The organism is Nocardioides sp. CFH 31398 (assembly GCF_022436705.1).
GTDB lineage: Bacteria > Actinomycetota > Actinomycetes > Propionibacteriales > Nocardioidaceae > Nocardioides.
Genome location: NZ_JAKUHT010000017.1, coordinates 1 through 41,476 on the forward strand (window position 1 = coordinate 1; position 41,476 = coordinate 41,476).

General features: G+C 73.5%; 29 protein-coding genes and 2 tRNA genes. 11 read left to right on the top strand and 20 right to left on the bottom strand.

Annotated features, from left to right (window positions below):
* Both MJ876_RS14420 and MJ876_RS14425 read right to left on the bottom strand, forming a co-directional pair.
* Positions 1–637, bottom strand: a 637-nt coding sequence (locus tag MJ876_RS14420) for a DUF222 domain-containing protein (RefSeq protein WP_240237245.1), incomplete at its 3' end; no start/stop codon positions are given.
* A 62-nt stretch (positions 638–699) separates the two neighbouring features.
* Positions 700–2,034, bottom strand: a complete 1,335-nt coding sequence (locus MJ876_RS14425; protein ID WP_240237247.1) for a cytochrome P450 — start codon at positions 2,032–2,034, stop codon at positions 700–702.
* 58 nt (positions 2,035–2,092) lie between these two features.
* Between MJ876_RS14425 and MJ876_RS14430 the strand changes: the two genes are divergently transcribed.
* Positions 2,093–2,695 carry a TetR/AcrR family transcriptional regulator gene (locus MJ876_RS14430; RefSeq protein ID WP_240237249.1) on the top strand — a complete coding sequence of 201 codons (603 nt, stop codon included), beginning with the start codon at positions 2,093–2,095 and terminating at the stop codon, positions 2,693–2,695.
* 71 nt (positions 2,696–2,766) lie between these two features.
* Here MJ876_RS14430 and MJ876_RS14435 read toward each other — a convergent pair.
* Both MJ876_RS14435 and MJ876_RS14440 read right to left on the bottom strand, forming a co-directional pair.
* A tRNA-Leu gene (locus MJ876_RS14435) sits at positions 2,767–2,849 on the bottom strand.
* Between the two features lie 746 nt (positions 2,850–3,595).
* On the bottom strand, positions 3,596–4,102 hold the full coding sequence (locus tag MJ876_RS14440) for a hypothetical protein (RefSeq protein ID WP_240237251.1): 507 nt from the start codon (positions 4,100–4,102) through the stop codon (positions 3,596–3,598).
* A 422-nt stretch (positions 4,103–4,524) separates the two neighbouring features.
* Between MJ876_RS14440 and MJ876_RS14445 the strand changes: the two genes are divergently transcribed.
* The 7 genes from MJ876_RS14445 to MJ876_RS14475 all read left to right on the top strand — a co-directional run bounded on the left by MJ876_RS14445 (position 4,525) and on the right by MJ876_RS14475 (position 18,555).
* Positions 4,525–4,983, top strand: a complete 459-nt coding sequence (locus tag MJ876_RS14445; protein WP_240237253.1) for a hypothetical protein — start codon at positions 4,525–4,527, stop codon at positions 4,981–4,983.
* Positions 4,980–15,248 (top strand): non-ribosomal peptide synthetase, encoded by a 10,269-nt coding sequence (locus MJ876_RS14450; RefSeq protein WP_240237255.1) that lies wholly within the window; start codon positions 4,980–4,982, stop codon positions 15,246–15,248. The genes MJ876_RS14445 and MJ876_RS14450 overlap by 4 nt, the downstream gene beginning before the upstream one ends.
* Positions 15,249–15,339: 91 nt before the next feature.
* Positions 15,340–15,543: an MbtH family protein gene (locus tag MJ876_RS14455; protein WP_240237257.1), complete on the top strand. Its 204-nt coding sequence runs from the start codon at positions 15,340–15,342 to the stop codon at positions 15,541–15,543.
* Positions 15,536–16,537 (top strand): ATP-binding cassette domain-containing protein, encoded by a 1,002-nt coding sequence (locus MJ876_RS14460; protein ID WP_240237259.1) that lies wholly within the window; start codon positions 15,536–15,538, stop codon positions 16,535–16,537. The genes MJ876_RS14455 and MJ876_RS14460 overlap by 8 nt, the downstream gene beginning before the upstream one ends.
* Positions 16,534–17,385 carry an ABC transporter permease gene (locus tag MJ876_RS14465; protein ID WP_240237261.1) on the top strand — a complete coding sequence of 284 codons (852 nt, stop codon included), beginning with the start codon at positions 16,534–16,536 and terminating at the stop codon, positions 17,383–17,385. Before MJ876_RS14460 ends, MJ876_RS14465 begins: the two co-directional genes overlap by 4 nt.
* Positions 17,382–17,852 (top strand): 4'-phosphopantetheinyl transferase superfamily protein, encoded by a 471-nt coding sequence (locus MJ876_RS22300; RefSeq protein ID WP_240237263.1) that lies wholly within the window; start codon positions 17,382–17,384, stop codon positions 17,850–17,852. Before MJ876_RS14465 ends, MJ876_RS22300 begins: the two co-directional genes overlap by 4 nt.
* A gap of 235 nt (positions 17,853–18,087) precedes the next feature.
* On the top strand, positions 18,088–18,555 hold the full coding sequence (locus tag MJ876_RS14475) for a hypothetical protein (protein ID WP_240237265.1): 468 nt from the start codon (positions 18,088–18,090) through the stop codon (positions 18,553–18,555).
* A gap of 83 nt (positions 18,556–18,638) precedes the next feature.
* On the opposite strand, the gene MJ876_RS14480 is transcribed toward MJ876_RS14475, so the two are convergent.
* From MJ876_RS14480 to MJ876_RS14490, 3 genes are all read right to left on the bottom strand, one after another.
* Complete coding sequence (locus tag MJ876_RS14480; protein WP_240237268.1) at positions 18,639–19,115, bottom strand: MarR family winged helix-turn-helix transcriptional regulator; 477 nt, start codon at positions 19,113–19,115, stop codon at positions 18,639–18,641.
* Between the two features lie 751 nt (positions 19,116–19,866).
* Positions 19,867–19,942: transfer RNA gene (locus MJ876_RS14485), tRNA-Thr, on the bottom strand.
* A gap of 73 nt (positions 19,943–20,015) precedes the next feature.
* A complete protein-coding gene (locus tag MJ876_RS14490; protein WP_240237270.1) occupies positions 20,016–20,210 on the bottom strand; it encodes a hypothetical protein in 195 nt (64 codons plus the stop codon).
* 139 nt (positions 20,211–20,349) lie between these two features.
* Between MJ876_RS14490 and MJ876_RS14495 the strand changes: the two genes are divergently transcribed.
* Positions 20,350–21,267: a LysR family transcriptional regulator gene (locus tag MJ876_RS14495; RefSeq protein ID WP_240237272.1), complete on the top strand. Its 918-nt coding sequence runs from the start codon at positions 20,350–20,352 to the stop codon at positions 21,265–21,267.
* A gap of 140 nt (positions 21,268–21,407) precedes the next feature.
* Here MJ876_RS14495 and MJ876_RS14500 read toward each other — a convergent pair whose 3' ends face one another.
* From MJ876_RS14500 to MJ876_RS14540, 9 genes are all read right to left on the bottom strand, one after another.
* On the bottom strand, positions 21,408–22,661 hold the full coding sequence (locus MJ876_RS14500) for an alpha-hydroxy acid oxidase (RefSeq protein WP_240237274.1): 1,254 nt from the start codon (positions 22,659–22,661) through the stop codon (positions 21,408–21,410).
* A gap of 52 nt (positions 22,662–22,713) precedes the next feature.
* Positions 22,714–24,150 carry a rhamnulokinase family protein gene (locus tag MJ876_RS14505; protein ID WP_240237276.1) on the bottom strand — a complete coding sequence of 479 codons (1,437 nt, stop codon included), beginning with the start codon at positions 24,148–24,150 and terminating at the stop codon, positions 22,714–22,716.
* Positions 24,150–26,195, bottom strand: coding sequence for a bifunctional aldolase/short-chain dehydrogenase (locus MJ876_RS14510; RefSeq protein WP_240237278.1), 2,046 nt, complete (start codon positions 26,193–26,195; stop codon positions 24,150–24,152). Before MJ876_RS14510 ends, MJ876_RS14505 begins: the two co-directional genes overlap by 1 nt.
* A gap of 53 nt (positions 26,196–26,248) precedes the next feature.
* Complete coding sequence (rhaI, locus tag MJ876_RS14515) at positions 26,249–27,436, bottom strand: L-rhamnose isomerase (RefSeq protein ID WP_240237280.1); 1,188 nt, start codon at positions 27,434–27,436, stop codon at positions 26,249–26,251.
* 11 nt (positions 27,437–27,447) lie between these two features.
* Positions 27,448–27,804 carry an L-rhamnose mutarotase gene (locus tag MJ876_RS14520; protein ID WP_240237282.1) on the bottom strand — a complete coding sequence of 119 codons (357 nt, stop codon included), beginning with the start codon at positions 27,802–27,804 and terminating at the stop codon, positions 27,448–27,450.
* Between the two features lie 230 nt (positions 27,805–28,034).
* Positions 28,035–29,072, bottom strand: coding sequence for a rhamnose ABC transporter substrate-binding protein (rhaS, locus tag MJ876_RS14525; protein ID WP_240237284.1), 1,038 nt, complete (start codon positions 29,070–29,072; stop codon positions 28,035–28,037).
* Between the two features lie 70 nt (positions 29,073–29,142).
* Positions 29,143–30,240 carry an ABC transporter permease gene (locus MJ876_RS14530; RefSeq protein WP_240237286.1) on the bottom strand — a complete coding sequence of 366 codons (1,098 nt, stop codon included), beginning with the start codon at positions 30,238–30,240 and terminating at the stop codon, positions 29,143–29,145.
* Positions 30,237–31,280 carry an ABC transporter permease gene (locus MJ876_RS14535; protein ID WP_240237288.1) on the bottom strand — a complete coding sequence of 348 codons (1,044 nt, stop codon included), beginning with the start codon at positions 31,278–31,280 and terminating at the stop codon, positions 30,237–30,239. The genes MJ876_RS14530 and MJ876_RS14535 overlap by 4 nt, the downstream gene beginning before the upstream one ends.
* Complete coding sequence (locus MJ876_RS14540; protein WP_240237290.1) at positions 31,277–32,809, bottom strand: sugar ABC transporter ATP-binding protein; 1,533 nt, start codon at positions 32,807–32,809, stop codon at positions 31,277–31,279. Before MJ876_RS14540 ends, MJ876_RS14535 begins: the two co-directional genes overlap by 4 nt.
* Before the next feature lie 135 nt (positions 32,810–32,944).
* Between MJ876_RS14540 and MJ876_RS14545 the strand changes: the two genes are divergently transcribed.
* Complete coding sequence (locus MJ876_RS14545) at positions 32,945–33,958, top strand: LacI family DNA-binding transcriptional regulator (protein WP_240237292.1); 1,014 nt, start codon at positions 32,945–32,947, stop codon at positions 33,956–33,958.
* Between the two features lie 1,185 nt (positions 33,959–35,143).
* Here the strand turns inward: MJ876_RS14545 and MJ876_RS14550 are convergent.
* The 4 genes from MJ876_RS14550 to tmk form a co-directional block, all read right to left on the bottom strand.
* On the bottom strand, positions 35,144–35,965 hold the full coding sequence (locus tag MJ876_RS14550) for an FGGY-family carbohydrate kinase (protein WP_240237294.1): 822 nt from the start codon (positions 35,963–35,965) through the stop codon (positions 35,144–35,146).
* A gap of 709 nt (positions 35,966–36,674) precedes the next feature.
* Positions 36,675–38,282: an alpha/beta hydrolase gene (locus MJ876_RS14555; RefSeq protein ID WP_240237296.1), complete on the bottom strand. Its 1,608-nt coding sequence runs from the start codon at positions 38,280–38,282 to the stop codon at positions 36,675–36,677.
* 67 nt (positions 38,283–38,349) lie between these two features.
* Positions 38,350–39,507 carry a DNA polymerase III subunit delta' gene (locus MJ876_RS14560; protein ID WP_240237297.1) on the bottom strand — a complete coding sequence of 386 codons (1,158 nt, stop codon included), beginning with the start codon at positions 39,505–39,507 and terminating at the stop codon, positions 38,350–38,352.
* Positions 39,504–40,178: a dTMP kinase gene (tmk, locus tag MJ876_RS14565; RefSeq protein ID WP_240237299.1), complete on the bottom strand. Its 675-nt coding sequence runs from the start codon at positions 40,176–40,178 to the stop codon at positions 39,504–39,506. Before tmk ends, MJ876_RS14560 begins: the two co-directional genes overlap by 4 nt.
* A gap of 63 nt (positions 40,179–40,241) precedes the next feature.
* On the opposite strand from tmk, the gene MJ876_RS14570 reads away from it, so the two are divergent.
* A complete protein-coding gene (locus MJ876_RS14570) occupies positions 40,242–41,285 on the top strand; it encodes an aldo/keto reductase (protein WP_240237301.1) in 1,044 nt (347 codons plus the stop codon).
* The last annotated feature ends 191 nt before the right edge of the window (positions 41,286–41,476 follow it).

Genomic DNA, 41,476 nt, shown 5'->3' on the forward strand with positions numbered 1-41,476 from the left:
GGGTGGCCTTGGTGCGTCGGTGGGCCTCGCGTTCGGCGCGGGCGAGGCGTTCGGCCTCGATGGCGTCGGCGACCTCGGGGGCGACGGTCTCGAGGATCCGGCGTCCGAGGTGGGTGACCTCGGCGGGCGTGAACTCGGCGCAGTAGCCGACCAGGGCCTGCTCGGCCTCGGTCATGGTCTGCTCGTCGACGAGGTCGGGTGGGAGGGCGTCGAGGCGGTCGACGACGGCGCGGGCGTGGTCGAGGGAGATGCCGCCGTCGAGCATCGCGGCGGCCAGGACCCGGCGGCGGGCGATCCGGGCGCCGAGGCGGGCCTCGCCGCCGGTGCGGCGGGGATTGAGGTGCAGGCGGTCGGCCAGCCAGTCCGCCGGGGTGCGGGCACCGGTGGTCGAGGCGACGCCGTCGGCGCCTGCGGTGGCCGTCAGGGTCGCCAGCCTCAGGGCGGCCACGCGCTGCTCGGCCTGCGCGAGACCGACCAGCAGCGCCCCCTGCTCCCCCGGGTCCAGCCAAGCTGGGTCGGTGCCGGCGGCGATGGCCGCGGTCGCTGCATTCAGCGCGGCGGTGATGGCCGTGACCGCACTCAGCAGCGGGTGGGAGCCCTGCTCCCAGCCCGCCTCGCGAACCATCTCGCTGACCATGATTCGAACATACGCTCGACGACCGACAATGGACGGTGGCTGCCCACAGGGTCGACCGTCGCTCAGCCCGCCAGCCGCGCCGGAAGCGTGGCGTAGCCGCGCAGGATCCTCGTCGTCCGCCGGCGTGCGGCGTCGTCGTCGATGACGAGGTCCGGGTGGCGGGCGAGCAGGGTGCGCAGCCCCACCTCGCCCTCCATCCGCGCCAGCGCGGCGCCGAGGCAGTAGTGACGACCGGAGGAGAACGACACGTGCTGGTCGGCGTTCTCGCGGGTGACGTCGAAGCGTCGGGGGTCGGTGAAGACCTCGGGATCGCGGTTGGCGCCCGCGAGGAGGGTGTTCACGATGGAGCCACGGGGGATCGTCTGCCCTCCCAGCTCGGTGTCCCGCACGACGGTGCGGCCGGTCAGCAACACCGGCGGGTCGTACCGCAGCACCTCGTCCACCGCCTGCGGCCAGAGGGCGGGGTCGTCGAGGAGGATCCGCAGCTGCTCGGGGTGACGGCGCAGCAGCGCGATCCCGTTGCCGAGCAGGTTGACCGTGGTCTCGAACCCGGCGGCGAGCACCAGGCCGGCGGTCGCCTTCAGCTCCACGTCGGTCAGCTCGACGCCCTCGTCGTCCTGGGCGAGCACGAGCTGGCTGAGGAGGTCCTCGCCGGGGTTGCGCCGCACGGCGGCGAGGTGGTCGTCGAGCCACAGCTCGAACGCACGGAGCGACCGTTCCACGGCACGGAACCGCCCCAGGGGAAGCCCGAGGTCGAGGCTGGGCGCGGCGCCCTCACCGAACTCGAGCACCTTGTTCCGGTCCTCGCGCGGGACCCCGAGGATGTCGGCGATCACGGTGACGGGCAGCATCGCGCAGTAGTGCTCGACCAGGTCGACGCTCCCGGCGTCGTGGCCCTCGAGGTCGTCGACGAGCTGGTCCGCCACCTCCTGGGTCCTCTCGCGCAGGCCCTGCACGGCCTTGACGGAGAAGACGCGCGTCACGAGCTTGCGGTAGCGGGTGTGCTCGGGCGGCTCGACGGAGAGCAGCGACGGCGGGGTCAGAGGCCCGATGGGGGTCGATCGTTCGGCCCAGCGTCTGACGGGAGCGAGCGGCCCGCCGACACCGAAGTCGACGCCGGCACTCACGTCCGGGCTGCCCAGCACCTCCTTGACGACGGCGTGCGTCGCCGTGACGTAGGCGAACGCGCTCTTGTGGATCGGGCCGCGGGAGCGGACCTCCTCGAACAGGTCGAGGGGCAGGGTCTCCCCGGCGTCGGCCGCGTCGCCCGACCCGGTGGCCATGACCAGCTGGGCCTGCAGGTCGCCCCGACGAGCGCCCGCGCGGATCCCGGCCCGGGGAAGAGCGTGGTTCAGACCCCAGCGGGTCAGCGACGCAGCCTGGTCGGCGAGCTGCACGGTGGACCTCCTGTTGAATACCGTTCGGTATCGAATACCGTGCGGTATCGTCCGGTGGATGTCAACCACCGGGGGCGGCCGGCGCCCCGCCCGGGCGGAGGTGCGCCGCGCCGTCCTGGACGCCGCGGCCCGCGTCTTCGCCCGCCGCGGCATCGACACGGCCTCGCTCGAGGAGGTCGCCGCCGAGGCGGGGATGACGAAGGGCGCCATCTACTCGAACTTCACCGGCAAGGCCGCCCTGGTCGAGACGGTGGTGGAGGAGAAGGTGCGCGCCAACCTCGACGCGGGTCTCGCCGCCGTGGAGGTCGGGGGGTCGATGCCGGAGCGGGCCCAGGCGCTCGGCGACGGACTCAGCCGCGCGTTCGACGGGCAACGCGAGTGGCACCTGCTCTACGTCGAGCTGTGGCAGCGCGCCGTCCGCACGCAGAACGGCGACACGACGTTGCTCGACAGCCGCCGCACGCTGCACGAGACCATCACCGCTGCCATCGCGGCCCACGCGGAGGACACGGGCACCGAGCTGGCGATCCCGCCGGACCAGCTCGCCACCGTGCTCATCGCCCTGTCCGACGGGTTCTCGATGGAGCAGCAGCTGCAGCCAGGGCGGGTTCCCGCCGACCTCTTCGGACGAGTGCTCGCGCTGCTCGCCCGGCCGTCGTAGCCCGCCTCGCCACGTCGTCCCGAGTGCGCAAGACCCCCGGACCCGCATCGCTGCAGGTCGGGGGCCTCCGGTGGAGCCGCCTGTCGGAATCGAACCGACGACCTGGTCATTCTGGGTGTCGGCACACGGCATCGGGCCAGACCACAGCACTGGCGCCCGATACCCGGTTGAGTTGCGGAGACGCTGGCCCGCCCAGTCATCGCTGGACCCGCAGCCTCCCGCCTCATCACGGTGACGTCCCGTCCTGAGCAGGCGTAGCGTCGTCGGGTCTGGAGCGGGGGTGTGCAGAGCCGCCTTGCGCGGCTCTTACTCGGCGGTAGCGTCGAAAACCATGGCCGACAAGCACCCATGCCGACAGTGCGGCAACAGCCGCGTCGTGGTACGAGCGAAGCGCCGCAGCTACCGTTTGGACGCGGCCGACGACGACCGAGTCATGCAGCGCACCTGCCCCGACCCCGACTGTGGGTCGAATCATCCTGGTCGGGACTCGGTACCGGTGGAGGAAAGTCTCCCGGCCATGTCCAGCGACTGGCTGACACGCCGCGACGCCGCCCGACGCCTCGGCCTAGGCGATCGACGCCGCATCGGGTCATCACGAGTCCTGTGGCCACCAGCACGCGGCGCAGGTACACGCACGTGGCCTCGTCGCAGGGCCCCGTCAGGGTGATCTGGGCGGTGCCGGCATGCATCGGGCCTGCTCGTGGTCGACGGCGCGGCCGACCGCTCACCGGGTCGGTCCTGGTCTGCAGCTGTCGAGCTGGGCGGTGGGTCGCCGCGCCGGGATCCGACTCACGCAGCGGCGATCCACCTCGACGGCGGCCCGGTTGGCTCCAGGACGACGGCGTGGCGCCCAGTAACCGTGTATCGCACGCTCATCCGCGCACGCAGGCAGGCGGCTCGTCAGGCCGGCACACGTCGCAGGACCTCGCGGAGCCGCGTGAGGAACTCTGAGCATGCGTCCTCCTCGTACGGCGTCGGCAGCTCGCCGCTCAACGGGACCGGGATGGGCGCCATCCCGTCCACCTCGATGGTCTGCAGGACCGCGACGTTCGTGACCGACGCGTCGGTGTCCGAGCGGATGTCGGCGACCTGGACGCTGCGAAGCTGACGGACCGGGATCAGACGAGCCGTGATCGAGGACCGTCCCGCGTGGTCCGGCTCGGAGTCGAACGACCACTGCCCCTCGGCTGGGTGCATGGCCTCGCAGTAGCTCAGGCCGGCTTCCGTCAGCCACAGCACCCGCCACGTCGTGGTGCCGTCGGACCGGGCCGACCACGTCAGCCGGGCGATCACTTCGTCAGGCGGCGAGAGGGTCGCCAACGCAGCGAGGACCTCGCGGGGGGCACGACGATTGCCGTCGCTGAGGAAGGGCAGCGCGGCCCTCACGAGCATGGGGGTCAACTTCATCAGCGCGCTCCGAGAGAGTCCCGGTCCTCCTGTGACGGAGCCGGGGTTGGGGGGAGCCACAAGTTTAAGCGCCAACTAGCTGATCGTCGGGCGAACGGTCTTCCGCGTTCCACTGCGACATGCACAGATCGCTCATAGCGTCGGCACCACGTCGCTGCGCTCGGTATCTCGGGACGTTCGCGGCGGGCGTCCGGACCACCGCGCCCTCCCCCCTCGGCGAGGTGGTCCGGACCGCGCACCTCGTGCGTCACCAGTGAGCGAGAGGGTCGCTGATCGAGGAATCTCGGGGGCGGCCGTCGCCGTGTCCATCACCCCCGGCTCCATACGTGGCGGGCCGCCGACCGGATTGGTGGTGGTGCGGGTGAGATGGTCGACAGCCGGATCACGTGATCTGGTGGCACCCCGCTGGTTGCCTGGATGACATGTCATTGAAGCGCCTTGCACTGCTCACCCCCGTGGCGAGCGTGGCCCTCGTCGTGTCCGGCGCCGGGGTCGCTCAGGCCGACCAGCAGTCGCAGCTGGTCGGTGTGCAGCAGCAGGACGGGTCGGGCAGCCAGCAGGTCGGCGTGCTGTCCTCGTCGCAGTCGGGTGATCGACGGCAGTCGCAGCTGCTCGGCGCCCAGCAGAGCTCGGCCTCCGGTCAGCAGCAGGCCGGGGTGGGCTCGCAGCAGTCCGACGGTCGTGGTCGGCAGCAGTCCCAGCTCATCGGTGCGCAGCAGCAGGACGCCGGCGGCCAGCAGCAGGTCGGAGTCGGTCAGCAGCAGACCGGCGGGGGCGAGCAGCAGCAGACGGGCGTGCTGCAGCAGCAGTCGCGCGCCTCCGGGGCCCCGCAGAACACTCGCCTGGACGTCGCTGGGATCGTCCTGAAGGTCGGCCGATGAGCGCCACCGCAGCCGGGGGGACCACGCGGCTCGAGCTCACCGCCGCCCAGCGGGGACTGTGGTACGCCCAGCAGCTCGACCCCGACAACGTGGTGCTGAACATCGCGCACTACCTGGACGTGCCGGGCGAGATCGATGCCGCGGCGTACCGCACCGCGTGGGCGACGGCGATCAGCGAGGTGGACGCGCTGCACGCGACCTTCGGCGAGGACGCCGACGGTCCCTTCCAGCTGGTCGCGGACGGCGTCGACTGGGAGCTGCAGCAGATTGACCTGCGCGACGACGCCGACCCCGAGGACGCCGCCCGGGCGTGGATGGAGCGCGACCTGCGCTCGCCGGTCGACCTCTCTGCCCCGCCTCTGTTCGCCATCGCCCTGCTGCGGGTGGCCGACGACCGCACGTTCTGCTACCAGCGCATCCACCACCTCGCCCTCGACGGGTACGGCGCCACGCTCGCGATGCTGCGGGTGAACGTCGTGTACAACGCCCTGGTGAACGGCGTCGAGCCGGACGAGCCGTTCACCGGGCCGCTCGTCGACCTGGTGGACGACGACCGCTCCTACCGCGCGTCGGACCGCACCGAGGACCGCGAGTTCTGGACCGAGCAGCTCGGCGACCACCCGTCCCCCACCCTGCTGGCGGACCCGCCCCAGGGGCTGCCGAACCGGTTGTCCCGTTGCACCCGCGACGTTCCGGCGGACGCCGCCGAGGCCCTCGCCGCAGCGGCGAAGGCGATGAAGGTGTCGCGCTCGTCGTTGCTCATCGCCGCCTTCGCGGCCTACCTGCACCGCTTCACGGGCGAGCGCGACGTGGTGCTCGGGCTGCCCGTCACCGCGCGCCGCGGCAAGGTGGCCAAGTCCGTGCCGGGGATGGTGTCCAACATCGTCCCGCTGCGCCTCGACGTCCGTCCCGAGACCCCGGTCACCGACCTCGCGGCCCAGGTGTCGACCCGGGTCCGCGCTCTGCTGCGGCACCAGCGGTACCGCCCCGAGGACGTCCGGGCCGACCTCGGTCTGGGCCGTGACGCCCGCCTCGCCGGGCCCACCATCAACATCCTGCCGATCGAGGGCACCCTCGACTTCGGCGGTCACGCCGGCACCCTTCACAACCTGTCCGTGGGACCCGTCGACGACATGTCGGTGGTGGTCTCCCGCGCCCCGGACGGCCAGGGGCTGCGGATCGACGTCGACGTCAACCCGGACCTGTATGACGCCGCTGCGCTCGAGGGGCACCTCACACGGTTCCTGATCACCCTGGACGCCGTCGCCCGTGACCACGACTCGACCGTCGGAGCGATCCGGGTCTCCTCCGAGGCCGACCGAGACGTGCTCGGCGACGCCACCCACGGCGTCGCGGTCGACGTGGTCCAGCGGACCGTGCTCGACTTCTTCGAGTCGCAGGTCGTCCGCACCCCCGACGCCACGGCGCTGGTCGCCACCGACTCGCAGTCGACCTTCAACGAGCTCGACCGTCGCGCCAACCGCCTGGCGCGCCTGCTGATGGCGCACGGCGCCGGGCCCGGCGCCGCGGTCGCGGTCGCGCTCCCCCGCCGCTCGCAGTTCGCCATCAGTCTCGCGGCGACGCACAAGTCAGGCGCCGTGGTGATGCCGGTCGACCCGGACTACCCGCCCGAGCGCGTCCGCCAGATGCTCGACGACGTCGCCCCGCAGGTGGTGATCACCGACAGCTCGGTCGCGGAGCGCCTGCCGGAGCTGCCCGAGGGCGCCACCGAGCTCGTCCTCGACGACCCCGACGTCGTCGCCGACGTGCTGGGTCGGTCCAACGACCCCGTGACCGACGCCGAGCGCGGCGGCCGCGTCGAGGCCGACGACCCGGCGTACGTCGTCTACACCTCGGGCTCGACCGGGCGCCCCAAGGGCATCGTGGTGCAGCACCGGTCGCTGGTGAACCTCTTCGCCTCGCACAGCTCCGAGCTGTTCCCGCCGGCTCGCGCCGCGGTCGGCGGCCGTCCCCTGCGGGTCGCCCACGTCACCCCCGTCTCCTTCGACGCCGGTTGGGACCCGGTCCTGTGGTTGATCGGCGGTCACGAGCTGCACCTGGTCGACGAGCGGACCATGGCCGACCCGGAGGCGCTGGTGCAGTTCCTCGTGACCCACGAGATCGACTTCGTCGAGACCACGCCGACCTACATGGAACAGCTCGTCTCGGCGGGCCTGCTCGGCGACGCGGGGGACTCCGTGCGCGTGGTGGCACTGGGCGGGGAGGCCGTCGGCCGCGAGCTCTGGGACCTCCTGGCCTCCCGGGAGGACCTGCTGGCGTTCAACCTGTTCGGGCCCGCCGAGTCCACGGTCGACGTGGTCACGGCGCGCATCGAGAATCACGAGACACCCGTGATCGGCCGGCCCGTCGCCAACGCCCGCGCCTACGTGCTCGACACGGGGCTGCAGATGAAACCCGTGGGCGCGGCGGGCGAGCTGTACCTCGCCGGAGCCGGCCTCGCCCGCTCTTACCTCGGCCAGCCCGGCCGCACCGCGGAACGTTTCGTCGCCGACCCCTACGGCGGGCCCGGCGACCGCATGTACCGCACCGGGGACGTCGCCCGCTGGCGCGCCGACGGCGTGCTGGAGTTCGTCGAGCGCGTGGACGACCAGGTCAAGGTCCGCGGCTTCCGCGTGGAGCTCGGCGAGATCGAGGCCCGGCTCGGGGAGCGGGACGACGTGCGCGCCGCCGCCGTCGTCGTGCGCGAGAACGACGGCGTGCAGCACCTGGTCGCCTACGTCGCCGGCGACGCGGCGACCCTGACCCCCGCCTCGCTGCGGGAGACCGTCGCCGCCGCGGTGCCGGCCTACATGGTTCCTGCCCTGTACGTCGTGCTGCCCGAGATGCCCCTCACCCCCAACGGCAAGCTGGACCGGGAGGCGCTGCCCTCCCCGACCGGCGAGGAGACCGCCGCCGGCGCGGGCCGTGAGCCGCAGACGCCGCAGGAGCAGCTGCTGGCCGGCCTCTTCGCGGAGACCCTGGGCCTGCCCCGGGTCGGCGTCGACGACGACTTCTTCGACCTCGGCGGCCACTCCCTGCTCGCCACCCGGCTGGTGAGCCGCATCCGCAGCGCCGCCGGCGCCGAGCTCCCGATCCGGACGCTCTTCGACCACCCGACCGTCGCGGGCCTGGCCAGGGAGCTCGCGGGTGCGGCCACCGGCCGGGCCGGTCTGCGACCGATGACCCGCCCCGACGAGCTGCCGCTGTCGTTCGCGCAGCGACGCCTGTGGTTCCTCAACCAGCTCGACCCCGGTGACGCGGCCTACAACATCCCGGCCGTGCTGCGACTGCGCGGGGGCCTGGACGTCGAGGCGCTCGAGAGCGCCGTGCACGACGTCGTCGCACGCCACGAGACCCTGCGCACCACCTTCCCGGCCGTCGACGGCGAGCCCCACCAGGTCGTCGCCGGCACGGACGACGTCGTCCTCGACGTGCCGACCGACGACCTCGAGGACGCACCCGCCGACGGCCCCGGATGTGTCGACGACGTGCTGCGCCGCGAGACCACCCGCGGGTTCGACCTCACCGAGGACCTGCCCATCCGGGTGCGGCTGCTGCGACTCGGCGAGTCGGAGCACGTCCTGTCGATGGTGGTCCACCACATCGCCGGCGACGGGTGGTCCCTCGGGCCCCTGGCAGCCGACCTCGCCGTGGCCTACGGCGCCAGGGTCGCCGACGGGGTACCGCCGGACTGGTCACCCCTCCCGGTGCAGTACGCCGACTACACCCTCTGGCAGCGCGAGCTGCTCGGTGAGGAGGACGACCCGGCCAGCGAGATCACACGGCAGCTCGACCACTGGTCCCGACAGCTGGCCGGGCTGCCCACCGAGATCAACCTCCCCCGTGACCGGAGGCGTCCCCGCGAGCCCGTCGCGGCACCGCAGGGCGTCGACGCCCGCGTCCCCGTCGACCTCGACCCGGACCTGCGTGACGCCCTCGTCACCCTCGCCCGGGCGCACGACGTGAGCCTGTTCATGGTCGTCGAGGCCGCTCTAGCCGCCCTGCTCGGGCGACTCGGTGCCGGCACCGACGTCGCGATCGGCGTGCCGGTAGCCGGCCGTACCGACGAGGCTCTCGACAGCCTGGTCGGCTTCTTCGTCAACACCCTGGTGCTCCGCAACGACCTCGCGGGCGACCCGACCTTCGACGAGCTCGTCGACCGTGTGAAGACCACCGCCCTCGACGCCTACGCCCACCAGGACGTGCCGTTCGAGCGCGTCGTCGAGGAGGTCTCGCCTGAGCGCTCGCTCACCCGCCACCCGCTGTTCCAGGTGATGCTGGCGTTCCAGAACAACGCGCCCGTCGACCTCGCCCTGCCCGGCCTGGACGTCTCCGTCGACGCCGCGGCCGGCCCCGCCGGCGCGAAGTTCGACCTCTCCGTCGACCTCGGCGAGGTGGAGCGGGCCGACGGTCGGACCACGATCGGCGGGGCCGTCGAGTACGACCCCGTGCTGTTCGACGACGCCACGGTGCGCGACCTCGTCGTCCGCCTCGAGCGCCTGCTGGCTGCCGTCGCCGCCGACCCCGGCGCACGGATCGGTGCCGCGGACCTGCTCGACGACGCCGAGCGAGCGGCCGCGCTGGCGGCCACCGACCGTCGCGACCACGCCCACCGCGGCACCGTGGTGGAGGCCTTCGCCGCCACCGCCGCGGCCCGGCCCGGCGACCTCGCCGTGCGCGCCGGGGACGGCGAGCTGTCCTTCGCCGACCTGGACGCCCGGTCGGCGGGACTCGCGGCCGTGCTCCTCGATGCGGGGTACGCCGGGCAGCGGGTGGGCGTGGCGCTCCCCCGCGGCACCGACCTCGTGGTCACGCTCCTCGCCGTCCTGCGGGCCGGCGCGGTCTACCTGCCGATCGACCTGGAGTACCCGAGGGCCCGGATCGAGCACATCCTGACCGACGCCGACCCCCTCACGGTGCTCACCGTCGGCGCCTCGGCCGACCGTCTCCCCGAGGGCACCCCGACGCTGCTTCTCGACGACGACAAGACCCGCCGGCTGCTGGCCGACGTGCCCGCCGACGCCACGCTCCCGAACGTGGCGCCGGAGGACCCGGCGTACCTCACCTACACGTCGGGCTCCACCGGGCGACCCAAGGGCGTGCTCGTCGACCACGGCGCGCTCGGCAACCTCCACGCCCACCAGCGCCGTACCCTTCACGAGCCGACGGGCGAGCGTCTCGGTCGCCGGGCACGGATGGCGCACACCACCGCGGTCTCCTTCGACGCGGCCTGGGACCCGGTGCTCTGGCTCGTCTCCGGCCACGAGCTGCACCTGGTCGACGACGACACCCGGCGCGACCCGGAGGCGCTGGTCGCGCTGGTGCGGGACCGGGGGATCGACGCCGTCGAGACCACGCCGTCGTACGTGCAGGCGCTGCTCACCGAGGGTCTCGGCGACACCGGGCTGAGCCTGGTCCTGCTCGGCGGCGAGGCCGTCGGCGCCACCCTGTGGCGCGAGCTCCGCGCGCACCCCACCCTCCGCGGTGTGAACCTCTACGGGCCGACCGAGGCGTGCGTCGACACCGTCGTCGCCGACCTCGCCGACCACGACTCCCCCGTGCTCGGCCAGCCGGTGGACGGCGTCGCCGCGCACGTGCTGGACGCGACGCTCCGGCCCGTGCCGGCAGGCGTCCCCGGGGAGCTCTACCTGTCCGGCACCGCCCTGGCCCGTGGCTACGCCGGTCGCGCCGCGCAGACCGCGGAGCGCTTCGTCGCCGACCCGTACGGCGCCCCGGGCTCCCGGATGTACCGCACCGGCGACCTGGCCCGTCGCACGCGGCACGGGGTGCTCGAGTTCGTCGGCCGCGTGGACGACCAGGTCAAGGTCCGTGGGTTCCGCGTCGAGCTGGGCGAGATCGAGTCCGTGCTGGCCGAGGTACCCGGGGTCGCCGCCGCCGCGGTCGCCGTGCACACCGACCCGTCCGGCGCCGGCCGCCTCGCCGCCTGGGTCGTGCCCGACCCCGGGCACGACGCCGACACGGACACCGTCCGGGCGGCCGCCGCGCGCACGCTGCCCGACTACATGGTCCCGGTGGCGTGGTCGACCCTCGACGCGCTCCCGCTGACCCCGAACGGCAAGCTCGACCGTGACGCGCTCCCGACCGCCGACGTCACCCTCGGCGGCGGGCGCCCGGCGGGCACCGAGGAGGAGCAGGACCTCGCCCGGTTGTTCGCCGAGGTGCTCGGGCTCCAGGAGCCCCCGCCGGTCGACGTGGGCTTCTTCGACCTGGGCGGCCACTCCCTGCTGGCCACCCGCCTCGTCAGCCGCGTCCGCTCGGAGCTGGGCGTCGAGCTCGGCGTCCGTGCCCTGTTCGAGACGCCCAGCGTGGAGCAGCTGGCGGCACGCCTGCCCGAGGCGGGCCACGCCCGCCGCGCCGTCACCGCGACCGACCGCCCCGCGGTGGTGCCGCTGTCGTGGGCCCAGCACCGGGTGTGGTTCCTCAACCGGCTCGAGGACTCCAGCGCGGCGTACCACATCCCCCTGGCCGTGCGACTGCGCGGCGAGCTGGACGCCGACGCCCTCGAGGCCGCCCTCGTCGACGTCGTCGACCGGCACGAGGTGCTCCGCACGACCCTGCCGGAGGCCGACGGCGAGCCGCGCCAGCAGGTGCACGACGACGCCGTCGTCCCCCTCGAGCGTGTCCAGGTGGTCGAGGCCGACCTCGACGACGCCCTGCGCGTGCGGGCCGAGGCCCCCTTCGACCTCGCGGTCGACCGGCCCCTGCGGGCCTCGCTGCTGCGGGTGGGACCCGACGACCACGTGCTCCTGCTCGTCGTCCACCACGTGGCCGCCGACGGCTGGTCCCTCGGCCCGCTGGGCCGCGACCTCGCCGAGGCGTACGACGCCCGCCGGGCCGGCCGGGCCCCCGAACGCGAGCCGCTCGCCGTGCAGTACGCAGACTACGCGCTGTGGCAGCGCGAGGAGCTGGGCGAGGCCGACGACACCGGCAGCGAGCTCTCCGAGCAGCTCGCGTGGTGGACCGAGCAGCTCGACGGTCTCCCGGCCGAGCTCGACCTGCCCACCGACCGGCCCCGGCCGGTCCGGGGCAGCGCCGCGGGCGGCGAGGTCCGGTTCACGATGGACGCCGACCTGCACGGGCGGCTGGTCGACTTCGCGCGTCGCCACGACGCCAGCCCGTTCATGCTGCTCCACGCGAGCCTCGCGGCCCTGCTCACCCGGCAGGGCGGCGGCGAGGACGTCCCACTCGGCACCCCGGTGGCCGGGCGCGGAGACGAGGCGCTCGACGAGCTCGTCGGCTTCTTCGTGAACACCCTCGTCCTGCGCACCGACACCGCCGGCGACCCGACGCTCCCCGAGCTGGTGGACCGGGTGCGTCGCGCCGACGTCGACGCCTTCGCCCACGCCGACCTGCCGTTCGAGCGGCTGGTCGAGGCTCTCGCCCCGGAGCGGTCGCTGTCGCGCCACCCGCTCTTCCAGGTGATGCTCACCGCCGACGCGACGACCCCCGGCGACCTGGGCCTGACCGGGCTGGCCTCCGAGGTGCTGCCCGTCGCGGCCGGATCGGCGAAGTTCGACCTGTCCTTCTCCGTCGCCGAGCATCACGACGACGACGGCGCGCCCGCCGGCATCACGGGCGTGCTCGAGCACGCCGCCGACCTGTACGACGAGCGCTCCGCACTCGCGATCGCCGACCGGTGGGTCCGGCTGCTCGACCGCTGGCTCGACGCCCCGTCGACGCCGCTGACCGCGGTGCCGCTGCTGACCGACGACGAGCGGGCCGCGGTGCTGCCCGCCCCCTCGACCAAGACGGCCTCCGACGACACGGTGCTGGACGCCTGGGCGCGGACGGTCGAGTCGATGCCCGACGAGACCGCCCTGGTCGCCCCGGCCACCGGCGGCACCGACAGCACGGGCGGGACCCAGACCCTCACCTACGCCGAGGTCGCCGACCTGGCCGACCGGCTCGCCGGGCTGCTGGCCCGGCGCGGCATCGGGCGGGGCGACGTCGTCGGCCTGGCGGTGCCCCGCTCCGTCGGCAGCGTCGTGGGGCTCCTCGGCATCCTGCGGTCGGGGGCGACCTACCTCCCCATCGACCCAGCCCAGCCCGAGGGACGCGTCCAGGCCGTCGTCCGGGCCGCATCACCCGCCCTGGTGCTGGACGCCGACGACCTCGAGACCCTGCTGAGGGGCACCGACGCCGTGCCGGAGCTGCCGCAGTCGCCGACCCTGCCGGTCGGACCGCGGCCCGGGGACGCGGCGTACGTGCTGTTCACGTCGGGCTCGACCGGCGAGCCCAAGGGCGTCGTGGTCGAGCACCGCTCGCTCGCCACTCTGCTGGCGCACCACCGCGAGACGCTCATCGGCCCGGCGGGGGCCGCCGCGGGGCGCCGACTGCGGGTCGCGCACACGACGGCGGTCACCTTCGACGCCTCCTGGGACCCGGTGCTGTGGCTGGTGGCCGGCCACGAGCTGCACCTGGTCGACGACGAGACCCGCGTCGATCCCGAGGCGCTGGTCGCCCTCGTCGCCGACCGGGGCCTCGACGTCCTCGAGACGACCCCGTCGTACGTCGCGGAGCTCCTGCGCCTGGGCCTGCCCGACCTCGCGGTCACGGCGCTCGGCGGTGAGGCCGTCGGTGGCGACCTCTGGCGGGACCTGGCGGCCCGTCCCGGCCGCGCGGTCAACCTCTACGGCCCCACCGAGTCGACCGTGGATGCCGTGGTGGCCGACGTGGGGTCCGCTGACCACCCCGTCATCGGCAGGCCCGTGACCGGCACCCGGGCCCTCGTGCTCGACGACCGCCTGGCGCCGGTGGCCCCCGGTGTGCACGGCGAGCTCTACCTCGCCGGTGCCGGGCTCGCCCGGGCCTACCTCGGGCGCGCCGACCTGACGGCCGAGCGGTTCGTCGCCGACCCCTACGGTCCCCCCGGCTCCCGGATGTACCGGACCGGTGACCGCGCCCGCTGGACCGCCGAGGGCGCCCTGGCCTTCTCGGGCCGCACGGACGAGCAGGTCAAGGTGCGGGGGTTCCGCGTGGAGCCCGGCGAGGTCGACGCGGTGCTCGCCGCCCTGGACGGCGTCGCCCGGGCCGCGACCGTGTCCGTCACCGACGCCTCCGGGGCCACGGCCCTCGCCTCGTACCTCGTGCCGGAGGCAGGCGCCGGGCTCGACCTCGACGCCGTGCGGACGGCCGCCGCGGAGCGGCTGCCCGACTACATGCTGCCCACCGCGATGGCCGTGCTCGACGAGCTCCCGCTCACCGCTCACGGCAAGCTCGACCGGCGCGCGCTGCCCGAGCCCGAGACCGTCGGCGCGGGCGGCGGGACCCCGCCGCGGACGCCGCGCGAGCGCGTGCTCGCCGCGCTGTTCGCCGAGGTCCTGGGGGTCGGCTCGGTCGGCGTGGACGACAGCTTCTTCGCGCTCGGTGGCCACTCGCTGCTCGCGACGCGGCTGGTGTCCCGGATCCGCACGGTGACCGGGGAGGACCTGGCGGTGCGCGCCCTCTTCGAGTCGCCCACGGTCGCCGGCCTCGCCGCCCGTCTCGACGGCGGGGACGGCGTGGCCGCGGACGCCGGGCTCGACCGCCTGGTGACCCTCGGCGCCGAGGGTGGGCTCACACCCCTGGTCGCCGTCCACCCGATCTCCGGCCTCGCCTGGCCGTACGCCGGGCTCGTGCCCTACCTGGCCGACCGGCCTCTGTTGGGGCTCCAGGCGCCCGGGCTCACCGCGGACGACCCGCTGCCCGCTGACGTCGACGCCCTCGTGGACGGCTACGTGGCCGCCCTGCGCGACACCCGCCCGCAGGGCCCGTACGCATTGCTCGGTTGGTCGCTCGGTGGCGTCCTCGCCCACCGGGTTGCGGCGCGACTGCTCGCCGACGGCGAGGAGGTGGAGCACCTGCTGCTGCTCGACTCCTACCCCCACGCCGTCCCGCTCACGGTGGACACCGACGACCCGACCTCGGCGGTCGAGGCCTATCGGGACGCACAGGGCGGCTCCGCCGACGCGCTGCTCGCACTGCTGGGCGCGGACGCCACCGACCGGCTCGCCCGCGGCGTCGGGGCGGTCGGGGACGCACTCCGGTCGGCGGGCGACCCGCCGCAGATCGAGGTCCCGACCACCCTCGTTGCCGCGCGACCCGGTCCGGAGGGCCCCCCGCTGGCCGACCAGTGGGCGCCGTACGTCGGTGGCCGCCCCACCGAGCACCGAGTGGACCACGCGCACTTCGACCTGATGGATCCCGAGGCCCTCGTCGATCTGGGCCCTGTGGTCGACACCACGCTCCGGGGGCCACGCCGATGACCCTCCGGCCCCGAACCACCGGCGAGGCGCGGCGACCCCGTCGCCCCACCCGGTCGCACCACCGCACACCCCACCCCCGAGGAGGAGCGAGATGACCAACCCGTTCGAGGACACCGACGCCCGCTACCACGTGCTCGTCAACGACGAGGGGCAGTACTCCCTGTGGCCCGTCTTCGTGGACGTGCCCGAGGGCTGGCGCGCCGTGCTGGAGGACGCGACCCGCAGCGACGCCGTCGCGTGGATCGAGGAGAACTGGGACGACCCCACGACGCTGGGGGTCGCGGTCGGTGGGTGAGCCGTCGGCCCAACCCCTGACCACCCCACGACGTCCGGCCCTGCGCGCCACCGGCCTGAGGAAGCGCTTCGGCGACCACCAGGTCCTCGACGGAGTCGACCTCGAGGTCGCCCCCGGCTCGGTGCACGCCCTGCTGGGCCCGAACGGGGCCGGCAAGACCACGACCGTGAGGATCGTCTGCGGCCTGCTGCGCGCCGACGAGGGCCGGGCGGAGATCGCCGGCCACGACGTCGTCGCCCACAGCCGGGCCGCCCGGGGAGCCCTCGGGCTCTCGGGCCAGTACGCCGCGGTCGACGAGCACCTCACCGGGTTCGAGAACCTGCATCTCCTCGGACGCCTCTACGGCCTGTCCCGTCGGCGTGCGGCCGACCGCGCCCACGAGCTGCTCGAGCGCTTCCGGCTCGACGACGTCTCCGGGCGCCGCTCCGGTCTGTACTCCGGGGGCATGCGACGCCGTCTGGACCTCGCCGGAGCCCTCGTGGCCCGTCCCCAGGTCGTCGTCCTGGACGAGCCGACCACCGGCCTCGACCCCCGCAGCCGCCTGGACATGTGGGCCGTCATCGAGGACCTCCTCGACGACGGCGTAGCAGTGCTCCTCACCACGCAGTACCTGGAGGAGGCCGACCGCCTCGCCGACGTGATCACCGTGATCGACCGCGGTGCCGTGATCGCTCGGGGGTCCGCCGAGGAGCTCAAGGAGCGGGTGCAGGGGGCGACCCTCGCGCTCCAGGTCCGCGACGGTGCGGGCCTGGACCCCGCCGCCCGCGCGCTCGAGGCCGTCGGCGTCGGCACGCCGTCCGTCGACCCCCGCACCGGGCGCGCCAGCATCGCCACCGACCGCGGGCCCGAGGTGATGGCCGACCTGCTCGCGCACCTGTCGCGCGAGGAGGTCGAGCTGGTCGACCTCGGCCTGCACCGCAGCTCCCTCGACGACGTGTTCCTGGCACTGACCGGGCACGGCGCCGAGGCACCGAAGGAGGGAGGAGCCGCATGAGCGCCCCCGCAGGATCCCGCGACGGCGTCCGGTCCGAGGCGACGTTCCTCGCCGCCGGCACCGAGACGCTCCGCAACGGCTACGTGCTCACGGGTCGCAACATGCGCCACGTCGCACGCATCCCCGGCCGGATCACCACCGGCCTCGTGCAGCCGATCATGTTCGTGGTCCTCTTCGCGTTCGTGTTCGGCGGCAGCCTCGGCGGCGAGGAGTACCGCCGGTTCCTGATGGCGGGCATCTTCGCCCAGAGCATGGTCTTCAACGCCTCCTTCACGACCGTGGGCCTCGCCAACGACCTGCAGAAGGGCATCGTCGAGCGGTTCCGCTCACTGCCGATGTCGCCGCTCTCGGTCATCCTGGGCCGCACGACCTCGGACATGGTCGTCGGCGTCGCCACCCTCGTGGTGACGGCGCTCTGCGGCCTGCTCGTCGGGTGGCGGGTCGAGGGGTCCGCCGCCGACGCACTGCTGGCCTTCGGGGTGCTGGTGCTGTTCGGGTTCGCGATGTCCTGGGTCGGCGCGACGGTCGGCGTCTTCGCCCGCACCGTCGAGGTCGCCCAGAGCGCCGGCCTGATCTGGCTGTTCCCGCTGTCGCTGATCTCGACGGCGTTCGTGTCGGCCGAGAACATGCCCACGCCGCTGCGCGAGTTCGCCGCCTGGAACCCGGTCTCCGCGGTCGCGACGTCGGTGCGCGACCTGCTGGGAAACCCCACCCCCGCGAGCCTGCCCCAGCCGGACACGTGGTCACTGCAGCACCCGACCCTCTACGCCGTGCTGTCGTCGCTGGTCGTGCTCGCGGTGTTCATGCCGCTGGTGCTGGCTCGCTACCGGAGGCTGACGCGGGGGTGAGCACGACCCACCCCGCCCGCGGCGTCAGTGTCCGGCTGGCGCCGGCGGGCACGTCGCCGTACGCGCTGCTCCGCGGGCTGGGCGCCGGACAGGTGACACGACGTCCCGGCCGCCGTCCGCGCGCGGAGCACGGGCACGTGAGCGTCGCCCGCACGGACGGCCTCGTCGCGGCCGCGCTGGCCGACCGCCCGGTGGGGGTCGACGTGGAGCGGGTGCGGCCGCTGCCCGACCTGGAGCAGCTGGTCGCGGACCACCTCGGAGCGGACGACGCCGCGGAGGTGCGCGCCGCCGTGGACCCGACGTCCGCGTTCTACGCGGTGTGGACCCGCCTGGAGGCCGTGCTCAAGGGCGAGGGCGTCGGGATCGTGGACGGCCTCGATCCCTCGGCGGAGGTCCGCGCCCGGTGGCACACCGCTGCCCTCCACGCCGGCCCTGAGCATCGCGCCGCGGTCGCCTGGCCCCGCTGATCGAAATCGGGTCCACCCCGGTCGAGCGCACCCATTGCCATGCCGCTGATTCACGTTGGCTGAGATGGGCGCTCCGAACAGGACCCCAGTGACGCGCCAAGCCGGCTGAGGTGCTGGTCCCGTTCGAGGCGTGACCGGCTCTGGCTCGACCTTGCAGGCAAACAGAGATTGGCGCCCTACGGTGGCCAGGCCGGTCCTGTCTGGGGCGGGACTCAGACCAACCGGGAGGAGTTCCGTGGTCACGTACGTCGTGCAGCTGGACTGGCCAGCCGAACGCACCCCGCACCTTGACGCTCAGTTGCTGTTGAAGCATCTGGCTGACTTCGAGCCGGTGGTGGCCGCCGGGAACATCAGGGCCGATAGGGACGGCACACCATGGACGGTCGAGGTTTGCGTCGAGGGCCGGACGCCCCGGCAGGCCGCCCAGAACGCGCTCGCGACGGTGGAGCCAGTCGTTGGCATGCGGGTGACCGGGTTCCGGGTCCGAGACTCGTCTCGGTGCGAACAGTTGGCCGATCTACGGGACGCGGTGCCGGACCTGATCGGTGAAGCTGAGCTGTGCCACCTGCTGTCGATCAGTGGCGACCATGGCGCCCGCCTGGTGCGCGAACCTGGTTTCCCTCCGATGGTGGTGCACACCGCCCACGGCGAGTTGTGGGACCTCGGCGAGGTCCAGGACTGGCTCGACGCGACGCCGAACTAGGCCCCGCCCTCGATGGGGGTTGGGTCTACCGAATTGAACGGTTCCTCCGTGCCGCACTGCGCTTGTCGCGGTTTGCCTCGTGGTCACTCCGGTGCGTCTGGTCGGTCGCTCCGGCGCGCGCTGAGGGTGGCCGCCCTGAGCGCGTCGATCTCGCCGTTGAACAACGAGATGAGTCGAACAAGATCTTCCTGGTCTTGGTCGGGCCATCCATCAAGGATGTGCAGCAGTCCCTGGCGCTGGCGCTGGATCAGCGTCTCGTAGAGGTCTCGGCCGGCGCTCGTCAGGCTGAGCATGACCACGCGGCGGTCGTGGTGGCCCCCTTCCCGGGCCAGCAAGCCGGCCCGAATCGCGTGCTGGACCTGACGTGTGGTCGTCGAGGGGTCGACGTTGAGGGCCGCAGCGATGTCGCCCATGCGTGCCGGCTCGTGCTCGCCGAGGAAGTAGAGCAGTGAGGCTGTCGTGCGTCGAACCACGGTGCCGTCTGCGAGAGTCACGGGCTCTCGAAGATTGCGCGCCATCGCTGACAACTCTCGTTCCAGATCTTTGACGAGCTGGGACACGAAGCAAACCTCGCAGCCGCTGCAGAGTTGGCAGTCCCGCCAACAGCGATAGTGGCCAGACCAGTGCTAGACGCTTGACCTTAGTCTTCGAGCCCGCGCGTGCGCGATGTCGGCACCAGGTCCCCAGTCGATCATTGGGGCTGGCACGTGCCGACCATCTCAATATTTGCTCCCAGCACTCGCTGAGTGAAGCTCCTTCTGCTGCGAGGTGGGGCATGCCCGGCACGGACAGTTTGAGTCTGTCGGTGAACTCCCCCGAACGCAGGCAGACGTCCGACGCGCGCTCGACGTCGAGCTGCGCCGACCGCTCGGCGTACCCCGGGCCCGGCTGGCCCAGGACGCGGTCGCTGACCAGGGCCGGCTCGACGTCATCGATCAGGCACAGGCACTTGGCCCCGCCCAGTGCACGGTCGGGCCGCCGGCATCGCCGAGGTGGCACGCACGGGTGCGGTCGAGCGTCTTCATGCGCGCCGGGCCCTCAGGCACTGGGCCGTTCGTGGCTGCTCGCCGTCTCGATGAAGGCGTGAGCGCGAGCGACACGCGCGCTGATGAGCGGCAACTACGCCTCTTCGCGTACGAGGGCGACGCAGTTCCCGTTCTCCACGACCGCGGCCTCGTCTTGGGGACCCCGACGCAGCGAACGCGGGAGGCCGCGGCCGAACAGTTCTCGGTCAGTACCTGGCCAGTGCTCACCGAGTCGCTGCAACTGGATCGGCCCCTGACCTGCATGAGTGCAAGTCAGGGGCCCCGGTGGAGCCGCCTGTCGGAATCGAACCGACGACCTATTCATTACGAGTGAATCGCTCTGCCGACTGAGCTAAGGCGGCGCGTCGCGGACGACGGGCGTCACGACAACGCGGGGAACTATACGGACACCCCCGGGCCGGGGTGAAACCGAGGTCAGGCCGCGGCGAGAGCGCGCTGCGGCGCGCGGGTGGAGCCGGCGGTGAGGTCGTCGAGGACGCCGGTCTGCTCGGCGCCGCACCAGCAGGTGAAGGACACCTCGAGGCCGTCGGCGACGGGGGCCACGTCGCTGATCTGGCGGACGAACATGAGCTGACGGCGCTCGCACGCGGTGCAGTGGTGGGTGAACACGGTGACCTCCCCTGGGTCGGAGCTGAATCGGATCTCGGTGCGGGACCTGGTCCCGCACCACCTAATCTGCCCGAGTCGCAGGCATAGGGGTAGCCTGACTTTCCTTCGGCTGCCCAAGGTCTGACCTAGGAGTGTGACCGTGCTCTCGCTGCACCAGCTGCGCTGCTTCCTCGCCACCTTCGAGCATGGGTCGCTGACCGGCGCCGCCGACGCCCTCGGGTACGCCCAGCCGTCGGTGTCGGAGCAGATCCGGGCCCTCGAGAAGGCGGTCGGCGCCCAGCTCTTCCGACGCGTCGGACGGGGTGTCGTCCCCACGACCGTCGCCGACGAGCTGCGTCCGCACGCCGAGCGGACGCTCGGCGCCGCCGACGAGGCGCTGCGCGCCGTCCGCGCCGCGGCGCGGCTCGAGACCGGGACGATCCGGTTCGGCATGTTCGGCACCGCACGGCTGTACGCCGGCGCCGACCTCGTGGCCGACGTCCTCGAGCGGCACCCCGGCGTCCGTGTCGAGCTGGTGGGACAGAACTCGACCGAGGTGTTCGACGAGCTCCGCCGCGGCCGGCTCGAGGCCGCGATGATCGCGGTGCCGTCGGTGAGCAGCGACGCGATGACGGTGACCCCGGTGGCTCGTGACGAGCTGGTCTACGTCAGCGCCGACCCCGAGCACGTCTCGTCACCGGTGACGGCCCACCGGCTCGCGCAGGCGTCGCTGGTGATGGCCGAGGCGACCTGGGCCGCGGAGGACTCCACGCGGATCGTGCTGCGCCGGATGCTCCAGGAGACCGGGCGCAACCCGCGCTCGCGCATCGAGGTCGAGGACGTCGAGACCGCCGTCGAGCTCGTGGGTCGCGGCCTCGCCGACTCCGTGATACCGCGCGGCGTCGTCGACCAGCTGCTCCCCCGCCTCGCGCCCGGCGCCGGGTGGACGTCGCTGCGCCCGCGGCAGTACGACACCCTCGCCATCGTCCACCGCGCCAACGCCACCCTCTCCCCCGCCGCTCGGCTCATGATCGAGCTCGCGACGCAGCGCATCGTGGCGCTGACGGAGCGGTACTGACGCTCAGCGGGGTCGGGCCCGTCACCGCCCGGCGAGGTGCGAGCGCAGCGAGCCTCGAAACCCGGTGCGGGCCGATCGTGGGCTCCCCGGGTCTCGAGGCTCCTCGCTGGCGCTCGTCACACCTCGACCACCGATGACGGTCATCTGCGCACCCTCGGCTGCAGGCGCTCGAGCTGGGTGACGTGGGAGGGCTGCAGCTCGTCGAGGGTCGCCACGCCGAGCAAACGCATGGTGCGCTCGATCTGGCCCTTGAGGATCTCCACCGTGCGGCGGACGCCGTCCTCGCCGCCGGCCATGAGGCCGTAGAGGTAGGCGCGGCCGACCTCGGTGAAGTGGGCGCCGTGGGCGATCGCGGCGACGATGTCCTGGCCGGACATGATCCCGCCGTCCACCCACACCTCGACGTCGTTGCCGACCTCCTTCACCACCTCGGGGAGCAGGTGGAAGGGCACGGGAGCGCGGTCGAGCTGGCGGCCGCCGTGGTTGGACAGCAGGACGGCGTCCACGCCCACGTCGGCGATACGCCTGGCGTCCTCGACGCTCTGCACGCCCTTCACGACGACCTTGCCGGGCCACTGGTCCTTGATCCAGGCGAGGTCCTCGTACTGCACCGTCGGGTCGAACATCGTGTCCAGCAGCTCGGCCACGGTGCCCGACCACGAGTCGAGGGACGCGAAGGCGAGCGGCTCGGTGGTGAGGAAGTTGATCCACCAGGCGGGGCGCGGGATCGCGTTGGCGACCGTCCGCGGCGTCAGGGTGGGAGGGATCGTCATGCCGTTGCGGACGTCGCGCAGGCGCGCCCCGGCGACGGGGACGTCGACGGTGACGAGCAGCGTGTCGTACCCCGCCTTCGCGGCGCGGTCGACGAGCGCCATCGAGCGGTCACGGTCCTTCCACATGTAGAGCTGGAAGAAGTGGCGACCGCCGGGGGCGGCCTCGGCGACGTCCTCGATCGAGGTGGTGCCCATCGTCGAGAGCGCGAACGGGATCCCGGCCTCGCGTGCGACGCGCGCCCCGGCGCGCTCCCCCTCGGTCTGCATCATCCGCGTGAACCCGGTCGGCGCGATGCCGAAGGGCAGCGCCACCGTCTTGCCCAGCACCTCGCGAGTGGTGTCGACGTCGGAGACGTCCCGCAGGACGGCGGGGTGGAACTCGACGTCGGCGTACGCCTGGCGGGCGCGGGCGAGCGAGACCTCGCCCTCCGCGGCGCCGTCCGTGTAGTCGAAGGCGGCCTGCGGGGTCCGACGCTTCGCGATGCGGCGCAGGTCCTCGATCGTCAGCGCCTTCGCGAGACGACGCTCCTTCGCGGACCACACCGGCTGCTTGAACTTCAGCAGCGGCGCCAGGTCGTGGCGCTTCGGCAGCTGCCGCTTGATGGTCGGGCTCTGGCTCATCGTGACTCCTGGCTTCTGGGGGTGTCGGGGACGGTACCCCGCGGTCGCGGGCTCACCCTGAGGGGTGATGGGTGCGCGGGGGGTGCGTGGTGGCCACGGCGGAGCGCAGGTCGGCCAGGCTCGCACCGTCACCGAAGGCACCGTGCGCCCGGGCCTGCACGAGGACGTTGCCGAGCGCGGTCGCCTCCACCGGCCCGGCGTGCACCGGGACCCCGGCGCGGGCGGCGAGGAGGTCGCAGACGAGGCCGTTGCGCGAGCCGCCCCCGGTGACGTGGACGGCGGGCACGGCACGCCCGGTGACCTCCGCGAGGTCGCGCAGCACCCGGGCGTACGCCGCCGCGAGACCCTCGCAGACCATGCGCACGGTCTCGGCGGGCTCGACGGGCACGGCCTCACCACGCCCCACGAGCCAGGCGGCCACCGCGGCGGCCATGTCGTCGGGGGCGGTGAACGACGGGTCGTCGACGTCCAGCGCCGGCAGGCCGGCGACCACCCGGTCGGGCAGCGCGGCGGCCTGCCCGAGCAGCCGGGGCAGGTCGGCGTCGCGACCCTGCGACCGCCACGCGTCGAGGAGCCGGGAGAGGATCCAGGTGCCCATCACGTTGCGCAGCACCCGGAAGGTGCCGTCGACGCCGCGCTCGTGGGTGAGGTTGGCGGCCCGGGCGGGGCCGGGCGGGACCGCCGCGGTCGTCTCGACGCCGACCAGGCCCCACGTGCCGAGCGACAGGTACGCCGCCCCGTCGGCTGACAGCGGCGTGCCCGCGACGGCGGAGGCGGTGTCGTGGGAGCCCACGGCGACGAGGTCGACGCCGTCGAGGAGACCGGTCGCGGCCCGCACGTGCGGCAGCAGCGGGCCGAGGCGCTCCCCCGGGTCGACGAGCGGCGGGAGCAGACCGGTCGGGACGCCGACCCGCTCGCACAGCTCCGCGTCCCACCCGCCGTCGTCCAGCCCGAGCAGGCCGGTGGTCGAGGCGTTGGTGCGCTCGGCGACGCGGACGCCGGTCAGCCAGTGACCGAGCAGGTCGGGCACCAGCAGGGCGGTGTCGGCCTCCTGGAGCAGCGGGCCCTCGGTGACGAGCTGGAAGACGGTGTTGAAGTCGAGGTGCTGCAGCCCGTTGCGGGCGTACAGCTCCTCGGGCGCGACGACGTCGTGCACCGCGCGGACGCCACGCGCCGTCCGGGCGTCGCGGTAGGTGTACGGCATCCCGAGCAGGCGGCCGTCGCGCAGCAGCCCGTAGTCGACGGCCCACGAGTCGATCCCCACCGAGACGGGGTCGTGGGCCGCCGCGCGCCGCAGCCCGACGAGCACCTCGCGGTACAGCCCGAGCAGGTCCCAGTGCAGCCCGTCGGGCAGGCGGACCGGGTCGTTGGCGAAGCGGTGCACGACCTCCAGGTCGACCCCGCCGGGCCCCGCGCGGCCGACGACGACCCGGCCGCTGGACGCACCGAGGTCGACGGCCGCGACGGTGACGCCGGCGGGGCCGGCCATCAGCGCAGGAACGCGGCGGCGACGCCGGCGTCGACGGGCACGTGCAGGCCGGTGGTGTGGGTCATCTCGGGCCCGCAGAGCACGAACACCGCGTTGGCGATGTGGCTGGGCAGCACCTCGCGCTTGAGGATCGTGCGCTGGGCGTAGAACGCGCCCAGGTCCTTCTCCTCCACGCCGTAGACCTCGGCGCGGTTGGCACCCCAGCCGCCGGCGAAGATGCCGGAGCCCTGGACGACGCCGTCCGGGTTGACGCCGTTGACCTTGATGCCGTGGGCGCCGAGCTCGGCGGCCAGCAGGCGCACCTGGTGGGCCTGGTCGGCCTTGGCGGCGCCGTACGCCACGTTGTTGGGACCGGCGAACACGGAGTTCTTCGAGGAGATGTAGACGATGTCGCCGCCCATGTCCTGCGCGATCATCGCCCTCGCCGCGGCCTGCGCGACGAGGAACGAGCCCTTGGCCATGACGTCGTGCTGGAGGTCCCAGTCGGCCTCGGAGGTGTCGAGCAGCGAGCGCGACAGCGAGAGGCCGGCGTTGTTGACGACCAGGTCGACGCCGCCGAACGCGAGGACGGTCTCGTCGACCATGGCCTGGACGGCCGCCGCGTCGGACACGTCCACCCGGACGCCGACGGCGACGTCGCTGCTGCCGATGTCGGCCGCCGCGGCCTGCGCCTTCTCGAGGTCGAGGTCGGCGACGACGACGCACGCGCCCTCGGCGGCGAGCTTCTGCGCGGTGGCCAGGCCGATGCCGGACGCCGCGCCGGTGACGAGGGCGACCCGCGTGGCGAGCGCCTTGGGCTTCGGCATCCGCTGGAGCTTGGCCTCCTCGAGCGCCCAGTACTCGATGCGGAACTTCTCCGCCTCGTCGATGGGGGCGTACGTCGAGAGCCCCTCGGCACCGCGCATCACGTTGATGGCGTTGACGTAGAACTCGCCGGCGACGCGGGCGGTCTGCTTGTCCTTGCCGAAGCTGAACATGCCGACGCCCGGCACGAGCACGATCAGCGGGTCCTTGCCGCGGATGGCGGGCGAGTCGGGCGTCGCGTGGCGGTCGTAGTAGCCCTGGTAGTCCTCGCGGTAGGCGACCGCGAGCTCGCCGAGGCGCTCGAGCGACTCCTCCACGCTCGCGGACGGCGGCAGGTCGAGGACCAGCGGCTTGACCTTGGTGCGCAGGAAGTGGTCGGGGCACGAGGTGCCGAGCGCGGCGAGCCGCGGGTGCTCGGCGGAGGCGAGGAAGTCGAGGACGACGTCGGTGTCGGTGAAGTGACCCACCATGGGGCGGTCGGCGGAGGCGATGCCGCGGACGGTCGGCGCGAGCGCGGCGGCGCGGGCGCGACGCTCGGCCTCGGGCAGCGCGTCGTACCCCTCGAGGCGGGGGCCGAAGGGCTCCTGCTTGCTGTTCGCCTCGATGTACGCCGCCGCGGTGTCGATGATCCACAGCGAGCTCTTCTCGGCCTCCTCCGAGGTGTCGCCCCAGGCGGTGATGCCGTGCCCGCCGAGGATGCAGCCCACGGCCTGCGGGTTGCGCTCCTTGCTCTCCGCGATGTCGAGCCCGAGCTGGAAGCCGGGTCGGCGCCACGGCACCCACACGACCTTGTCGCCGAAGATCTTCGCGGTGAGCTCCTCGCCGTCGGCGGCCGTCGCGATCGCGATGCCGGAGTCGGGGTGGAGGTGGTCGACATGGGCGGCGTCCACGAGCCCGTGCATGGCGGTGTCGATGGACGGCGCGGCGCCGCCCTTGCCGTGCAGGCAGTAGTCGAACGCGGCGACCATCTCGTCCTCGCGCTCGACGCCCGGGTAGACGCCGACCAGGGCGCGCATGCGGTCGAGCCGCAGGACGGCCAGGCCCTTCTCGGTGAGGGTGCCGAGGTCGCCGCCGGAGCCCTTGACCCAGACGAGCTCGACGTCCTCGCCGGTGACGGGGTCGCGCTCGGTGCCCTTCGCGGACGTGTTGCCGCCGGCGTAGTTGGTGTTCTTCGCGTCGGCGCCGAGGCGGTTGGAGCGCGCGATCAGCTCAGCGGGGACGCTGCTCTGCGGGTTCGTCATGATGCCTTTCGGAGGGTGCGGTCGAGATGGTGCGGGTCGGGGCGGGCGGACGCTCAGGTCCAGGACATCTGGGTGCCGCCGACACGGCCGGCCTCGAGCTCGGCCTGGTGGCCGGAGGCGGCGTACGCCTTCATCGGGTGCGCGGGCAGGCCGCGCTCCTCGCGCCAGGCGGCGAGGTCGGGTCGGACGTCGGTGGCGTAGGCGTCCATGAAGACCTCGTGGGCGCCGAGGACGTCGCCCGCCTCCTGCGCGGCGGCCAGGGCCTCACGGTCGACGAGCAGCGCGCGCGCCGTCATCTCCTGCACGTTGAGGACCGACCGGATCTGGCCGGGGATCTTCTCCTCGATGTTGTGGCACTGGTCGAGCATGAAGGCGACGTCGGAGCGGCCGTCGGGGTTCGCGGGGCCGTAGCCGCCGCCGCGGACGACCTCGAAGAGGATCCGGAACAGCTGGAACGGGTCGGCGGCGCCGACGATCAGGTCGTCGTCGGCGTAGAAGCGGGAGTTGAAGTCGAACGAACCGAGCTTCCCGAGCCGCAGCAGCTGCATGACGACGAACTCGATGTTCGTGCCGGGCGCGTGGTGACCGGTGTCGAGGCAGACCACGGCGCGGTCGCCGAGGGCGCTGACCTGGGCGTACGACGTGCCCCAGTCCGGGACGTCGGTGTGGTAGAACGCCGGCTCGAAGAACTTGTACTCCAGCACCAGGCGCTGGTCGTCGCCGACGCGCTCGTAGATGGTGGCGAGCGACTCGTGCAGACGGTCCTGACGCCCCCGCAGGTCGGCCTGGCCCGGGTAGTTGCTGCCCTCGGCCAGCCAGATCTTCAGGTCGCGCGACCCGGTGGCGGCCATGACGTCGAGGCACTCGAAGTGGTGGTCGATCGCCTTCTGGCGGATCTTGCGGTCCGTGTGGGTCAGGGCGCCGAGCCTGTAGTCGTCGTCCTGGAACGTGTTCGAGTTGATCGTGCCGAGCGCGACGCCGAGGTCCTCGGCGTGGCGGCGCAGGGCGGCGTAGTCGTCGTGCAGGTCCCACGGGATGTGGAGGGCCACGGTCGGCGCGAGGCCGGTGAAGCGGTGCACGGTCGCCGCGTCGGCGATCTTCTCCTCCACCGTGCGGGCGGTGCCCGGGCTGCCGAACACCTTGAAGCGGGTGCCGGAGTTGCCGAAGGCCCACGAGGGGAGCTCGATCGCCTGGCCCTCCAGCAGGGGGGCGACGGCGGCGAAGCGGTCGGTGGTGCTCATGGGTCGGTGCCTCACTGATCGGTGGTGGGAGGGGCGGCGGCGAGCTGGGTCTCGAGGTGGAAGACCTCCTCGAGCCGGACGAGGCCCCGGTCGGGGGCGGCGCCGTCCAGGCCGACGAAGAACTCGGCCATCTCGGCCTGCCAGCGGGCGTTGACGTCGGTGGCGTCCATCGCGGCCTGCGCCGCGTCGAGGTCGTCGGTCTCGACGTAGCCCACGAGCAGGCCGTCGTCGCGCACGTGCAGGGAGTAGTTGCGCCAGCCGGTGGCGGCCAGCGCGGCGAGCATGTCGGGCCACACGGCGGCGTGGCGGGCGGCGTACTCCTCGAGGCGGTCCGGTCGGACCTGGAGGGTGAAGCAGGCGCGCGTCATGGACCTCTCCTCGCCGGTGGCTGGGCTCGTGGTTCGGGGTGGGACGCCGGGCGCCCGTCCGTACGGGGGACGGGCGGGCGCCCGGCGGTCAGGGGTGCAGCGCCGGTCGGTTGCCTGTCGGGTCACGGGGTCTCGACACGCCAATCGCGGACTCGCGGTTCCTGAGCCTCTCGAAGGGCGTCCGCGCGGCTCGCTCGACCACCGTCAGCGCATCCGCTGGCGCGTCTGTACTAGAAGTCGAAGTCGTCGATGTTGGACTCGTCGAACACGGTCGGGTCGCCGAGGACAACGACGCCGTCGGCGCCGACCTCGTACTCACCGAGGTCGCCGGCGGTGAAGGTGTCGCCCTCCTCGCCGGTGATGTCGCCGTTGGCGAGCGCCTGCGCGGTGTAGGCCGACAGGTAGCCGAGCTCCTCGGGGTTCCACAGGGCGAACGACTCGACGGTGCCGTCCTCGATGTACTCGCGCATCTGGTTCGGGGTGCCGAGGCCCGTCAGCGCGACCTCGCCCTTCGCGTCCGACGTCGAGAGGTAGCGCGCGGCCGCGGCGATGCCGACGGTGGTCGGCGAGATGATCCCGGCGAGGTCGGGGTTCGACTGCAGCAGCGCGGCGGTCTCGTCGAACGACTTCTGGTCGTCGTCGTCGCCGTAGACGACGTCGACGAGCTCGATGTCGGGGTGGTTCTCCTCGAGGTCGGCCTCCATGAGGTCGATCCACTCGTTCTGGTTGGTCGCGTTCGCGGCCGCGGAGAGGATGGCCACCTGTCCCTCGTCGCCGATCTGCTCGGCGATGAGGTCGACCTGGGCCTGGGCGATGCCCTCGGCGTCGGCCTGCGCGACGAAGACGTCGCGGTACTCCGGGTTGGTGTCGGAGTCCATGGTCACGACGGGGATGTCGATGTCGCGGGCCTGCTGCAGCGCGGAGCCGATGGCCTCGGGGTCGTTGGCGGACACGACGAGCGCGCCGGTCTGCTGCTGGGTGGCGGTGTTGATGAAGCTGACCTGGCTGTCCGGGGTGGCCTCGGTCGGGCCGACCTGCTCGAACTCGCCGCCGAACTCGCCCGCGGCGGCCTCGCCACCGACCTGGGAGGCGTCGAAGTACGGGTTGCCGAGGTTCTTCGGGATGAAGGTGATGGAGAGGTCCTCACCACCGCCGCCCGAGCCGGAGCCGCCGTCGGAGCCGCCGTCGGAGCCGCACGCGCTGAGGGTCAGCGAGAACGCGGTGAGGGTCGCGAGGACCGTGAGGCCGCGCTTGGTCGTGTGGGACATGGGGTTGTCTCTCTTTCGATTCTCCGTCCCGGCGGGACGAGGTCGGGATGTGGTGCAGAGGTGGGTGGGGCTACATGCCGCCGGCGGTGGGCACGGCCGGAGGTGCCGCCTCGGCGGCGGTGGGCGGGCGTCGTCGTACGCGCCGGGAGACCCAGCCGAGCAGTGCGGCGGAGACGACCGAGGCGATGAGCAGGACGCCGGTGACGATCTGGATGACGTTCGCGCTCTGCCCGTCGAGGCGCAGGGCGGAGCCGATCACCCCGATCAGGAGGACACCTCCGAGGACGCCGGGGATCGCCCCGCGCCCGCCGAAGATCGAGACGCCGCCGAGCAGGACGGCGGCGATGACCTGCAGCTCCAGGCCGGTGGCGTTGTCACCGCGGGAGCTGCCGTAGCGCAGCGTGAAGTAGACGCCGGCGATGCCCGAGACCAGGCCGGTGAGGACGAAGGCGACGAGCTTGGTGCGCTCGACGTCGACGCCCGAGAAGCGGGCGGACTCGCTCGACAGACCGATGGCGAACAGACCCCGGCCGAAGGAGGTGAGGTGGAGCAGGAGCCCGAAGAGCGCCGCGGCGACCGCCAGGGGGACGACGATCACGGGGATCTGCGACTCGCCGAAGGTGGCGGTGACCGCGTCGGTCCAGGTGTCGGGCCAGTCCGTGATCGCCGTCGTGCCGAGCAGGCCGACGGCGACGCCACGGTAGAGCGCGAGCGTGCCGATCGTGACCGCCAGCGAGGGCAGGCCCAGCTTCGTGACGAGCAGCCCGTTGACGGCCCCGGCGAGGGCACCGGCGAGGACGGCGAGCACCGCCGCCAGGGCGATCGGCGCACCCTCGCGGGTCAGGACGCCGAACAGCACGCTGGTGACCGCCACGATGCTGGCCACCGACAGGTCGATCTCGCCGGTGACGATGACCAGCGTCATCGGCAGCGCGATGAGCAGGATCGGCGCGATGTCGAGCACCAGGAAGTAGATCGTCAGCTGGCTGTCGAAGTTCGGGATCGCGACCACGGAGTAGGAGACGACGGCGACGAGCAGACCGAGGACGGCGGCGTCCCGGGTCAGCAGCAGGCGCAGGGGCAGCGGACGCGCGGAGTCGGCGTACGTGCGGGTGGTGGTCGCCGACCCCTTCTCCGGGGTGCGCGGCGGGGTGCTGGTGGCGCTCACGAGCGGTGCCTCTCTGCGAGGAGCTTCTTGTGCTGGCGCTCGGCGAGGACCTTGTCGAGGACGATCGCGCCGAGGATGAGCAGGCCGACGACGGCGCGCTGCCAGAAGTCGGGGATGCCGAGGATGGGCAGGCCGCGGTCGATGCTCGTGAGGAGGTAGGCGCCGATGGCGGCACCGACGACCGTGCCCGAGCCGCCGAAGATGGCGACGCCACCGATGACCGCGGCTCCGACGGCCTCGAGCTCGATGCCGAACCCGACGCCGGAGCTGATGGTGCCGTAGCGGGCGACGTAGAGGATCCCGGCGAGGCCGGCCAGCGCGCCCGAGGCGGCGAAGGCGGTGAGGATGCGCTGCTTGTCCTTGAGTCCGTAGAGGGTGGCGGCGGCGGGGTCCGAGCCGATCGCGTACAGCTCGCGGCCGCCGCGCGACGTCCGCATCCAGTACGCCGCGACGGCCAGGACGACGAAGGAGACGATCGCGAGCTGCGGGATGCCGAGCAGCGACGACGTCCCGAAGGACAGCAGGCCGTCGGGGATGTCGGAGGCGTTGATGCGGTCGCTGCCGGCCCACTGCAGGTAGATGCCGCGGTACACGTACAGCGTGCCCAGGGTGATGACGAGGGCGGGGACGCGGGCGAACGCGACGAGCATGCCGTTGACGAGGCCGAGGACCGCGCCGGCGAGGACCGCGAGCAGCACCACCACGAGGATCGGCAGCCCGGTGTCGAGGAACAGACGGCCGGCGAGGTACGCCGTGAGGCCGAGGATCGAGCCGACCGACAGGTCGACGTTGCGGGTGATGATCACCATCGCCTGGCCGACGGCGAGCACCACCAGGATGCTCGGGGTCAGGAACAGGTCGCGGAAGCCGTCGGTGGAGAACACGAACCGCGGGTTGATCGCGGTGGTGACGGCGAGGAACGCGACGAGCGCCAGCAGGATGCCGGTCTCGCGCGCCTTCAGCAGCGAGGCCAGCCGGCTCTGCGGGCGGGCGGCCGGCGGCTTCGTCGCCGGGGCCGGCTCGGGGGCGAGGGTGGTCACGAGACCTTCTCCTGTCCGTGCGTGGTCGGTCCGGCGGCCGCGGTCGCTGCGGTCATGACGGACTCGGGGGTGGCCTCGGCGCGGGACAGCTCGGCGGTCTTGCGGCCCTCGCAGAGGACGACGACCCGGTCGGCCACGCCGAGCACCTCGGGCAGCTCGGAGGAGATCATGAGGATCCCCATCCCCTCCCCCGCGAGGCTCGACAGCAGGCGGTGCACCTCGGCCTTCGTGCCGACGTCGATGCCGCGGGTGGGCTCGTCGATGATCAGGACCTTCGGGGCGGTCGACAGCCACTTGGCGAGGACGACCTTCTGCTGGTTGCCGCCCGAGAGGGTGCCGGCGAGGGTGTCCATCGCCGCGGCCTTGACCTCGAGGCGCGCGGCCCAGTCCTTGGCGGTGGCGTTCTCGCGGCGGCTGGTCAGCAGCCCGCCGCGCGAGAGACGACCGCGGGTGGCGAGGGTGATGTTGCGGGCGATGGGGGCGTCGAGGACGAGCCCGTGACGACGGCGGTCCTCGGGGACCAGCGCCAGGCCGAGGTCCATCGCCCGCACGGGGTCGCGCCGCGGGACCCGCTGCCCGGCCATGCGGACCTCGCCGGCGGCGTACTCGTCGACGCCGAAGATCGCCTGGGCGACCTCGCTGCGCCCGGCCCCGACGAGGCCGGCCAGGCCGACGATCTCGCCGGCGCGGACGGTCAGGTCGACGTCGGTGAACAGGCCGGGCTGGGTGAGGCCCTCCACCTCCAGCAGGACCTCGCCGATCTCGGCGTCCTGCTTGGGGTAGAGCTCGGTGACCTCGCGGCCGACGAGGCGCCGGACGATCTCCTCGACGGTGACGTCGGTGATCGCGTCGGTGGAGACGTAGGAGCCGTCCCGCATCACGGTGATGGTGTCGCAGAGGGCGAAGACCTCGTCGAAGCGGTGGGAGATGAACAGGACGGCGCACCCGTTGTCGCGCAGGGTGCGGGCGACGGTCATGAGCCGCTCGACCTCGTTGCCGGACAGGGCGGCGGTGGGCTCGTCCATGACGAGCACGCGGGCGTCGAGCGACAGCGCCTTCGCGATCTCGATGATCTGCTGGTCGGCGATCGAGAGACCGTCGGCGGGGCGGTCGGGGTCGACGTCCACGCCGAGGCGGGCGAACAGGGCGGCGGCCTCGGCGCGCATGGCGCGGCGGTCGATGCGGCCCCAGCGGCTGGTGGGCTGGCGACCCATGAAGATGTTCTCGGTGACCGAGAGGTCGGGGAAGAGCGTCGGCTCCTGGTAGATCACGGCGATCCCGGCGGCCTTCGCCTCGGCGGTCGAGCGGAAGTCGACCGTCTGGCCCTGGAACTCGACGGTGCCGCCGTCGCGGCGGTAGAGACCGGCGATGATCTTGACCAGCGTCGACTTGCCGGCGCCGTTCTCCCCCACCAGCGCGTGGATCGAGCCGGCGTCGAGCGACAGGCTGCCCGAGCGCAGGGCGACGACGGAGCCGAACGACTTCGAGACGTCGCTCAGACGTAGGGCGGGTGCGGCGGGTGACGGCACGGCCACCTCCTGACGGGCTCGGGTGAATCGAATTATTGAATCGATTTAACGAAGTGTCCGGAATCTATGACGCCGATCACAGAGCCGTCAAGAGGCCCGGCCGGATCAGCGTTGAATCGTGTTAACGTCCGCGGCATGCCAGAGGCCCAGGTGCGGGACGTGGCGCGTCTCGCGGGGGTCTCGCCGGCGACCGTCTCGAACGCGATGAACCATCCCGACAAGGTCTCCCCGGCCACGCGCGACCGCGTGCACGCGGCGATCGCCGAGCTGGGGTTCGTCCGCAACTCCGCCGCCCACCAGCTGCGGCGAGGGACGAACCGGGCGGTCGGCATGGTCGTGCTGGACGTCGCCAACCCGTTCTTCACCGACGTCGCCCGTGGCGTCGAGGAGGGCCTCGCCGCCGAGGGCCGCCCGCTCATCCTGGGCAACTCCGGTCAGGACGCCGCCCGCGAGACGGCGTACCTCGACCTCTTCGAGGAGCAGCGCGTCTCCGGGCTGCTGGTCACCCCGGTCGGCGACACGCTGCCGCGGCTGCGCCGCCTGCGCGACCGCGGCACCTCGGTCGTCCTCGTCGACCGGAGGGTCGGGGTGCGGGAGTTCTCCTCGGTGACCGTCGACGACCGCCGCGGCGGCAGGCTCGCGACCGAGCACCTGCTGGCCCTGGGCCGGACCTCGGTCGCGTTCGTCGGCGGCCCGCCCCGGCTGAACCAGGTCCGCCACCGGCTGGAGGCCGCTCGCGCCGCCGTCGACGCCCACGGCTCCGGCTCCGTGCGCTACGTCGAGACCGCCTCCATGGACGCCGCCGCCGGCCGCGCCGGCGCCGAGCGGCTGCTCGCCCTCGACGCCCCCGAGCGCCCCGACGCGATCTTCGCCGGCAACGACCTCGTCGCCCTCGGCGTCCTCCAGGCCCTCACCCGCGCCCGCGTCGCCGTCCCCGACGACATCGCGATCATCGGCTTCGACGACATCGACTTCGCCGCCTCCGCCGCCATCCCCCTGACCTCCGTGCGCCAGCCCGCGGCCGAGATGGGCCGCACCGCCGCCACCCGCCTGCTGGAGATCATCGAGGACCCCTCGACGTCCTCGGTCGTCCACACCGTGCTCGAGCCCGAGCTCGTCGTCCGGGAGTCGACCGCGGGCCCCGGCTGACGTCCTGCTGCTCGGTCCTGACGTTCTGACCCTTCCCGGGGGCACCTGCGGGTCGGAGCGTCAGGAACGGTGCCGTCGAAGCCACCACGCGGGCTGCGTGATCGTCCAGGCGCGCAGCGCATCGGGCTCTCGGCGTGCGCGCCGATGCGCCGATGCGCCGCGAGGATCCGTCCAGCGGTTGCGGCGCGGCGGTACTCGTCCCCGGCGACCATGGTCACGCACTCGAGGCCGAGCGCCCGCAGGTCGTCCTCGCGACGCAGGTCGCGCCGGCGCCGGTCCTGACGGCGGTGGTCTCTGCCGTCGTACTCGCCGACGAGCCCGACGGCGGGATCGAGCAGGTCCACCGTCGCGACGTGCCTGCCGGTCCGGTCGAAGATCGGCGTGTTCCGGAGCGGGCGGGGCAGCCCGGCGTCCAGCTCCCACACCAGCCGCATCCGGGTCTCACCCGGCGAGGCGCTGCCCTCGGCGACCATCGGGAGCCGGGTCCGGGCGAGCGGGACGCCGAGCCACCCGCCCAGTCCGTCGAGGTGGGAGGCGACCTCGGCGGTGGAGCACAGGCCCGCAGCGATCGCCATGTCGGCCAGGACGACGGCCTCGCGGGTGTCCGTGGCGTGCCGCAGGACGAAGCACACGCTGCGGGCGGCCGAGGTCAGCGCCATGCCGTCGACGTGCACGAGCTCTCCCTCCGCGAGCCGCTCCTCCGACAGGGACACCCCGGGCCGTGGGCGGATCTCGCGCCCGGTCGTGACCAGGTCGACGTCGATCCGCAGGCCCTCGCGCCCGACGCCGTCCACCCACGCCGCCCCCTGCCAGCGGAGCGCGGCCCAGCCCGTCGCGGCGGAGGGCCGTGCGGACGGCAGCAGGACCGAGGCCTCCAGGATCCGCTGCTCGGGACGGTTGCGATCGACGTCGGCCGGGACGAACCACCCGCGCCACACGCGGACCCATCGCCCGGCCCGGACGTCCGCCCGGGTGGGTCCGCCCCGGCCCGTCGGGTCCATCGGGACCGGGCGACACAGGCCACGACGAACACCAGCGGTTGGGGCGAGGGAGGTGCTCACCGCTCGAGCCTGCAGCCGGCGGACGGCCTCTGCCGCCGCTCGTGCACAGGCCCGTTCCGTTCCTGACGTTGTGAACCGTTCCTGGCTCCAGATCGGGTCCGAACGTCAGGAACGGCGAGCGCCGTCAGCGACCGACCGCAGCTGACAGGCGAGGAGCCGTACGGCGCGCCGGGCGGTGGGTGCGCAGGGGTCGGGCGGAGGCGACGAGCGCGCGGAGGTCGGACAGGTCGGCGTCCCCGCCGAGGGCGCCGTGGGCCCGCGCCTGGACGAGGACGTTGCCGAGGGCGGCGGCGTCGGTGGGCCCGGCGAGCACGGGTACGCCGGCCCGGGCGGCGAGCGCGTCGCAGAGCAGGCCGTTCGTGGAGCCGGGGCCCGTGACGTGCACGACCAGGACGTCGCGGCCCGTCACCCGCGCGAGGTCGGCGAGCACCCGGGCGTACGCCGACGCCAGGGCGTCGCACACCATCCGCACCGTCGTCACCGGGTCGGTCGGCACCGGCTCGTCCCGCGCGCGGAGCGCCGCCGCGAGGGCCGCGGTCACGTCGCCGGGCGCGGCGAGCGCGGTGTCGAGGACGTCGAGCGCGGGCAGCCTCGCGACCACCCTGCCGGGCAGCGCCGCGGCCGCCTCGAGAAGGGCGTCGAGGTCGACCGCGCGGTTCTCCCGCCGCCACGCCCGGGCGAGCCGGGTCAGCAGCGACCGGCCCGGGAGGGCGCGCTGCAGCAGGACCGTGCCGTCGACGCCACGCTGCTGAGAGAACCCCGCCGTCCGCGCCGGTCCCGGTGGCAGGGGCGACGTCGTCTCGACACCGACGACGGCCGTGGCGCCGAGAAACAGGTGGGCGGCGCCGTCCACCGACAGGGGCGTCCCCACCAGCGCGGAAGCGGTGTCGAGGCCGGCCACGGCGACGAGCTCGACGTCCTCGGCGAGGCGGGTGGCCGCCCGCACGTGGGGCAGCAGTGGGCCCAGCCGGTCCCCGGGCTCGACCAGCGGGGGCAGGAGGCGCCGCGGGACGCCGAGCCGCGCGCACAGCGCAGGTGCCGCTCCACAGCCCGAGCAACCCGGTCGTGGCGGCGTTCGTCCGCTCGGCGACGCGGACCCCGGCGAGCCGGTGGCCGACCAGGTCGGGCAGCAGGAGCAGCGTGTCCGCCTCGTCGAGCAGGACCCCGTGCGCGACGAGACGCCGGACCGCGGTGGCGTCGGGGTGGTGCAGCCCTCCCCGTCCGTCGGTCACCGCGGTGGGCAGGGCCACGGACGACGGCGGGGTCGCGGCCTCGGGGAGAGGGTCGGCCAGCAGCCTGTCGCCGGCCAGCAGCCCGACGACGCCACCCGGGCCGTCGAGCCCCACGGACGCCGGCCGGTACGCCGCCGCCCGCCGCAGCCCGTCGTGCACCCCGCGCAGGAGGTGGCCGCCGTCCGGACCCGCCGGCGGGGCCGCGAACCGGTGGACGACCTCGGTCGACAGGCCCGCGGGACCCACCCGCCCCACGACGACCCGGCCGCCACCGAGGTCGAGGTCAACCGCGGCGACAGCCAGCTCGCGCACCGTCACCATGGCCGGGAGCGTAGGTCGGCGCGAGCCCGGTCCGCAGGAGAACCGCTTGGTAGGACCACACGATGTGGCGGGGGCCGAGGGGCCCCAGGAGACTCCGGGGACTCAGCACTCCAGGCCGTCGTCGGGCACGGTCCCCTCGATCAGGTAGGACTCCACCGCCTCGTCGACGCAGGTGTTGCCCTGGTTGTAGCCGGTGTGGCCGTCGCCGTCGCGGCTCACGAGGACGCCGCTGTCCAGCTGGTCGGCGAGCGCGACCGACCACTCGTACGGCGTCGCCGGGTCGCGGGTGGTGCCGACGACCACGATGGGCTCGGCCCCCTCGGCGATGGTCTCGCCGGGCTCGGGGCCGCTGCCGGTGGCGTCCGGACCGGAGCCGGGGAAGCCCTCGCAGGCGGCCAGCGAGTAGGCGAAGACCTCGCCGAAGGTCGGCGAGACGCGCTCGAAGTCACCGACCTCGCCGGCGGCCTCGTCCACCGTCACGGCGTACGGGTCGTCGAGGCAGTTGACGGCGTAGATGGCCTCGCCGGAGTTGTCGGCGTAGCTGCCGTCCGGCTGGCGCGAGGCGTAGGTGTCCGCGAACGCGAGCAGGCCCGTGCCGTCGCCGTCCAGGGCGGCGCCGAGGGCGTCGTCGAGCTGCGGCCAGGACTGCTCGGCGTACAGCGGGGTGGCCAGGCCGTAGAAGGCGGTGCCGGCCGTGAGCTCGCGGTCGCCCACGGCGAGCGGCTGCTCGTCGACGTCGGCGAGGAAGCCGGCCACGGTCCGCAGGCCGGCGTCCACGTCGTCGCCGAGGTAGCAGTCGCCGCCGTCGACGCAGTCGGTCACGTACGCCGTCAGGGCGGTCTCGAAACCACCGGCCTGGCCGAGCGTGACCTCGCGGCTCGGCAGCGAGACGTCGATGCCACCGTCGAGCACGAGACGCCCGACGCGGTCGGGGAACGCGTCGGCGTACGTCGCGCCCAGCTTGGTGCCGTACGACGCGCCGAAGTAGGTCAGCCGCGACTCCCCCAGCGCGGCCCGCAGGACGTCGACGTCCTGGGCCGCCTCGCGGGTCGACACGTGCTCCGTGAGCGGGGCGTCGGCCTCGCAGCCGGCGCCGAGCTCGTCGTACAGGCCGGTCAGCTCCTGGCGCTCGGTGCGGTCGTCCGGCGCCGGGTCGGCCGCGAACAGGGCGTCGAGCTGCTCGTCGTCCAGGCAGTCGACGGGGTCGCTGGCACCGGTCCCGCGGGGGTCGAAGCCGACGACGTCGAACGCGTCCAGCAGCGGCGCACGGAAGACGAACTGCGCGACCGCGGCGTACTGGGTGCCCGGCGCGCCGGGGCCGCCGGGGTTCACCACGAGCGAGCCGACCCGGTCCGCGTCGGAGTCGACCGGGTTGCGCAGGACGGCGAGGTCCAGTGTCTCGCCGTCGGGCTCCTCGTAGTCCAGCGGGACCGTCAGGGTCCCGCACTCGAGGCCCTGCCCGGACTCGCAGTCCTCCCAGGCGACCTGCTGGGAGTAGAACGGTTGCAGCGCGGGCGACGGTGCCTCGGTGGCGTCGTCGGGGGCGGTCGTCGGGCTCGCGCTCTCGCTCGCGGCGGGGGCGCTGTCGACGTCCTGCTGACGCTCGAGGTCGGTCTCGTCGCCCAGGAGGAGCCCGATGACGAGCAGGGCACCTCCGACGACGACGACGAAACCGATGACGATCAGGGCGATCACGCGGTTGCGTGGCACCGGTGGGCTCCCTTCGGGGCGTGGGGGGCGGTGGGGTCGAGCGGACCGGCTCGGCCAGTCTTGCCGATCAGCCGGGGACCGGTACCCACAAGCGCACCATCAGGGCCTCCAGGGCGAGCTGCACGCCCACGTTGAACTCCAGCATCTGCTCGCGGGCGGCGAGCACCGCGTCGATCCGCTGCAGCTGCACCTGCGGTGGCGCGGCCGCCGCGATCCGCTCGACCTCCGCGCGACGCTCCTCGTTGACGAGCACCCCCGGAGAGCCGAGCGCGACGGCGAGCGCGTCGCGGTAGACCGAGACGATGTCGGTCAGGCCGCGGTCGACGACGTCGAGGTACTGCCGCTTGGCCCGCGTCTTCTGGTCCCGCTCGAGGGCGGCGACGGCGGGGGCGTACTCCCGCGGCCGGCGGCCGCGCTCGACGACGCCGTACGACGTGTCGAGGTCGGCCCGCTCCCGGGCGTCGACCTCGCCGGTGATCGCGTCGGCCTCGGCCTTGGCGGCCTCGGCGAGCCGGGTCGCCATCGCCAGGCACGCGCCGAGGCCGGTCAGCTGGCCGGGGATCGCGACGACCTGGTCGCGCCGGGCCCGGGTCTCCGGGTCCCGGACGAGCGCCCGCGCCCGCCCGATGTGGCCCTGGCTCGCCCGGGCGGCGTACGACGCGAGCGCGGGCTCGGCGCCCTCGGTGGCCGCCAGGTGCGCGGCGACGTCCTCGGGCGGGGGCGTGGTCAGGGTGACCAGGCGGCAGCGGGAGCGGATCGTGGGCAGGACGTCCTCGACCGTCGGCGTGCACAGCAGCCACACCGTCCGGGCGCCGGGCTCCTCGATGGCCTTGAGCAGCGCGTTGACGGCGTGCTCGGTGAGGCGGTCGGCGTCCTCCACCACGATGACCTGCCACCCGTGGCCGGTCGGGGTGAGGCTGGCCCGGCGGACCAGCTCACGGACCTCGTCGACACCGATCGAGAGCTTCGCCGTGCGGACCCGGGTGACGTCGGGATGGCTGCCGGCGAGCACGGTCCGGCAGGCCCGGCACTCGCCGCAGCCCGGCTGCCCGCCGGGCCCGCGCTCGCACTGCAGCGCGGCGGCGAAGGCCACGGCGGCCACCGATCGACCCGACCCCGGGGGTCCGGTGAAGAGCCAGGCGTGCGTCATCTGCCGTCCGGCCGCGGCCGGCGTCAGCGCCTCGACGACCGCCCGCTGCCCGACGAGGCGGTCCCAGACGCTCACCGCGCCGCCTCCGTGCGGGCCGCGAGCAGCGTCTCGACCCGCTCGAGCACGGCGGCGTGCGTCTTGTCGACGGGGGCGCGGGCGTCGAGCACGAGGTAGGAGGCCGGGTCGGCCGCGGCCAGGGCGAGGAACCCGTCGCGGACGCGGGCGTGGAACGCCTCCCCCGCCCCCTCGATGCGGTCGCGGCCGCTGAACCGCGCCATCCCCGCGGCGGGGTCGAGGTCGAGCAGCACCGTGACGTCGGGCCGCAGGTCGCCGGTCGCCCACCGCGCCACCCGCTCGACCTCGTCGGTCGCCAGCGTGCGCCCGGCGCCCTGGTAGGCGAGCGTGGAGTCGACGTACCGGTCGGTGACGACGACCTCCCCGCGGGCCAGTGCCGGCTCGACCACGGTCGCGACGTGCTCGGCCTTGTCGGCGGCGTAGATCAGGGCCTCGGTCCGCGGAGCGAGGTCGCCCGTCTCCGGGCTCAGCAGGATCTCGCGCAGGCGCGCGCCGACCGGGGTGTCGCCCGGCTCGAACGTGGCGACCACGGTGCGACCGGCCGCGCGCAGGTGGTCGACCAGCAGCCGGGACTGCGTCGACTTGCCCGCCCCCTCGCCCCCCTCGAAGCAGACGAACACCCCGCGCCGACGCGTGCCGGCGGGGGCGTCGGGGGCCTCGGGTGGGGTCACGACGACGAACCTAGCCGCCGGCACCGACGGCCGGTTCCCCTGGCCGGTGGCACTGTGGACGACATGGAGACCAGCGACTACCGGCCCCTCGGGCCCACCGGCATGAAGGTCAGCCCGCTCTGCCTCGGCGCGATGATGTTCGGCGCCTGGGGCGAGCCCGACCACGACGAGTCCACCCGCATCATCCGCACCGCGCTCGACGCGGGGATCAACTTCGTCGACACCGCCGACATCTACTCGCAGGGCGAGTCCGAGGAGATCGTCGGCAAGGCCCTGGAGGGCCGCCGGGACGAGGTGATCCTCGCGACCAAGTTCCACGGGCCGATGGACGTGCCGATGGGTCAGACCGGCGACCCCAACGGCTGGGGCAACTCCCGGCGCTGGGTCGTGCGCGAGGTCGAGAACAGCCTGCGGCGGCTGCGCACCGACTGGATCGACCTCTACCAGGTGCACCGCCCCGACGACCTCACCTCCGACGAGGAGACCCTCTCGGCGCTCACCGACCTGCAGCAGCAGGGCAAGATCCGCGCGTTCGGCTCCTCCACCTTCCCCGCCCACCACATGGTCGAGGCCCAGTGGACGGCGGAGCGCCGGGGGCTGGGCCGCTACGTCACCGAGCAGCCGCCGTACTCGCTGCTCTTCCGCCGGATCGAGGCCGACGTCCTGCCCGTCGCGGAGAGGTACGGCATGGGCGTCATCCCGTGGAGCCCGCTGGCCGGCGGCTGGCTCACCGGCAAGGTGCGGAAGGGCCAGGAGGCCCCCGAGACGAACCGTTCGAAGATGTTCGACGGGTTCTTCTCCGACGAGGCCAAGCTGGAGGCCGTCGAGCAGCTGAACCTGCTCGCCGAGGACGCCGGCATCTCGATGGTCCACCTCGCGCTGGCGTTCGTCATGCAGCACCCGGGGGTGACCGCGCCGATCATCGGGCCCCGCACGATGGAGCAGCTCGAGAGCCAGCTCGGAGCCGCCGACGTCCGCCTCAGCAGCGACGTCCTCGACCGCATCGACGAGATCGTCCCGCCCGGCCGCAACGTCTCTCCCGGCGACGAGGGCTACACCCCGAAGGCCCTCACCGACCCGTTCCTGCGGAGGCGCCGCACGGCCTGACCGCTGGGTCGCTCGGCGCCCAGGGGCCTCAGGGTGCTCAGGTTTCACCAGCCGGCTGGTGGAACCCCGACCGGGCGGACGAAACTTCGTGGGCCAGGTCGGGGCATCGTCCGCCGGGTCTGCGGGCGCGGGGGTTTCACCCACCGGGGTGTGGAACCCCCGCCGGGGCTCCGAAACCCGCCCGGCGGACG

Excerpts from the sequence above, each read along its gene's own strand:
- MJ876_RS14430 (WP_240237249.1), top strand. The coding sequence starts at position 2,093 with ATGTCAACCACCGGGGGCGGCCGGCGCCCCGCCCGGGCGGAGGTGCGC.
- MJ876_RS14440 (WP_240237251.1), bottom strand. The coding sequence starts at position 4,102 with ATGAAGTTGACCCCCATGCTCGTGAGGGCCGCGCTGCCCTTCCTCAGC.
- MJ876_RS14445 (WP_240237253.1), top strand. The coding sequence starts at position 4,525 with ATGTCATTGAAGCGCCTTGCACTGCTCACCCCCGTGGCGAGCGTGGCC.
- MJ876_RS14450 (WP_240237255.1), top strand. The coding sequence starts at position 4,980 with ATGAGCGCCACCGCAGCCGGGGGGACCACGCGGCTCGAGCTCACCGCC.
- MJ876_RS14455 (WP_240237257.1), top strand. The coding sequence starts at position 15,340 with ATGACCAACCCGTTCGAGGACACCGACGCCCGCTACCACGTGCTCGTC.
- MJ876_RS14465 (WP_240237261.1), top strand. The coding sequence starts at position 16,534 with ATGAGCGCCCCCGCAGGATCCCGCGACGGCGTCCGGTCCGAGGCGACG.
- MJ876_RS14500 (WP_240237274.1), bottom strand. The coding sequence starts at position 22,661 with ATGAGCCAGAGCCCGACCATCAAGCGGCAGCTGCCGAAGCGCCACGAC.
- MJ876_RS14505 (WP_240237276.1), bottom strand. The coding sequence starts at position 24,150 with ATGGCCGGCCCCGCCGGCGTCACCGTCGCGGCCGTCGACCTCGGTGCG.
- MJ876_RS14510 (WP_240237278.1), bottom strand. The coding sequence starts at position 26,195 with ATGACGAACCCGCAGAGCAGCGTCCCCGCTGAGCTGATCGCGCGCTCC.
- rhaI (WP_240237280.1), bottom strand. The coding sequence starts at position 27,436 with ATGAGCACCACCGACCGCTTCGCCGCCGTCGCCCCCCTGCTGGAGGGC.
- MJ876_RS14520 (WP_240237282.1), bottom strand. The coding sequence starts at position 27,804 with ATGACGCGCGCCTGCTTCACCCTCCAGGTCCGACCGGACCGCCTCGAG.
- rhaS (WP_240237284.1), bottom strand. The coding sequence starts at position 29,072 with ATGTCCCACACGACCAAGCGCGGCCTCACGGTCCTCGCGACCCTCACC.
- MJ876_RS14545 (WP_240237292.1), top strand. The coding sequence starts at position 32,945 with ATGCCAGAGGCCCAGGTGCGGGACGTGGCGCGTCTCGCGGGGGTCTCG.
- MJ876_RS14570 (WP_240237301.1), top strand. The coding sequence starts at position 40,242 with ATGGAGACCAGCGACTACCGGCCCCTCGGGCCCACCGGCATGAAGGTC.